This is a genomic window from Bradyrhizobium macuxiense, from assembly GCF_001542415.1.
GTDB lineage: Bacteria > Pseudomonadota > Alphaproteobacteria > Rhizobiales > Xanthobacteraceae > Bradyrhizobium > Bradyrhizobium macuxiense.
The window spans coordinates 37,107-90,635 of sequence record NZ_LNCU01000024.1 but is presented as its reverse complement, the minus strand read 5'-3'; the positions used below and the strand labels follow the sequence as shown (position 1 = coordinate 90,635).

Sequence of the window (53,529 nt, the reverse complement as noted above, 5' to 3'; positions counted from 1 at the left end):
AGAGTCTGACTCAAAAAGCGTGTTGGGGCCTGGCGAGGCGTCTGATCAGGAGCCTGAGATGGGCGACGAGAAGCCAAGCGACTTCGGTTGCCGCGGAGCCCTCGAAGTCCTTGGCGAGACGACGGCACCTGCCGAACCAGGCAAAGGTACGCTCGACGACCCAGCGTCGGGGTAAGAGCTGGAAGCCTTTGACGCCGGGTGGCCGCTGGACAATATCGATGGTCCATTGGCCGCAATGGGACAGTGCGTCGAGCAGCTGTTTGCCGCGATAGACTCGGTCAGCAAAGACATGCTGAAGCCTGGGGAAGTGTTCTCTCAGATGTTCCAGCAGAGGGACAGCACCGTGGACATCCTGAACGTTGGCGGGATGCACGTGGACTGCCAGCAGCAGACCATTGGTGTCAGTGACGATGTGCCGCTTACGTCCATGAAGGCGCTTGCCGGGGTCGAAGCCGCGTGGCCCGCCGGCCTGCGTCGTCGGAGCCGTCTGGCTATCGATGACGGCAGCCGTCGGTCCCGGCTTGCGCCCGAGTTTCCGCCGCGCTTGCCGGACCAAGGCTCCGACGATCCGGTGCCACCGGCCACTGTCGCGCCAGGCATAAAAATAGCCTTGGACCGTCGAGTATGGCGGGAACTCGCTCGGCAGGGCTCGCCATTGGCAGCCCGTCGACAAAATGTAGAAGATCGCCTGCACGACCTCGCGCAAATCGACTTCCCGCGGGCGTCCTCGTCGCTGTCGCGCCGGCATCTTCCGGGATATCAGCGCCCACTCCGCATCGGTCAGATCGCTTGTGTAGCGCAGCCCTTTGCGTTGATACTCGACACGAGTGATTTCGGTCCACGGCATCGTACCCTCCCTCGAATCTTCGCAAATCCGAAGGAATCACAGCCAACCGAAATCACTCACTCCTTTTTCAGTCAGGCTCTGAGGAGCGCGGAACGCGCGTCTCGAAGGACGTAGGCCACGGGCGGGGCCTCACGGTTCGAGATGCGCTTCGCGCTCCCATGAGGGTCTATGAATCACCGAATCACCCCCGCACGAGCAGCGTGTTGCTCCGTGTCCGGCCCTGCTCGACGTAACCGCGCGACTTCATGTCTGCAATGCAGTCGCCACTCCATTCATCCTTCGACAGATGCTCGATCACCATGGCGCGCGGCCACAGCGTCTCCGGCGCTTCACGGAAGAAACCGGTGAGCACGCGGTCCTCGAAACCCTCGACGTCGATCTTGAGCGCGTCGACCTTGCTTGCGCCGGCCTCATCGAGAATGCGTTGCAGCCGCAGCGATGGCACCTTGAACGCCTTGCCCGAAGGGGTGCCCGTGACGATGTGGCTCGCGCCGAGATTGTCGCCGTCGGTCTCGATCATCAACTCGCCGTCGGTCGGGCCTGCTGCGGCCGCGACCAGCTTCACTTGCGCGTAGCCGGAAGCCTCCGTGTTGAATCTCAGCCGCGCATGCGTCACCGGGTGCGGCTCGATCGCGATCACCTTGCCCTCAGGGCCGACGTCGCGCGCCAGCGCCAGCGCATAGGTGCCGACATTGGCGCCGAGATCGACGAAGGTGCCGCCCGCGCCGACATGCCGGCGCAGGAATTCGAGCTCTTCGAGATTGTAGTCGGGATTGAAGAGCGCGCCGCGCTCGGTCGCGCTAGCCTGGTGATAGAAGCGGAACGATGCGCCTTGATATGGCACGTCGAGCGGCCCTGAACCGAGCAAATCGACCAGCCGCGACAGCCACGGGCGGAACGCGCCGCGTTTCAGCCCGGTGCCGTGCGCCAGGCGGATGATCGCGGCCTGCGCCGCGTTCGGCGCAAAGGCGCCGAACGGCGCGGGCGAAGTGTCGTTGCTGGGGATCACGCGTTGCCCTCGTCAAAAGCGGCGCATGCATAGCCGGTTTTGCCCGCGACTCCAACGGCTGGTGCTACGGAAACAGCCAGTCCCGTAACCTCGTCGGCACGACGGAGGGTTGACTCACAGGCGGCGCAACAAATTCGGTGTCGTCCCGGCCTTGAGCCGGGACCCATATCCACCGATCTTCATTGCTGCGCGAAGCTGGGGCTACAGCCCACTCAACAACACAATCTCGTGGTTATGGGTCCCTGCGTTCGCATTGCTTTCGCAGGGACGACCGCAGAAAATGGGGCAGGACCTCAGCTTTAGCCTCGCAGGGACGACGTCGCGTTGTGCCTCGCAAGCGCAATCTCCTCACGACGACGCCGGCGCCTGATCGTGCCTGACCGTCAGCGATCGCCCGACCTTGTGCAGCATTTGTGCGAGTTGCTCGATCGAATAGGGCTTTTGCAGCAGCTCGAAGCCGGAGCTGCCTTGTTGCGACAGCACCTGGCTGTAACCGCTGGCGAGCACGATCGGCAGATTGAGTCCCTGCCGGCGGATTTCCTTCGCGAGTTCGATGCCGCTCATGCCGGGCATCACGACGTCGGTGAACACCATGTCGAAGCGGCGCGCGTCGGTGGCGAGCTCTTGCAGCGCGTGGGTGGCGTTGTCGACCAGCACGGCGTTGCAGCCGAGCTGGGTCAGCGCGTCGGCGGCAAACTTGCCGACCTCGGGGTTGTCCTCGACCACCAGCACCGACGCGCCGGTCTGGCCGACCGGCGGAGCATCGCTGCTGAGCAGCGATTGCGGCGGGCCGTCATTGGTCACACGCGGCAGATAGAGCGTGAACGTGGAGCCCTTGCCGACCTCGCTGACAACGTCCACCTCGCCGCCGGACTGCTTGGCGAAGCCGAACACCTGCGATAGGCCGAGACCGGTGCCTTGGCCGACCTCCTTGGTGGTGAAGAAGGGTTCGAAGATCCGCTCGAGCCGCTCCGGCGGAATGCCGACGCCGGTGTCGGCAACGGACACCGCGACATGGCCGTGCGAACTGGTCGTGCTCGTCGTGGCAGAGGGCAGCCTGTCCGCCCGGCTGACCGTGATCGTAAGCCTGCCGGCGCCGTTCATGGCGTCGCGCGCGTTCACGGCCATGTTGATGATCGCTGTCTCGAACTGGCCCGGGTCGGCGTTGACCAGACTTGGCTCGTCCGGCACCTGCGTGACGATCTCGATGCGCGCCCCGATCAGCGTCGCGACCATCTCGCTCAGCGTCCGGACGCTCTCACCGACGTCGAACACCTCGGGCTTGAGGGCTTGCCGGCGCGCAAAGGCGAGCAACTGGCTGGTCAGCCTGGCGGCCCGGTTCACGGTGTTGGAGATCGCCTCGATGTAGTGCAGCCGCCGCGACTCCGGCAGATCCGGCTTTCGCAACATGTCGACTGATCCACGAATGACGGTCAGCAGATTGTTGAAGTCGTGCGCCACGCCGCCGGTGAGCTGTCCCAGCGCCTCGAGCCGCTGGCCATGCCGCAGCGCCTCCTCGGCCTCGATCCGCCGGTTGGCCTCCTCGTGCAGGCGCCGCGTTCGCCTGAAGGCAAGGACGAGCAGCGCGAACAGCAGCGCGGTGGCCGGCACCCCGAAGATCAGATGCGGGGCCATGGTCGCGATCCAGCGCGCTTGGATCGCCGAGGTCGCCAGGCCGGCACTGACATAGATCGGGTATTCGGCGAGCCGCTGATAGCGGATACGCCGCTCGACGCCGTCGCCCGGCGAGTTGATCGTCATTGTGCCGGAAAGCGGGTGGGCGACGATGTGTTGCCCGAGCGGCCCGTTCGGCTCGAACCTGAACTCGTGGTGGATGATCGGATAGTGCGCCAGCACCGCGCCATCGGCCCGGATCAGCGCAAGGAAGCTGCCGGGCTCGCTGCCGATCCGCGCGTAGAAGTTCTCGAAATATTCGGGGAGGACCGAGGCTTGAATGACTCCCGCGAAGCTGCCGTCGGCGTTCATGCGGCCTCGGCTGACACCGAAGAACTGCGATCCCTGGTAGGGCGGCCGCGGCGTCAGCACCTCGCCGATGTAGGTGCCCGCGTCGCCGTCCGCATGCATCCGGAAATAATCCCGGTCCGAGAAGTCCATATCGGGGGGCGATATGACGAGGCTGTTGACCAGGGCATGGCCTCTGGAATCGAACACCCAGACCGATTTCACCTGGGGGAGCGTATCGGCGAGCTTGCCGAGCCGCTCGTGAAGCGCCTGCTCATGCGCGACGATATCGGCATCCGACATGCCGCGAATGATCTCGGCGGTCTCGGACAGGCTGCGGTCGATGGTCTCGAACACCTTGAGTGCGTGCTCATGGGCGACGTCAAGGGTGCGCTCGATGTCCCGGTCGGCGGCTTCGTTGGTCGAGACCCAGGAGATCGCGGAGGCAAAAACGAACAATGCCAGCGGGAGGGCCAGCGACGCGGCCATCATCCATTGCAACAATCTCAGCGAATTGCGTTGTGCGGTCTGCAAGGGCGCTCCGGCTCCGGGCGAAGCTTAACGCAAACCTCAGCGCGGGAGAACGCAAAACCCGACCTCCGGTTGCGGCCGGGGCCGGTCCATCGTGCCGTGACCGCGCGCGGGCGCCGGGCGCGGCGCCGGATCGACCAACCGGTCGCCAATTGCCGTTCGCGGAGGGCCGGTGCCGGCGGCATACCAGCCCCAGCCGTGCCTGCACGGAGGGGGCGGGTGCCCCCTCACGACCGCGTTAGCCGCGGTCGGCGGCCCGGCTGAAAAATCGCTTGAAAACGAAGCTCGTGGTCGCTGTTTTTAGCGGTTCTAAAACCTGTCGCGGGCAAATGCTTGACCCTGTAACTACCTGCTGAAAAACAGGCCACATGACACGCGACCCAAATAGCTCCCAGGACATCCGGCTCGGACACGCGGATCGCGGTTTTGTCGGCAAAATCCTCAGGCTCGATGCGCTGCAGACCGGCTCGTCGCTCTCGCCGCACGAGTTGGAGCAGCGCCTGGTCGAGATGGGATTTGTGGAAGGTGCGCGCGTGGAAATCCTGCACGAAGGCACGATCCGGCGTGATCCGATCGCCGTGCGGGTCGATACCATCACGATCGCGCTGCGCCGGAGCGAAGCCATGGCTGTGATCGTCGAATGACAACTGCATCCCTGCGCCTTGCGCTGGTCGGTGCCCCGAACACCGGCAAGACGTCGCTGTTCAATCGCCTGACCGGCAGCAGCCAGAAGGTCGCCAACTATCCGGGCGTCACGGTCGAGCGGAAGTCCGGCGGCTTCGTCACGCCGCAAGGCCGCAATGTGACCGTGCTCGATTTGCCCGGCACCTATTCGCTGCGCGGCCGCAGCCCGGACGAGGAGATCACCCGCGACATCGTGCTCGGGCGCTTCAAGGGCGAGGCGGTGCCGGATCTCGTGTTCTGCGTTGCGGATGCCACCAATCTGCGGCTGACACTGCGGCTGGTGCTCGAGCTCAAGCGCATCGGCCGGCCGATGATCCTCGTGCTCAACATGATCGACATTGCCAGGCGCCGTGGCGTGACGATCGACCTCGACCGCCTGTCGCAGGAGCTCGGCCTACCGATCGTGACCTCGGTCGCCGTCCGCAAGGGTGGCGTCGACGATCTGCTCAAGCGGACCGACGAGTTCCTGGCGCGATCGCGCGAGACGCCGGCGACCGGTCAATGGACGGCGCCCACGATCGCCGATCTCAAGGCGGCACAGCGCGAGGCGGACCGCATCATCGCCGCGAGCGTCACGCTGCCGGCCAAGCCCGATACGCTGACCAACCGCATCGATGCGGTCGTGCTGCATCCGGTGGCGGGCCTAGTGATCCTGGCGCTGATCCTGTTCGTGATGTTCCAGGCGGTGTTCACCTGGGCCCAGCCGGCGATGGAGCTGCTGTCGGACGGCTTCTCCGCGCTCGGGCAGGTGGTTCACGACGTGCTGCCCGAGGGCCTGCTGCAGAGCTTCCTGCAGAACGGCGTGATCTCCGGCGTCGGCAGCGTCATCGTGTTCCTGCCGCAGATCATCATCATCTTCCTGTTCATCCTGCTCCTGGAAGATTTCGGCTACATGGCGCGCGCCGCGTTCCTGATGGACCGCATCATGGGCGGCGCCGGGCTGCACGGCCGCGCTTTCATTCCGCTGCTGTCGAGCTTTGCCTGCGCCATTCCCGGCATCATGGCGACCCGGGTTATCGACAATCGCCGCGACCGGCTGACCACGATCCTGATCGCGCCGCTAATGACCTGCTCGGCGCGGATTCCGGTCTACACGCTGATCATCTCGGCCTTCGTGCCGGCGAAGATGCTGTGGGGCTGGGTCAATCTGCAGGGCCTCGTGATGTTCGGCCTCTATGCCGCGGGCATCACCAGCGCGCTGACGGTCTCGGCGGTCGCGAAGTTCTTCCTGTGGCGCGACCATGCGCCGGCGCCGTTCATGCTGGAGTTGCCCGACTACAAGATCCCGCGGCTACGCAGCATCGCGATCGGTGTGTTCACCCGCGCCAAGATGTTCCTCTATCGCGCCGGCACCACGATCTTGTCGATGATGGTGCTGATCTGGTTCCTGGCGTCGTTCCCGACCGCGCCGGCCGGCGCCGAGGGGCCCGCGATCAATTACAGTTTTGCGGCGATGATCGGCCATGCGCTCGAGCCGCTGCTGCGGCCGATCGGCTTCAACTGGCAGATCGCGGTGGCGTTGATCCCGGGCATGGCGGCGCGCGAGGTCGCGGTCGCGGCGCTCGGCACGGTCTATTCGATCGAGGGTGGCAAGGAAGCGGCGGAAGCGATCGGCCAGGTGCTGGCGCAGAAATGGACGCTGCCGACCGCGCTGTCGCTTTTGGTCTGGTACATCTTCGCGCCGCAATGCGCCTCGACGCTGGCGGTGATCCGCCGTGAGACCGGCAGTGCGAAGTGGATGGTGGTGACCTTCGTCTACATGCTCGCGCTGGCCTATGTCGCGAGCTTCCTGACCTTCAACCTGGCGCAGGCGCTGGGCCTGCATTAGGTGAACAGTCGAGTTCCGGTCGCCCCGGCCTGAGACCGTGATGGATGCAGGCTGCGAAGCGATCCGGTCTGGCGCGCATCAGGGCGGTGTGACGACAATCATCCGATAGGGGTGTGTTCGTCTTGAGCAACGCCAAGCCGGCTACGGAGCCTTCAACAGAACTGAAGAGCTTCGTCTGAGGGTCTCTTCGGGCGAGCCGGAGGCATCGATCCGGGGCCAGTGAAGCTGGCCGATGCTGTATTGTTCCTGCTGTGCAGCAACTTCGCGTGTCGCATCGGAAGCATCCCTGCCGCGTGACGCGACGCGATCCACACGGATCGACAAACTTGCGTGCAGGAAGATCGGTCGAAAGTCGGCTGTCATCCCTCGCGCGTCCTGTTCGAGCGTGGATCGCTCGCTCTCGCGCAGGAAGGCTGCGTCAAGGATCGCTGAGAAGCCCTGCGCCGTGATCTGCGCGGCACGTTCGAGCATCGCCTTGTAGACGCGATCACTCACTTCGGCGCTATACGCACTGTCCGGCAGCGCCGTGAGCGGATCAACGTCGAACAGCTGCTTACGGATCACGTCCGAACGCAGGATGACCGCGCCGGGTGGCGGTTGCAACAGGCAGGCGGCGTCGCGCGCCAGCAGGCTCTTGCCTGTTCCGGACATCCCTCCGATCGGAACCAATGAGGGTCTTGCCGAGGTGACCAGCCGTAACGCCAGTTCGAAATAGGAATTCGCCTCGGCCAACGCCGCATCGTCGCGTGATTGCTCGTATTTGGTGAAGAGCACCTGGCTGCGAATCGCCGCCCGCATGGAAAGAAACAGCGAAAGCAACCGCAGCGCGCCGCCGTTGTGGCGCCAGGTTGGTTCGAGATAACGATTGAGCAGCCGGTTTGCCGCGCGTAGCGAGCGAAAGTGGAGGAGATCCATCAGCGGGAAGGCAAGGTCGTAGAGAACGTCCGTGGTTGCCATTGCCGGGTCGAACTCGATGGCGTCGAACAACACCGGCTGCTGGTTGATGAGAACGACATTGCCGAGGTGAGCGTCGCCATGGCAGCGTCGGACGCATCCGGCTGAAGCCCGCCGTTGAAGCACCGGCTGACAGCTCGCCAGCCAGCCATGGCTCCGCTCATGCAACCGCTCGACGGCATTGCGCTCGATTGTGGGTTGGCCGCGGAAGTTCTCGGTATTGCGGTCGATGATCGTGGCGATGGAGGCAAGCCACGCGCGGCCATCGCAAATCTCGGCCCTTTCGTGCGATCGTTCGTGCGATCGCCGGATGGTATCGGCCAGCGCGTCACCGATCTCCGGCCTGATCTCGCCGGCAGCGGCCAGATGATCGAGCGTGCAGCGTTCGTCAAAGCGCGCCATCTCGACCGCCCACTCAAGGACTGGCCCGGCGCCGCCGATTTCCGGGCCGTTCATTCCCCTGGTGATCGGGATGACTTGCCGGTAGAGTTCGGGGGTGTAGCGCCTGTTGACGGCAAGCTCTGCCTCGCAGGCCTGCCTACGCTTCTCCAGCGTCGAAAAATCCAGGAATGGCAGGCGAACGGCTCGTTTGATCTTCAGAACGCGATCAGGCTCGAGGAACACCACGGAGATATGAGTATCGACCCGCCTCGCCACGCCGCTGTGGACGCGCTCGTCCATGAAGGCAAGCACCGCTTCCGGGTCGCCGTCACGGTCGCTTGTATGGGGTGGCGCCGTCATGGTCGCAGCACAGCCGCGCCCACCAGCCTGCCGTCGCGCAGCTGCGCCAGCGCTTCGTTGGCACGCTCGAGTGGAAATACAGTCGTGTGGGTCCGAATATCGGCACCGGCCCGGATGCCGAGGAAATCAATGCCGTCCTGTCGTGTCAGGTTGGCGACGGAGACAATCTGCCGCTCGCCCCAGAGAATGTCGTAGGGGAACGAGGGGATGTCGGACATGTGGATTCCGGCGCATACCACGCGCCCGCCCTTGCGCACTGCGCGCAGCGCGTGCGGCACCAATGATCCAACCGGCGCATAGATGATTGCAGCGTCAAGCTCGACCGGGGGCTTGTCCTCGGACGCCCCGGCCCAGTCCGCTCCCAAGGAGCGTGCAAGGGACTGGGCATCCCGGTCATCCTTGCGGGTGAACGCATAAACCGACCGGCCCTGCGACCGCGCGACCTGTGCAACGATATGTCCGGCCGCGCCGAAACCGTAGATGCCGATGTTCCGGCCCTCGCCGGCCATCACCAGCGATCGCCAACCGATCAATCCGGCGCAAAGCAGCGGGGCAAGTGCCACGTCATCGTCGCGCTCTCCGAGCGGGAAGCAATAGCGAGCGTCGGCAATGAGATGGGTGGCGAAGCCGCCGTCGCGGGTATAGCCAGTGAACTGCGGACGATCGCAGAGATTTTCCTGACCCGCACGGCAATAGGGACAGACGCCGCACGTGCGGCCAAGCCAGGGCACGCCGACGCGTATCCCGATCGGCAGCTCGGTGACACCATCTCCCAGCGCATCGATCCGGCCGACGACCTCGTGGCCGGGGATGATCGGATAGGACACGTCAGGCAATTCGCCATCAACGACGTGGAGATCGGTGCGACAAACGCCGCAGGCACTGACCCTGAGACGAACCTCGCCTGGGCCCGGAACCGGGTCGGGCCGCTCCTGAAGGACAAGAGGCGCATCGCGCGCCGCAAGCACCATCGCATACATGGCTACCCATCCGAAATCGTAGCGGACGCAGTGTGAGCAGGCGATCGTCGCGAGCCTTGATCTCGGTCAAGACAGAGGTTTGAGGCCACCTCTCAAGGACAGTGTCCGTGAGCTGGGTTCAGTCAGGAGAGAATAAATGAGCAAGGCTACGGTTCCCATTCACATCGGGAACGAGCGCAGCTTCGGCGGTGCCATTCCGGCAGTGCGACAAAGGTGATCCGGAAGAAGGCGCGGAGCGCTGGCCATTCACCGATCGGATCGATCGATGGCGGCCCAGGCTCCAGCGCCTGCGACGGGTCAGATCTGGCGTTCGACCAGCTTGAACTTGAGCTCGGCGATCGCTTCCGACGGGTTGAGGCCCTTCGGGCACGCCTTCGCGCAGTTCATGATGGTGTGGCAGCGATAGAGGCGGAACGGATCCTCGAGGTTGTCGAGGCGCTCACCGGTCGCTTCATCGCGCGAGTCGGTGACCCAGCGCGTCGCCTGCAAGAGCGCGGCGGGACCGAGGAAGCGTTCGCTGTTCCACCAGTAGCTCGGGCACGAGGTCGAGCAGCAGGCGCACAGGATGCATTCATAGAGGCCGTCGAGCTTCTCGCGGTCCTCGTGGCTCTGCCTCCACTCCTTCTGCGGCGTCGGCGTCGTGGTCTTCAGCCACGGCTCGATCGAGGCATACTGGGCGTAGAAATTCGTGAGGTCGGGGACGAGGTCCTTGACGACAGGCTGATGCGGCAGCGGGTTGACCTTCACCGCGCCGCCGGCGGCCACGTCGTGCATCGACTTGGTGCAGGCGAGCGTATTCTGCCCGTCGATGTTCATCGCGCAGGAGCCGCAGACGCCTTCGCGGCAGGAGCGGCGGAAGGTCAGCGTCGGATCGATGTGGTTCTTGATCCAGATCAGGCCGTCCAGCACCATCGGACCGCAATCGTTGACGTCGACATAGTAGGTGTCGACGCTCGGATTCTTGCCGTCGTCAGGATTCCAGCGATAGATATTGAATTCGCGCGTCTCGGTGGCGCCGGCCGGCTTGGGCCAGGTCTTGCCGCCGGAGATCTTCGAATTCTTCGGAAGTGCGAATTCAACCATGCTTGCTCGCCTTCGTTCTCAGTAGACCCGCGCCTTCGGCGGGATGTACTGCACGTCGTTGGTCATCGTGTAGCTGTGCACCGGGCGGTAATCGATCGCCGTCTTGCCGGCCGGATCGATCCAGGTCAGCGTGTGCTTCATCCAGTTCTTGTCGTCGCGGTCGGGGAAATCCTCGCGCGCATGCGCACCGCGGCTCTCGGTGCGGTTCGCAGCCGAGTCCATCGTCACGACCGCCTGCACGATCAGATTGTCGAATTCGAGCGTCTCGACCAGGTCGGAGTTCCAGACCAGCGAGCGGTCGGACACCGAGATGTCGCTGACGCCGCCATAGACCTTGTGGATCAGGTTCTGGCCTTCCTGCAGCACGTCGCCGGTGCGGAACACCGCGCAATTGTTCTGCATCACATGCTGCATGCTGTCGCGCAGCTTCGCGGTCGGCGTCGAGCCGGAGGCGTGGCGGAAATGGTCGAGCCGGCCGAGCGCGCGGTCGGCCGAATCCTTCGGCAGTTCCGCCTGCTTGGCGTTCGCGGTCAGCTTGTCGGCGAGGCGCAGCGCGGCTGCGCGGCCGAACACCACGAGGTCGATCAGCGAGTTGGAGCCGAGGCGGTTGGCGCCGTGCACCGACACGCAGGCCGCTTCGCCGATCGCCATCAGGCCGGGCACCACCGAATTGTCGTCGCCGTTGCGCTTGGTCAGGACTTCGGCGTGATAGTTCGTGGCGATGCCGCCCATGTTGTAATGCACGGTCGGCACGATCGGGATCGGCTCGCGGGTGACGTCGACATTGGCGAATATCTTGGCCGATTCGGAAATGCCGGGCAGCCGCTCGTGCAGCACCTTCGGATCGAGGTGATCGAGGTGCAGGAAGATGTGATCCTTCTTCTTGCCGACGCCGCGGCCTTCGCGGATCTCGATCGTCATCGCGCGCGAGACGACGTCGCGCGAGGCGAGGTCCTTGGCCGACGGCGCGTAGCGCTCCATGAAGCGCTCGCCCTCGGAGTTGACGAGATAGCCGCCTTCGCCGCGCGCGCCCTCGGTGACGAGGCAGCCCGAACCATAGATGCCGGTCGGGTGGAACTGGACGAACTCCATGTCCTGCAGCGGCAGGCCGGCGCGCAGCACCATGCCGCCGCCGTCGCCGGTGCAGGTGTGCGCCGAGGTGCAGGAGGCGTAGGCGCGGCCGTAACCGCCGGTGGCCAGAATCGTGGTCTGGGCACGGAAGCGATGCAGCGTGCCGTCCTCGAGCTTGAGCGCGATGACGCCGCGGCAGACGCCTTGGTCGTCCATGATCAGGTCGATGGCGAAGAATTCGATGAAGAACTCGGCCGCGTGGCGCAGCGACTGGCCATACATCGTGTGCAGCATGGCGTGGCCGGTGCGGTCCGCGGCAGCGCAAGTGCGCTGCGCCTGGCCTTTGCCGAAGTCCATAGTCATGCCGCCGAACGGGCGCTGATAGATTTTGCCGTCCTCGGTGCGCGAGAACGGAACGCCCCAATGCTCGAGCTCGTAGACCGCGTCGGGCGCATTGCGCACCATGTATTCGATTGCGTCCTGGTCGCCGAGCCAGTCCGACCCCTTCACGGTGTCGTACATGTGCCAGCGCCAGTCGTCCGGATGCATGTTCCCGAGCGAGGCGGAGATGCCGCCCTGCGCCGCAACCGTATGCGAGCGGGTCGGGAACACCTTGGTGATGCAGGCGGTGCGCAGGCCCGCTTCCGAGCAGCCGACCACGGCGCGCAGGCCCGCGCCGCCGGCGCCGACCACGACGACGTCGTAGGTGTGGTCCTGAATCGGGTAAGCCTTGCCGTTCGTAGCCGGGCCACTGCCGTTGGTGGCCTTGCCGTTTCCTTCACCGGCCATGGGTTATACTCCCGACGACAATTTGAGGATTGCGTAGATCGAGGCCAGAGCGACCACGAAGCAGAAGAAGTTGTTCGCCATGACGCTCGCGATCTTCAGCTTCTCGTTCTGCACGTAGTCTTCGATCACGACCTGCATGCCAATCTTCATGTGCCAGGTGCTGGCGATGATGAAGAGCAGCAGGATGACTGCGATCGGCAGCGAGCCGAGGATTTGCGCCGCGCCGGCCTGATTGCGGCCGAGCAGCATGATCACGACGACGATCACGGGGATGATGAGCAACGCCATTGCGACCGCAGTGACGCGCTGGCGCCAGAAGTCGCCCGTGCCGGTGTGCGAGGAACCGAGATTGCGGACGCGCGCCAGCGGCGTGCGCATCGAGGATGGGCCGCTCATCGTCCACCTCCGACAGCGTAGGCAATGATCCAGATCAGGATGGTCAGCGAGATGCCGCCGACCAGGGCGCCCCAGGTCAGCGCCTCGCGCTCATTGGCCTTGAAACCGTAGCCGAGGTCCCAGACGAAATGCCGGATGCCGCTTAGCAAATGATGCATCAGCGCCCATGTGTAGCCGAACACGATCAGCTTGCCGATGACGCTGCCGGTGAAGGCCTGGACATTGGCATAAGCGGTGGGGCCGGACGCCGCCGCAATCAGCCACCAGGCGAGCAGCAGCGTTCCGAAATAGAGCGCAATGCCTGTGGCGCGGTGGACGATGGACAGCGCCATCGTCAGGGTCCAGCGGTAGCTCTGGATATGAGGCGAAAGGGGTCGTTCGATCCTGGCGGTCATCGGCGGGCTTTATGTTGTGGTGGGACCGCGGCCGGCCCATCGGGGAACGCGGTAGATGAATTCTATTTACGGAGTCGGGCAGGCCCGCGCAACGCCCAAATAGCCTTCGGTCGAACCGAAGTTCATTGTTACCGCAGCCGAAATCTGATTGATCCGCAGTCTGGTATACCAGGCATCATGAAAAGTGAACCAACAAATGAATCTTGATGTCAAAGATGGAGCGGATGCATGGTATAGGGTTCCGAATGCGCCGATGCGCCGCGGCCGCGCGGCCAGATAATCGACGAATGCCGTGATCTTAGGCGATGTGCTCCGGGACGGCTGGAGGTCCGATGCAGCGATGCCGGCGCTGCTTGCGGCTCGCTCGGCGAGCGTTGCAACCGCCTCGCGGCGAGATCGGGCTCCATCCGGCACGACGGCACACGTACGACCTCTGCGCCATACCGCGCTGCACCAAGCAGCGCGTCGAGGCCATTCATCCAGAGCCGAACGGATATGCGGATTTTGCGACCCCCCATGCCGCCGCCGGATCGTCGCGGCAGGTTGCCGGAGGCGAGGGGAGAATTTGTGCGCGGTCTCACCGGCGGGCACCAGCGGCCGCGCTAGTCCTTCAACCGGACTTCGCTGTTGGCCCAGTATCCCAGATCGCCAACGCTTTCGATGCGATCCAAATCGGAGAGCACCTGCAATCGCGCGGCGGTCGCTTCATGGCTGATAACCCAGCCGAGTTCCTTGAAGCGCTTTTCTGCAGTGGTCACGAACATCGCAGTCTTCTGCCAGCGGGATTTCAAAAGCGACAGGATGATCTGGTCGAGCTGATCTTCAGTCGCGGATGACGGAAGCTTGACCTCGCTCCACGGCAGCTCACTGCAGAGCAAGGGCGGCCTGACCTCCTCCTCCGGCGGCAACAAGTCGGGATACTGCTCGCAAATCGGAAGGAGCAGCTTGTCTTCCAAATCCAGAACGACCTCCCCGAGGAGGTCGTCGAATCTGAGCCGTTCTTCCTTGGCGAGTCCTGCAATGGCCCTTTCCGCCTTTTCCATTGCTTTGAAGGCATCGCGTAGATGATCGATAATCTGGACGGCCTGCTCGCGCTTCATTGCCCCTCGGTTCCTCAAGCCTTCGTGTAAATATCCTTGTACCTATCGCGCAGAATGTTCTTCTGCACCTTGCCCATCGCGTTGCGTGGCAATTCGTCCACGACGAAGACCCGCTTGGGCATCTTGAACTTCGCGAGCCGGCCGTCGAGCGCCTGCAGCACCGACGACTCGCTGACGTCTGCGCCCTTGTTGCAGACCAGGACGGCGGTGACGCCTTCGCCGAAATCCGCATGCGGCACGCCGATCACGGCGGATTCGATCACGCCGGGCATGGCGTCGATCTCGCTCTCGATCTCCTTCGGATAGACATTGAAGCCGCCTGAGATCACCAGGTCCTTGCCGCGGCCGAGGATGTGGACATAGCCCTTGTCGTCGATTTTTCCGAGGTCGCCGGTGATGAAGAAGCCGTCGTCGCGGAACTCGGACTTGGTCTTCTCCGGCATCCGCCAGTAGCCCTTGAAGACATTCGGGCCCTTCACCTCGATCATGCCGATCGTCTCAGGCGGCAGCACCTTGCCGGTGTCGGGTTCGGTGACCCGCACGGAGACGCTGGGCAGCGGGTGGCCGACCGCGCCGGGCACGCGGTCGCCGTCATACGGATTGGAGGTGTTCATGTTGGTCTCGGTCATGCCATAGCGCTCGAGCACGGCGTGCCCGGTGCGGGCGGACCATTCGCGGTGGGTGTCGGCGAGCAGCGGCGCAGAGCCCGAGATGAACAGCCGCATGTGGCTGGTCGCTTCCTTGTTCAGGCCGGGGTTCTGCAGCAGGCGGGTGTAGAAGGTCGGCACGCCCATCAGCACGGTGGCGCGCGGCATCAGCTTGAGGATCAGATCGGGATCGAACTTCGGCAGGAAGATCATCGAGGCACGCGCGAACAGCGTCACGTTGCTCGCCACGAACAGGCCGTGGGTGTGATAGATCGGCAGTGCGTGGATCAGCACGTCCTTGTCGGTAAACCGCCAATAGTCCACCAGCGAGTACGAGTTCGATGCCAGGTTGTCGTGCGAGAGCATCGCGCCCTTCGAGCGGCCCGTGGTGCCCGACGTATAGAGGATCGCGGCAAGGTCATCGTTGCCGCGCGCAACCGTCGCAAAATCCTTGTTCGCCTTGTCGGCGGCCTCGGTCAACGAGCCCTTGCCGCTGGAATCGAGTGTCTCGACCTTGGCGCCAACCTTGGCGGCGATTGTCTTGATCCCCTCGAGCTTGGAGGGGTCGCAAACCACAACCGTCGGCTCGGCGTCGGTGATGAAGTATTCGAGCTCGTTCAGCGTATAGGCGGTATTGAGCGGCAGATAGACGCCGCCGGCGCGTACGGTGGCCAGATAGAGCACCAGGCCCGAAACCGATTTCTCGGTCTGCGCCGCGACGCGGTCGCCCGGCTTGACGCCCCGGCTGACCAGCACATTCGCCATCTGTCCGGCGCGGGCGATCAGGTCGCCATAGGTGATGCGGCTACCGTTGAGCTGCTCGATCACGAGCCGGTTGGGGTCGTCGAGGCCGTCGAACAGGCGGGAAAACAGGTTGGCGTTGGCGGTCGTGTTCATGCAACATCCCCGAGGGGCGAAAGAGCCGGAAAGGTCTGGTTGGATTAGCAAAAACGCCCTTCGGAAAGCAACGGAGACAGTTTGCATGACAAACAATGGGAAACGCGTGGCCTGGGTCACCGGCGGCGGTACCGGAATCGGTGAATCCGGGGCTGAATTCCTGGCTGCGGACGGCTGGACGGTGGTGGTCTCCGGCCGCCGCAAGGAAGAGCTGGATCGCGTGGTGGCCAATATCGCGAAAAAGGGTGGCATGGCGGAGGCCATGGCGCTCGACGTCAGCAAGAAGGCCGATGTCAACAAGGTGGCCGACGAGATCGTCGCCAAACACGGCCGCATCGACCTCCTGGTCAACAGCGCCGGCATCAACGTGCCGAAGCGAAGCTGGGCGGATATGGAGCTGGAAGGCTGGGACAAGCTGGTCGAGATCAATCTCAACGGCGTGCTCTATTGCACGCGCGCGGTGCTGCCGACGATGCGCAAGCAGAAGGATGGCTGCATCATCAATGTCGCCTCCTGGGCCGGCCGCCACGTCTCCAAGATGCCGGGCCCGGCCTACACCACGACCAAGCACGCGGTGCTGGCGCTGACCCACTCCTTCAACATGGACGAATGCGTCAACGGCCTGCGCGCCTGCTGCCTGTCGCCGGGCGAGGTGGCAACGCCGATCCTGAAGCAGCGGCCGGTGGTGCCGAGCGAGACCGAGCAGGCCAAGATGCTGCAGCCCGAGGATCTCGGCCGCACCATCGCCTTCGTCGCCGGCATGCCGGCGCGTGTCTGCATGAACGAGATCCTGATCAGCCCGACGCACAACCGCGGCTTCATCCAGACGCCGGCGAACAGGGATTAGGGCGAGCTCCCTCAACGGGTCGTCCCTGCGAAAGCAGGGACCCATAACCACCGATATTCATTGTTGCGTGCGCTGGAGCCACAGCCTTCGCAAAATGACCATTCGTGGTTATGGGTCCCGGCTCGCGCGGAGCCTGTCATCGGGCGCGCGTTCGCGCGACCCGTTGGCTTGGCCGGGACGACAGCATGCACGGTCGTCCCGGCGGAGATCTACGTCACTCGATGATCTCGTTCAGCTCCTTGCCGGAGTGCTCTGGCACGAACAGGAACACGCCGATCGCCATCGCGATCATCAGCACGGGGATGCAGAGGAACGCGAGCGCGAACGAGCCGGTGTGCTGCTGGAGCGCGATGGTGACGAAGGGGAACAGCACGAAACCGACCAGATAGGCGATCGCCCACACCACGCCGTTGGCTGCGCCGCGGATTCTTGTCGGGAAGATTTCCGCCGTCAGCGTCGTAGCCGGGCCCCAGAAACCGAGGAAGCCGAGACACCAGGCGAGCCCGAACGCCCAGAGCATCACGTGGCTCTCGGAATAGACCCAGAGCGTCATGAAGATCGCGCCCTCGATCAGTGCCACGATGAAGGTGCGTCGGCGGCCGATCCTGTCGATCAGCCAGCCGACCACGCACAGGCCAACGAAGCCGCAAAGGCCGTAGAACACGTAGAACAGGCTGTATTCCGCCGTCGACCAATGCTTCTCGGTCGCGAGATATAGCGGCATCCAGGCGCCGACTGTCCCGTAAATGCAGGTGCTGGCGCAGGCCACGGACAGTGCGACCAACGTTGCGGGCAGCACGTCGGGCATGAACACCTGCCGGATGCCGACCGATTTGGCCTTGCCGAACCAGACGCGGTCATCGTCGCTGACCGTGCCGCCGCGCGCCAATGTCTCCGAGATACGGCGCTTGCGGTCCTGCGCGCGCACCCAATAAGGCGATTCCGGACAGCTGGAGCGGACATAGATCGCGAGCAGTGCGATCACGCCCGGCACCAGCACGGCAATACGCCAGCCGAAATTGGCGGCGACCAAGCCGGTGATGGCGCCGGCCAGCGAGGCGCCCAGGCACCATGCCGATCGCGTGATGCTGATCACCCGTCCGCGCAGTCGCGCCGGCCAGGTTTCGGCCACCAGCATCGAGCCGAGCGACCATTCGCCATTGAGCGCGAAGAACAGCACCGAGCGCGCGATCACGAAGATCGTGAATGTCGGCGACATCGCCGCGACCGGCATCAGCAGCGAGAACAGCGCGATGTTGACGGCAAGCAGCGTGCGCCGGCCGAACCGGTCTGCCAGCCAAGGCCAGAAATAGAGGCCGGCGATGCCGACGAACAGGGCGATCTGCATGCCCGAGCGATATTCCGGCAGGCTGAGCGAAAATTCCTTGATCACCATCGGCGTGATCAGCGCGAAGATCACGCCGTCCATGCCGTCAAAGCCCCAGCCGAGCGCGTTGGCTGTCGCGATGTGCCAATGCGTTCGCGTGACCTCCGTGCCGCCGGCGACGGCGCGGTAATTGGCATGTTGGAGATGTTGTTGTTCGAGCGGGCCGATGTCGCTGTCTGCGGGGACTGCTGTAGGCGCGGAGAGATCGTCCGCCGTGATGCTGCTCATGACCCATCCTCCCCGTCGCTGCCGTTTGTCGCGCTTGGGACGGAGGCTGGACCAACGAGAGATTGTCGGCAAGCAAATTGCTCGCGGCAGCGCAGCGTGTTTCCCGCTGAGTGGAATTGCCGTCGAATGCTTAGGGCACCGAGCTACGCAATGCTTCGCAGCCGGTTTCAGGAATCACAAAGAATTATTTTCGGAAACCGCCGCCGAAACCCTCCCGTAGTTCGGGCAACGACGGCGCCGAGCTCCACGAACAAAGGCGCGGTTGTTGCCCCCTTCATCCTGGCGGATGTCCGCCAGTCACATCAATATCGGAGATTTCCATGTCCAAGCGTATTGCACTCTTCTCGGCCGTCGCCTTCGGCGCACTCGCGCTCACCGCTTCCATCGTCGCGCCGGTCTGCGCCGCGGAGAAGACCGTGATGGTCGGCGGCGCTGCGATGTTCCCGTCCAAGAACATCATCCAGAATGCAGTGAATTCGAAGGACCACACCACCCTCGTCGCCGCGGTGAAGGCGGCGGGCCTGGTCGACACGCTGGAAGGCAAGGGCCCATTCACGGTGTTCGCACCGACCAACGCCGCGTTCAGCAAGCTGCCGGCCGGAACCGTCGACCACCTCGTGAAGCCCGAGAACAAGGCGACGCTGACCAGGATCCTCACCTATCACGTGGTCCCAGGCAGGCTCGAGGCGTCCGACCTCGCCGACGGCAAGATGCTGAAGACGGTCGGGGGCGATGAGCTCACCGTGAAGAAGCAGGACGGCAAGGTCTGGATCGTCGACGCCAAGGGCGGTTCGGCCATGGTGACGATCCCGAACGTCAACCAGTCGAACGGCGTCATCCACGTGATCGATACCGTGCTGATGCCGGCGTCGTAACACCCGACAACCCCCGTTTAGTCCCGACGGGACGCGCGGAACGGCGAGCCGGGACCCCATCCCGGCTCGCATTTTTGTGACCGCGAGAGGTGCGGTCCATCAAACTGATGATGCGCGTTCCTGTAACGGAGCCGCAGTTCCCGGCGTATAAGCCGATAACGACCCTGAGCAGAGAAACCTAATGTCGAGCCTTGCCGTCAGCGACGACCACGCAGACACCGCCACGCCAGCGAAGGTGATCCAGCCGGGATGGGTGCGTGTGCTGCACTGGATCAATGCGGTCGCCATGGTGATGATGATCATGTCGGGCTGGCAGATCTACAACGCCTCGCCGCTGTTCAATTTCACCTTCTCCTCGAGCATCACGCTCGGCGGCTGGCTGGCCGGCGGGTTGCTATGGCATTTCGCGGCAATGTGGCTGTTGATGGTCAACGGCCTGATCTATCTGATCCTTGGTTTCGTCACCGGCCGCTTCCGCCGCAAGCTGTTGCCGATCACGCCGAGCGGCGTGATTTCTGACGCCAAGGCGGCGCTGACCTTCAAGCTGTCGCATGACGACCTCAGCATATACAATTCCGTGCAGAGGCTGCTCTATGCCGGCATCATCATCGTCGGCGTGGTCATCGTGCTGTCCGGCCTGTCGATGTGGAAGCCGGTGCAATTGTACTGGCTGTCTGCGCTGTTCGGCGGCTACGACGTCGCGCGCTACGTTCACTTCACCTGCATGGCGCTGATCGTCGCCTTCCTCGTGATTCATGTCGCGCTCGCGGTGCTGGTGCCGAAGAGCCTGCGCGCCATGATCATCGGTCGCTAATTCAGGACAACAGCCATGAGACGTCTTCGCAAGCTCCTTATCCCCGGTGTCGACAAGAAGCTGCTTGTCCGCGACGCCGTGAAGGTCATGCCCGACCTGACGCGCCGGCGCTTCATCACGGCCGGCGCGAGCATCGGCGCGCTGACGCTGTTGACCGGCTGCGACGTGGTCGATTCTTCTTCAGCCGAGGAGTTGTTGAAGAAGGTTTCGAAGTTCAACGACGCCGTGCAGGCCTGGATGTTCAACCCGGATGCGCTGGCGCCGACCTTCCCGGAGAGCGCGATCACCAAGCCGTTTCCGTTCAACGCCTATTACGATCTCGACGATGCGCCTGACATCGACGGCAAGGACTGGAAGCTGGAGGTGCGCGGGCTGGTCGAGAACAAGAAGTCGTGGACGCTGGACGAGCTCTACAAGCTGCCGCAGGTCAAGCAGGTCACAAGGCACATCTGCGTCGAGGGCTGGAGTGCGATCGGCAGCTGGACCGGCACGCCGATGCGCGATTTCCTCAAGCGGATCGGCGCCGACACAAGCGCGAAATATGTCTGGTTCCAGTGCGCCGACAAGGACGGTTACAACTCGCCGCTGGACATGCGCACCGCGCTGCATCCGCAGACGCAGATGACGTTCAAATTCGCCGACGAGATCCTGCCGCGCGCCTACGGCTACCCGATGAAGATCCGGGTGCCGACCAAGCTCGGCTTCAAGAACCCGAAATACGTGATCTCGATGGAAGTCACCAACGACTACAAGGGTGGCTACTGGGAAGACCAGGGGTACAATTCGTTCAGCGGAAACTAACCGTCGTCCCGGCGAAAGCCGGGACGACGGAGGGTTACGGCCCCACCTTCCTCTGAAACGCCGATAAGACCGCGCCGAGTACCAGCATCGCGGCCGAGACGTTTAGTGCGACCGACAGATTACCGATCGCATCGGTGATCGCGCCGACCACGATCGGGCCCAGCGTCTGGCCGATGCCGAACGCGATGGTCATCGCGGCGATGGCCGTCGGCCAGGCTTCCGGCGGGTAGTTGAGGCGGACGAAGGCCGTGGTCGAGCCGACCACCGCGAAGAAGGCAACGCCGAACACCAACGCCGAGATGGCAAGCAGCAGCGGCGAATGCCCGAAGATCGGGAGCGCCGCGCCGAGCGCATTGACGCCGAGGATGATCGTGGTCGCGAGCCCGCCGCGGTCCAGCGCCAGCACGCGGCGCCAGACCCATGGCGTCACGAAAGCGCTGACGCCGATCAGGCTCCAGAACGCGCTCTGCGCCGCGGCGCCTCCGCCGCCGTCGCGGACATAGGCGATCATAAAGGTCATGTAGGCGATGTACCCGGCGCCGAACAGGAAGTAGCTGGTGAGATAGATCAGGACCGGCGTGACTGCGAACTTCGTCCGCACGATGCCGCCGGCGACCGCGTCGGCATGGAACGGCGCAAGCAGCAACGGCACGGTCATGACGACCGAGAGCAGCGTCATCGCCCACCATACGATCCACCATGAGCCCGCACCGAAGCCCTGCAGCACGAACGGCGCGATCAGGCCGGATGCGAGGATGCCGACCCCCGGGCCGGCATAGAACAGGCTGAGCAGGAAGTTTGCGCGATCCGGCCGCGACTGCGCGATGGACGCTGCGAGCGCGCCGCCGCCGACGAACCCGATGGCCGCGGCGAGGCCGATCAACAGGCGCGCGAAGCTCAGCATGACGAAATTGCCCGAGATGGCCGAGAGCGCCAGCGACAGCACGCACACCAGCGTCGACCAGCGCACCGACGTCGCGAGCCCGAACCGCTGGATCAGGCGGGAGGCGAACAGCGCGCCGACCAGATAGCCGGCGGCATTGATCGTGTTCATGAAGCCGGCGGCCGAATAGGACCAGGCCAGCGAGTCGCGCATGTCGGGCAACACCAGCGAATAGGCAAAACGGCCGATGCCGAGGCCTACGGTCGGTGCCAGCGACAGAATAAGGATCAGCCGCGCGGGATGCGCGTAGGATGGGGTGGGGGCTCTCACAAATCACTCCGGCAATGCCGGCATTGTGGCAGGCCGCGGCGGTCCTGCCCAGCGCCCACGGCCGCAACAGTGTCTTGCACGATCGGCAATCACAGCATGATCCCGAAAAGTGGGCACCGGTTTTCCCTCGCGACAAACGCGGAATGCGTTTGCGCGGAGATCATGCTTAATCACAAAGGTCCGATCAGCACCAGTGCCACGCCGATCACGGTCAGCACGGTTCCGGCAACGATCCGCATCGTGATCTCGACATGCTTGAGCATCATCGCGCTCAGCGCCACGGTGACCAGCGGATAGATCGCGGCGAGCGGCGCCACCAGCGTGATCGGGCCGTTGCGAACCGCCGCGAACAGGCTGAGCGCACTGAGCCCGTTGCTGATCCCGGTCAATGCGAACCAGAATTTGCCCACGCGCGGGGCCTGCACCATGAAGCTACCCTTTCGGATCCGCTGCACAATCAGCACCACCAGCGAGGACATGATGTAGCCGACCAGGCAGGCCCAGAGCGGGCTCGGCCAGATCGCGAGCCCAAGCTTGGCGATCGGCGGCACGATCCCGCGCACCAGCGCGCTGGTGAGCGGCAGCAGCAGCGCCCAGCTTCGCCAGTGGCCGAGGTCGCGCGGCCGGGTCACCGTGATGATCGCCGCACCTGCGACCGCGACGACGAGGCCGATCAGCTGCTGCGGTTCCAGCGGCTCGTGCAGCAGGACCACGGCGGCCGTGACCGCGAACAGCGGTGCCAGGTTGCCCAGCGTCGAGGTGATGACGGGCCCGAGCGCCCGGTTCGACGCGAAGGTCAGCAGCGTCAGCGACGCCGGGAAGAACAGGCCGATCGCCATGAAGATCGGCAAGCCCCGCCAGACCATCGGCTCGCCGTGCAGGATCAGCGGCGACAGCAGCACGAACAGCAAGGTGAAGGAGGGCACGCTGATCGCGGCGCCCGACAGCGGCTCGACGGTGCGAAGCCCGAGTTGCGCCAGCACGACCCCGGCACCGAGGAAGATGGCCGAGGCGAAGGCGTAGAGGACAGCGGCAGTCATGAAATCCGTCTTGTTGGCTTCTTGGCGGGGCGCGGGTTGCTCTTTCGGGGCCATTTTGGCCCCGTGCGGGGCGCCTTGCCAATCCGCGCGGGGCGTTTTAGCACTCGCGCCGGATTTTCTTTTCGCTCGTCATGCCCGGGCTTGACCCGGGCATCCATCTTCAAGGCTTCACCGAAGCGAGATGGATTGCCGGGTCAAGCCCGGCAATGACAACAACCAGTTAGCTCGAGGTAACGACGATGGCGACCCATAAACTGCTGCTTCTCCCCGGCGACGGCATCGGCCCCGAAGTGATGGCCGAGGTGCAGCGCCTGATCGACTGGCTGAACGCGCAGGGAATCGCGTCATTCGAGACCGAGCAGGGCCTGGTCGGCGGCTCGGCCTATGACGCCCACAAGGTGTCGATCTCGGAAGGCGACATGGCCAAGGCGCTGGCGGCCGATGCGGTGATCTTCGGCGCGGTCGGCGGTCCCAAGTGGGACAGCGTTCCCTATGAGGTACGCCCGGAGGCCGGCCTGCTGCGGCTGCGCAAGGACCTCGAGCTGTTCGCCAACCTGCGGCCTGCGGTTTGCTACCCGGCACTGGCAGAGGCCTCGAGCCTGAAGCGCGAGGTCGTCGAGGGCCTCGACATCATGATCGTGCGTGAGCTCACCGGTGGCGTCTATTTCGGCGAGCCCAAGACCATCACCGATATCGGCAACGGCCAGAAGCGCGCGATCGACACCCAGGTCTACGACACCTACGAGATCGAGCGCATCGGCCGCGTCGCCTTCGAGCTAGCGCGCAAGCGCCGCAACAAGGTGACGTCGATGGAAAAGCGCAACGTCATGAAGTCGGGCGTGCTCTGGAACGAGGTCATGACCCAGGTGCATGCACGCGAATATGCGGACGTTACGCTGGAGCATCAGCTCGCCGATTCCGGCGGCATGAATCTCGTCAAGACGCCGAAGCAGTTCGACGTCATCGTCACGGACAATCTGTTCGGCGACATGCTGTCTGATATCGCGGCGATGCTGACCGGCTCGCTCGGCATGCTGCCCTCGGCCTCGCTCGGCAAGGTTGACGCCAAGACCAAGAAGCGTCGCTCGCTGTTCGAGCCGGTGCACGGCTCGGCGCCCGACATTGCCGGCAAGGGCCTCGCCAATCCGATCGCGATGATCTCCTCGTTCGGCATGGCGCTGCGTTATTCCTTCGACATGGGCGATCTCGCCGACAAGGTCGACGCCGCAATTGCTGCCGTGCTCGCCAGCGGATTGCGCACCGCCGACATCAAGTCGGAAGGCACCACGGCTGCCAGCACGACGCAGATGGGCGAAGCGATTCTGAAGGAATTGCAGAAGCTGCACGCGTGACGGCGCGAGAGTGTACGCAAAGCGAAAGCGTGCCCACCACTCTCGCTTACGCTCCTGCTAGTGGGCACGGCGCAAGCGCGCCTTTGCCCGCCTTACGATCTCAAAACAAAAATGGCCGGGGCGAGCCCGGCCATTTTCGTATCGGCTGATTGCTGGACCGCTCAGTACAGTGGGAAATTCCGCGGATAGCCGCCGAGATCGGCCGGCGGGCTGAGCGGCTGGCGATCGATCGGGCGGTTGTTGTTCTCGCGCGCGAACGACGGATAGCCGAGGTCCGGCGGATAGGCGTAGTCGGTGAACTTGCGGTCGCCCGGCAGCACTTCGGTGCCGGCATCGAGCCACGAGCGCGTGGTCACGTAAACGCGGGTGCGGGGACCCTGCTGGTAGACGCGGTTCGGGCCCTGCGCGCCGTAGTAGCGGCGGCCGTCGCGATCATATTGCTCCTGCTGGTGCTTGCGCTTGGTCGGGGTCTGCGCGCTCGCCGAGGTTGCGCCGAATGCCGTTGCGGTGACGGCAGCCGCAGCAAGCAACACCACGAGCTTGTTCGCGGCAGGAAATTTCAAGGTCATCGCATCCTCGTCATTGCGGCCCCATTCGGGGCTGGCGCGTCCGCCAAAATCAGTCGGAACCCATTCTAGCCGCGGTGGGCGGGCCGTCACTAGGTCAATTGCGCCACACCGGCGGACATAATGCGGCGGGAGGCGCAAAAGTTTCATGAAAACCAGTGTCTTGCCACCGTGCCGCCATCAAAGGGGGCCGCGCAGACGCGGGTTCTCGCTGCCCATCACCCAGTCGGACGACAGGGCCTGCTGCTCGGAGGTAACGTAGTCGGTGCGCTTCAGCTCGGCATGCGCGAACAGCTCGGCGAGCTTCGGATCGTTGCCGGCGGTCAGCAGGGTCAGCCGGTCCAGCATGCAACTGACTGCGGCGCGCTGGGCGGGCAGGTTCGCCCCCTGGCAGGTCCAACCGGAGATCCGGACGCTGGGCGTGCCGATCCGCTTGAGGAAGCCGAGGCAAGCGGGGGTGCCGTCCAGCGGACGGGACCGCAGCAGCGTCACGCCACCGAACTTGCTGTCGACGACGCCGGCGACCTTAAGGTCGCGGTCGGCCGGTTCCACGGCCTCGCCGCCCGGGCGGTAGATCTCCAGTTCGGCGATCGGTTCTTGCGCAGCGTCGGTCCAGCGGAAGACGTCCTTGCGGCCGCCTTCGGGATGCCGAAATACATCGTAAGTCTCTGTTTTGTCGAGCGGATCGAGCCGGCTCGTGGCAAAGGCGGGGGCCGAGCGGCTGACCTGGGTCCAGCCCGCGGCCACCGGCACCATCGCCGTTGCGTCGGGCAGTTGCTTCCATAGATAGACGCCGACACCACCGAGCAGGGCGAGCACAGCGACATAGGCGAGCAGCCGGGACAGCGTGGCGTAGACTTCGTCGACGAAGCTCGTCAGCGCTGACGGATTTCTCGTATGATGGAAGGCGGCCGGATCGGCCCGAAACAAACGCATCGAAATGCTCAAACGCTACGCAAACGTTGTCTTGAGGGGGTTTCTCGCATAGAAGCGCTGCCTCTTCCCCTTCCGCTGATCGCGTGGGAACGGGCATTTTTCGTCGGAGAGTGAACGATGGGTTACAAAGTCGCAGTGGTCGGAGCGACCGGCAATGTCGGGCGCGAAATGCTCAACATTCTCGACGAACGTAAATTCCCCGCCGACGAGGTCGTCGTGCTGGCGTCGCGTCGCAGCGTCGGCGTCGAGGTCTCCTATGGCGATCGCACCCTGAAGGTCAAAGCGCTCGAGCACTACGATTTCTCCGACATCGACATCTGCCTGATGTCGGCCGGCGGTTCGGTCTCCAAGGAATGGTCGCCGAAGATCGGCGCCGCCGGCGCGGTCGTGATCGACAATTCGTCGGCCTGGCGCATGGACCCGGACGTGCCGCTGATCGTGCCCGAGGTGAACGCGGATGCCGCCGCCGGCTTCACCAAGAAGAACATCATCGCCAATCCGAACTGCTCGACCGCGCAGCTCGTCGTCGCGCTGAAGCCGCTGCACGACAAGGCCACCATCACCCGCGTCGTGGTCGCGACCTATCAATCGGTGTCGGGCGCCGGCAAGGATGCGATGGACGAACTGTTCTCACAGACCAAGGCCGTCTACACCAATGACGAGCTGATCAATAACAAGTTCCCGAAGCGCATCGCCTTCAACGTCATCCCCCACATCGACGTCTTCATGGAAGACGGCTACACCAAGGAAGAGTGGAAGATGATGGCGGAGACCAAGAAGATCCTTGATCCCAAGATCAAGCTGACCGCGACCTGCGTGCGCGTGCCGGTGTTCGTCAGCCACTGCGAAGCCGTCAATGTCGAGTTCGCCAATCCGATCACGGCGGACGAGGCGCGCAACATCCTGCGCAATGCGCCGGGATGCTTGGTGATCGACAAGCAGGAGCCGGGCGGCTACGTCACGCCCTACGAGGCGGCCGGCGAGGACGCGACCTATATCAGCCGCATCCGCGAGGACGCCACGGTCGAGAACGGCCTGTCGTTCTGGTGCGTGTCCGACAATCTGCGCAAGGGCGCGGCGCTCAACGCCGTGCAGATCGCGGAAGTCCTGATCAACCGCAAGCTGATCACCGCGAAGAAGAAGGCGGCGTAATTGGCGAATGGGGAGTAGCGAATGGCGAATGGGGAAAGCCCTATTCGCTACTCGCCATTCGCTATTCGCCCTTTTGAAGCGCGTCGCTGACGCCGATGAATTCCTTCGCGACCCGGTCGAGCACGAACAGCGAGCCCTTGGCGACGCCGAAATAGGCGCCGTGCAATTGCGTCTCGCCGCTCTCGACCCGCTCGCGCACGAACGGGAAGGTCATCAGGTTCTCCAGCGAGCGGAACACCGCGGCCTTCTCGATGCGGACGACGAAGTCCTGCATGCTCTCATGCTCGCGCTGTTCGACCACCTCGCCCGGCTTGATGAACATCTGCATCCATTTGCCGATGAAGTCGCCGGGCGTCAGCGGCTTGATCTTGTCGACGAAGGCGCGGATGCCGCCGCACTGCGCATGGCCCAGCACCACGATGTGCTTCACCTTCAGCACCGTCACGGCGTATTCCAGCGCGGCCGACACGCCGTGGGCGTTGGCGTCGGGCTGATAGACCGGAACCAGGTTGGCGATGTTGCGGACCACGAACAACTCGCCCGGACCCGCGTCGAAAATCGCTTCAGGGGAGACGCGGGAATCGCAGCAGCCAATCACCATGACTTCAGGAGATTGGCCGCGTTCCGAAAGCTCACGGTAGCGCGACTGTTCAGTCGGCAACCGCTGGGTCGCGAAGGTCCGGTAGCCGTCGATCAACTGCTGCGGAAAGAATTTCATGTCCTCTGGCTAACCACATGCGGATGACCGGAACAAGACTTTCGGCGGGGGGCCTGAAATGATACGGCAGGAGTTCACATTACGACGCCCGAGCAATGCCTGAACAATGGACCGTTGCCGAGCTCAAGCCGCCAGGAGATGCCGATGACCCGTCCGCGCCGCAGCCTGTTGTTCATGCCCGGGTCGAATGCGCGGGCGCTGGAAAAGGCCCGCGTGCTGCCGGCTGATGGCATTATCCTCGATCTCGAGGATTCCGTGGCGCCCGACGCCAAGGCCGTGGCCCGTGAGCAGATCGCCAAGGCTGTTACCGCCAAGGGGTTCGGCAAGCGCGAGGTGCTGATCCGCATCAACGCGCTCGATACGCCCTGGTGGGTCGACGATATCGGCATGGCCGGCAAGGCGCAGCCGGACGGCATCCTGGTTCCCAAGATCTCTACTGTCGATGATCTCAACGCCGTCGCCGATCGCCTGAGCGACATCAACGCGCCTGCCTCTATCCAGGTCTGGGCCATGATCGAGACCGCGCGTGCGGTGCTCGACGCCGACAAGCTCGCCGCAGCATCGAAGGATTCCGAGATCAGGCTCGCAGGCTTCGTGTTTGGTCCGAACGACATCGCGCGCGAAACGCGGATCCGGATGAAGCCGGGCCGCGCCGCGATGATCCCGATGATCACGCACTGCATCCTCGCGACCCGCGCGCATGGTCTCGAGATCCTCGACGGGCCTTACAGCGACATCGGCAACATTGATGGCTTCGCCGAGGAATGCGCGCAGGGCCGCGATCTCGGCTTCGACGGCAAGACGCTGATCCATCCGAGCCACATCGATGCCTGCAACGCCATCTTCACGCCGCCCGAGGCCGAGGTCGCCGAAGCGCGCAAGATCATCGCCGCGTTCGAGAAGCCGGAGAACGCCTCGCGCGGGGCGATCCAGCTCGACGGCCGCATGGTGGAGCGCCTGCACGCCGAGATGGCCAAACGCACGATCGCGATCGCGGACGCGATCGCCGCGATGGGGCATTGATCCAGCCGCGTTCCCGGCTTCCCTTCTCCCCTTGTGGGAGAAGGTGGCGCGAACGCAGTTCGCGACGGATGAGGGTCTCTCTCCGCTCGCGAGATCGCTCCGTGCGGAGAGAACCCCTCACCCGGCTTCGCTTTGCGAAGCCACCCTCTCCCACAAGGGGAGAGGGTGCGTCCTGCATTACGCCTTGAACCTCTCCGTTGCCCACGCGTACAGGCTGCCCGGGCGCGGCGCCTGCTTGGCGCGGCCCTTGCCGGAGATGTGCAGGCCGATGATCGCAGGGTCGTTCAGGTACTTCGAGAAATCCGACGGATCGAAGAACAGTTTCGGCTCGGCGTGCACGGCGTAGAACGATCGCTTCGGTAGCGCATGCTGCAATTCGTTCTCGCGGCGCACCAGCGCGGTGAGTGCTGCCGGGCCGTAGATCGCAATCCTGATATCGGACACGCGCTTCGATTTGCCGACCAGCCGGTGCATCGCAAACGTCACGCGATGGCGCAAGGCGAGCCAGTCCGGCGTCAGCTCGTCCTGTTTCATCAGCGCCTCGAAGGCGCGCACGATCGGATCGTCAGGTGGAAAGTACAGCACCGAGTTGCCGATCAGCCGCGGGCGCTCCCAGGCGAAATAGGGTTTTGCGGGATCGATCTCGACCGGCTTCAGCAGCAGCACGTCGGCATCGAGCCAGATGCCGGCGCGCAGCGTCATCAGCCGCATCCGGAAGAAATCGCTGAACTGCAGGACGGTCCAGTCGCGCCATGAGCCGTCGGGCTGCGGCGGGCGCAGCTTCTCCGAGAACGCATGCGGCAGCACGGCCTCGGCGTCGGAATTGCCGACGCCGTCGGGCAGGCCGGGAATCGGATCGAAGCTGTAGACCGTGACCTTGTGGCCGGCCGCCAGCTGGGAGCGCAGGCAGGTCTGGCGCAAGGCGTCCATCGGACCGTGCCAGAAGGTGACGATGTCGGGCAACATGCGCGGCAGCTATAAGCAGTTTCGTGGTGAAGACAAACCGGCAAACAAAAACCCCGGCGCCAGAAGGCACCGGGGCATGATGAAAAGGCTCATTCTCAGGCCCAGGCGCGCTCCTTGAGCTTGGCCTCGTAGGCGTCGATCGAGTTCTTCTTTTCCATGGTCAGCCCGATGTCATCGAGGCCGTTCATCAGGCAGTGCTTGCGGAACGGATCGATCTCGAACTTCACCTTGCCGCCGTCCGGACCGCGGATCTCCTGGTTGGGGAGATCGATGGTCAGCGTCGCGTTGGCGCCGCGCTCGGCGTCGTCGAACAGCTTGTCGAGGTCTTCCTGCGACACGCGGATCGGCAGGATGCCGTTCTTGAAGCAGTTGTTGTAGAAGATGTCGCCGAACGAGGTCGAGATCACGCAGCGGATGCCAAAATCGAGCAGCGCCCAGGGCGCGTGCTCGCGGCTCGAGCCGCAGCCGAAATTGTCGCCGGCGACCAGCACCTTCGCGGTGCGATAGGCAGGCTGGTTGAGGACGAAGTCAGGGTTCTCGCTGCCGTCATCCTTGTAGCGCTGCTCGGAGAAGAGACCCTTGCCAAGGCCGGTGCGCTTGATGGTCTTGAGGTACTGCTTCGGAATGATCATGTCGGTGTCGACATTGATGATCTTCAGCGGCGCCGCGACGCCTTCCAGCGTGGTGAACTTGTCCATCGATGCACTTCCCGGTCAAAAATGAGGGATACAAGCGGGATGTGTATCGCGAATGTGACAGCGGTAAAAGGGCGATTTCTGCAGGGCTGGAAAACGCTCTAGTTGCCCGCATCGGCCTCGATCGCCTCCATATCGGCGTCCGACAGGCCGAAATGGTGGCCGATTTCATGGATCAGCACGTGGCGGACGATCTGGCCGAGGGTCTCGTCGTGCTCGGCCCAGTAGTCCAGGATCGGCCGCCGGTAGAGCCAGATCAGGTTGGGCAGCCTGGCCACGTCGCCATGGCTCTGCTGCGGCAGGCCGACGCCGTGGAACAGGCCGAGCAGGTCGAATTCGCTCTCGGCCTGCATGTCGTCGAGCACCTCGTCGGTCGGGAAATCGTCGACGCGGATGATCAGGCCCTCGCACAGGGCCCGGAACGTTGTCGGCAGGCGCTCGAAGATCTCGTGCGCCATGACCTCCATCTCGGCGAGCGAGGGGGCTTTGGCTGTGGTCCACATGACACTCCTTTAGCGCGAGTGTGGTCAGCCGCGCCAGCGCGGTTGACCTTGGCGGCGCAATGGGAGACCGTGCGGCGCGATAAGGGGGCTTGGGTGGCGTGATGAAACAGATCGTGGCGACAGCGCTGTTGGCGGCATCAATCGGGTTTCTGCTTCCCGATGTGGAAGCGCATGCGCAGTCCGCGAAAGCTGAAGCGCGCCTGGACCAGGCGACGGCGCCGGCCGCAGAGCGGCGCAGGGTCGTCGTCGAGCGTCGCCGGTTGCGGCGCGTACCGATCTACCGGCAAGGCCATTGGGAACCGGATGTCATTCCGCGCTACAATCCAGGTCCCAACGCCGTGCGCGAATGCACCGCGCACTATGTGCAGGAATATCGGCCGAGCGGCACCGTGATCACGCCGCGCATGAACTGCTTCTGGCGACCCGGCTAGAGCCGTTGCCGAGCGAGGTGATGTCCGCTTCGCTCGCAGAACGCGCGTCGAAACAAGATCGTACAGCAAGAATTTCGACGCAGTCGGAGCCCGATGTGTTCGCATGCGATTTCGCGTTGCGCCGATCAGTCCGGCTGCAACGATGATTCCTGACGCTCCATAAACAGCGATCGCCATCGTCGTCTGCGTGAGATGGCTTGCCGTTCCCATGCCACCGCCTGCCCCTTGCGAAGCATGCGCAGTATTCGCAAGCATCATGGAACCACTCGCCATCGCCGCAAGCGCAAACGCGCAGCGACTCGCTGGTGTCTGATTGTGTCGTGACGATCTCGCGCGACACAAGACACGCTGCATGATTTACGACGCATCGTCTCTGCGGGCTTCGCGCATCGACATGAAATCTTCATGCGATAAATCTTCACGCGATGCGGGAACTTGATCGCTCGCGCGGAATTCATCAACGTGACGCGATCATTCATCCTGCATTCACGTCTTCCGCACTCTGCTAGCGATCTGCGTCGCGGCAACGGGGATCGATTCAAAACGAGTCGTCGTTGCAGGACGTGACATCCATGGATCGAGGAGACGATAGATGAAGGTGATGAAGGTTCTCGGGCTTGCGACGGTTGGGGCGATGCTCGTGCTGGCTGCGCCGGCCGAGCGGGCGCAGGCTGTCACGCTCACTACTCCGGGTGCGGCCGCAACGGTTCAGGACGGTTCGAACCAGACGACCACGCAAGTGGGGTGGCATGGGCGCGGCTGGCACCGTGGCTGGCATCGCGGACCGCATCGTGGTTGGCATCGTCGTCACTGGCGCCGCTGACCAACGCGACGTTTCAGCGCAGATGAGACACAGGCCCGTGAGCAGCGGGCCTGTTGTCGTTTTCAGCCATGAAACTGGCAGATTCAAACGTGCGATATGATCGTCGTCGAAATCTGCAGGAGTTGATCATGATGAGATGGATCGGTGTTGCCGCTGTCGCCGGAGCGTTCGCATTGACGGCGCCGGCATCGGCAAGCGCCGCGGCATCAGCCAAGCCGCAGGCCGCCGCGCCGCAGCGGCACACAGGCAAGGCGACGGATATCAGCGCGCAGCGCCATTATCACCACTACCACCGTCACCACTATCACTACGGCTACCGGCCGTACTATCGGCCCTATGGTTCGTATTACCGGCCGTATGGCTCTTATTATTACGGGAGACCCACCTACTACCGGCCCTATCCGTATGTTGCGCCGGCGCCCTTCGTCTTCGGCTTCGGGTTTGGCCCGTTCTGGTGATGCAGGCCGCGCTGTTGCGCGCGTAGCTGAAGATATGAAGCGAGAGTAGTTCCGCGCGATCGGAGTTGCTCTTGTCAGCTATGAAATGACAGCGGGCGCCGAATGGCGCGCGATTCATTGAGTCATGCGATCTGGACTCAGTCCCAGTCCTTGGTCTTCCAGGACTTCAGCTTCCACGGCGTCAGGTTTTCCATCCGCCACTGCGTCCAGCGCTCCGGAGGCCAGTGGCTCAGCCGCGAGGTTTCCTTCACCTCGGGAAGCGGATCGATGATGCGGGGTCCGGTACGACGACGCTTCTGCCGCGTCGCCTCGCTGATCATATCGACGAATTCGGGTTTGTCGGCCACGTCCGGCTCCTCGCGAAACAGGTTTTCGCAAGGAGCCAGTGTGCGTGCGGGTCGTTAACGGGCCGTTTCCGCAACGGCTCGAGCTTGAAGCGAACCATAGCGTTTTCGAGCGAAGTGGTTTCCGGTTCGCGTGAAGGAAACGCGTCAAAAGAGAATCGGGGGCTTCGGTTCTGATCTGGTCAGAACCGAAGCTCCAGCGCTTACCGCCAATCGCGGACGTCGACGAAGTGTCCGGCGATCGCGGCCGCCGCGGCCATCGCGGGCGACACCAGATGAGTGCGGCCCTTGAAGCCCTGGCGGCCCTCGAAGTTGCGGTTCGAGGTCGAGGCGCAGCGCTCTTCCGGCTTCAGCTTGTCCGGGTTCATCGCAAGGCACATCGAGCAGCCCGGCTCGCGCCAGTCGAAGCCGGCCTTGATGAAGATCTTGTCGAGGCCTTCGGCTTCCGCCTGCTCCTTCACGATGCCCGAGCCCGGCACGATCATCGCGTTGACATGCGCACTGACGGTCTTGCCCTCGGCGATCTTGGCCGCTGCGCGCAAATCTTCGATGCGGCCGTTGGTGCAGGAGCCGATGAAGACGCGGTCGAGCTTGATGTCGGTGATCTTCGTACCGGCGGTCAGGCCCATATATTTCAGCGCGCGATGCTTGGAGAGACGCTTGGCCTCGTCCTCGATCTTGTCCGGGTCGGGCACGAAGCCGGTCACCGAGATGACGTCCTCAGGGCTTGTGCCCCAGGTCACGATCGGCGGCAGCTTGGCAGCGTCGAGCCGGATCTCGTGGTCGAAATGCGCGCCCTCGTCGGAGCGCAGCGTCTCCCAATAGCGCATCGCGGCGTCCCAGGCGGCGCCCTTCGGCGACTTCGGACGATCGCGCAGGAAGTCGAACGCCTTCTGGTCGGGCGCAACCAGGCCGGCACGCGCGCCGCCCTCGATCGACATGTTGCAGACGGTCATGCGGCCTTCCATCGAGAGCGCGCGGATCGCGTCGCCGGCATATTCCAGCACATAGCCGGTGCCGCCGGCGGTGCCGATCTCGCCGATGATCGCCAGGATGATGTCCTTGCCCGTGACGCCGTCCGGCAACTTGCCGTCGACGACCGCGCGCATGTTCTTGGCTTTCTTCTGGATCAGCGTCTGCGTTGCCAGCACATGCTCGACCTCGGAGGTGCCGATGCCGTGCGCAAGCGCGCCGAATGCGCCATGCGTCGAGGTGTGGCTGTCGCCGCAGACGATCGTGGTGCCGGGCAGAGTGAAGCCCTGCTCCGGGCCGATTACGTGGACGATGCCCTGACGCTTGTCGAACTCGTTGTAATACTCGATGCCGAATTCCTTGGCGTTCTCCGCCATCACCCGCATCTGCTCGATGCTCTCAGGATCGGGATTGGGCTTCGAACGGTCGGTCGTCGGAATGTTGTGGTCGACCACGGCGAGTGTCTTTTCCGGCGCGTGCACCTTGCGGCCGGTGGCGCGCAGGCCTTCGAACGCCTGCGGCGAGGTCACCTCGTGCACCAGATGGCGGTCGATATAGAGCAGGCAGGTGCCGTCCTCGGCTTCGTGCACCAGGTGGTCGTTCCAGATCTTGTCGTACAGCGTGGTCGGTTTGGACATGAGCGTCAGCTCCAGAAGAAATTCAGTGGTGAGAGGCTTAAGCGCGGGTAGACGCGCGAGCAGGCGAATGCGTCCGGGCAGCGTTACGCTGCGCGGGTAAGCTCCGATGTCGCCGAGGTCGCAAAGCGTCCGAAGAACCGGCCAGGCAGCCGCGAGCGATCGTCGATCACGACGCGCTGGCAGGGCTGGCTTGCTTGATCCGGAACCATTCTAAATTTCTAACACAGGGCTCGTATCCGCGACAATCGATCGATGCGCGGGGGCCTCTGTCGTCATTGCCGGGCTTGACCCGGCAATCCATCGCACTTGAACAAAAGCGCTCTCATTTCGATGGATGCGCGGGTCAGGCCCGCGCATGACGAGTCGGGGCAAGTGGATAGATAGGTATGCCGCAACAAAAAAGCGCGGGGCCAGCCCCGCGCTTTCCGTCGCATCTTTGATGCAAAGGAATTACTCGCCGACGGCGGCCTGGCGGTCCTGCTTCTCGACGATGCGGGCCGACTTGCCGCGCAGGCTGCGCAGGTAATAGAGCTTCGCGCGACGCACCTTGCCGCGACGCACCACCTTGATCGAGTCGATCATCGGCGACATCACCGGGAAGACGCGCTCGACGCCTTCACCGTAGGAGATCTTGCGCACGGTGAAGCTCTCGTTGAGGCCCTGGCCGGAGCGGCCGATGCACACGCCCTCATAGGCCTGCACGCGGGTACGCTCGCCTTCGACCACCTTCACGTTGACGATCACGGTGTCGCCGGGCCCGAATTCCGGGATTTCCTTGGTGGCGGCGAGCTTGTCGAACTGCTCTTTTTCGAGCTGCTGAATAAGGTTCATTGAAATCTCCATCGGCGGCGCGCCCAGCCTTTGGCGGGCTGCGCAAACGTCCATCTATCCTGCGCGGGTGCGGATTTGGGCGCTCCTATAAGGCAAAGCGCGAGGTTTGTCACCCGTCTGTCGTGTTTTTTGTCCGCCTCGGCGCGGCTTTTTGGCCGCCCCGCCGGGCCCAGAGATCGGGCCGCCGGGCCTGGGTCAGGGTCTCTGATTGGGCCAGCCGCCAGGCCGCAACCTTGGCGTGATCGCCGGAAATGAGGATTTCGGGGATCTGGCGGCCCTCGAACTCCTGCGGGCGAGTATATTGGGGGTATTCGAGTAGTCCCTCGGAGAAACTTTCCTCGGTTCCCGATGCCTGCTTGCCCATCACCCCCGGCAATAGCCGGACACAGGCGTCGATCAGCGCCATCGCGGCGATTTCGCCGCCCGACAGCACATAATCGCCGATCGACACCTCCTCCAGCCCTCTGGCCTCGATCACGCGCTGGTCGATGCCCTCGAACCGGCCGCAGACGATCAGAGGGCCCGGCCCTGCCGCAAGCTCCACGACCTGGGCCTGGGTCAACGGCCGACCGCGGGGGCTCATCAGCAGCCGCGGCCGGTCAGGTGCGGCGTCCGCAGCATCGATCGCGGCGGCCAGCACGTCGGCCCGCAGCACCATGCCCGGGCCGCCGCCGGCCGGGGTGTCGTCGACACTGCGATGCTTGTCGGTTGCGGACGTGCGGATGTCACGCGCCTCCAGCGCCCAGAGGCCGCCAGCCAGCGCCCGCCCGGCCAGGCTCACGCCGAGCGGTCCCGGAAACATGTCCGGGAACAGGGTCAGCACGGTCGCGCACCACGGTGTCGGCTCGGATGTCATGGCCTCTCGTTACGGCACCACGGCCGTGAGGTCGAGGCTCTGCATCATCGCGGCGGCGTCGACCGCGCGGCGGAAGTCGGCAAGCTTGAAGGTCGCGACGTTGATCTTGCGCAGATCCAGCAGGCCCTCGGCGGCCAGCGCCGCAAGCTGCCCCGGCGCCGTGCGGTCGTACATGAATTGCCCGACCACCTCCCAGTCGTTGGCGAGCATCTCGCGGAAGGAGAGCTCGAGCGGCACCTCGGCGCTGCCCATCACCACCATCCGGCCGCCGCGCCGCAGCGCGCGCAGGCTCGACAATGTGGTCGACGTGCTCTTGGCGGCGCCGAGCAGATCGAGCGCGACATCGGCGGTGCCGCCGGCGGCGCGCTTGATGACCGGAAGGTCGGCCGCCGCGTCCCCGGTGACCACGGCCGGAATGACGCGCGGCCCGAAAGCGTCGCGCAACTGCTCGAGCGCGGCCTCCTTGCGTCCGACCGCAACGACGCGGCCGGCGCCCATCGCGACCGCGAGCATCACCGCGCCCGAGCCGAAATAACCGGTCGCGCCGTTGACGACGATGGTCTGGCCGCCGCGCAGGCCGGAACGCTGCAATCCGCCGAACGGCACGATCAGCTTGGCGAGCCCGATCAGCTCGGTCGCCGGCTTGTCGTCGAGATTGGCGAGCGGCGTGACGCAGGCGGCCGGCCAATGCGCCGTTTCCGCGAACACTCCGTCGCGCCAGCGCGTCTGTAGCGCCAGCGCCTCCGGCGTCGTCACCGTCGCGGTGAGGCCGATCAGGATCTGCGGCGGATCGCGGTCCGGTACGTCACCGCGCAGATGCGGGCTCAGGAACACGCGGTCGCCGCTCTGCACATGCGTTACGCTCTCGCCGGTTGCAATCACGCGCGCGATCGCATTGGTGCCCGGCACGAACGGCATCGGCGGCAGGCTGTAGGGCAAGGCACCCGACAGCAGTCTGTTGGTGTAGGACAGCACCATGCCCGCCTCGATGCTGACCACAACGCCGTCGGGCGCGGGCTTCGGTGTCGGGATATCCTCGAAGCGGAGATCGTTGTGGGCGTGCAGCCGCCAGGCCTTGTGGGTGCTTGTCATTGTCTTGCTCCGTGGGCGCTCTCGCATAAGTAGCCCGGATGGAGCGAAGCGCAATCCAACCTCCCCTTGAAAAGGGGAGGTCGCTTTGCTCGTTAGAGCAAAGCGGGTGGGGATCTGCCGTCTCCACTTGCAGCGGAGCCTGCGGCTGACCCCCATCCCGACCTTCCCCGTTTTAGGGCGAGAAGACAGCAGTCCGGGCTCAGGCTCGTTATGCGTCACAGCGCTGGATCGTCGGTGAGATGTCGCGCGAGCACCACGGCAAGCGGACAGATCAGGAGCGCCGTGATTGCGGTTGCTATGGTGGCGAGCGACGGGCCGAGCGCGTCGCCGAGCACGCCGTAGAGCACTGGCGCGGTCGCGCCCGATCCGATCGTGCCGGTATAGAACAGCGCAAAGGCGCGCTCGGTCTGGTGCGGCGGCGTGAGCTCGGGCACCGTGCCGTAGAGCACGGAGGACGTTCCGTTCAGCATCACGCCGAGCAGCGGTAGCAGCACGATCGCCGGCGCCAGCGGCAGCACCAGCACGGCAAGGATCAGTGCCGCTGTGCCGCCTTCGGTGATGAGCACCGTGCGTAGCGTGCCCACCCGTTCGCCGAGCCAGCCGCATGTGAATTTCCCGGCCGCGCCGCCAATGAAGACCAGCGCTAGCGCGAAGCCGTTGGTCGGCAGCGATGCGCCCTTGTCGCGCAACAGGAACGGCAGGAAGGTGAGGAAGCCCATGCGGACGGCGGTGTCGAGAATTCCGATCGCTAGCAGCCACGGAAAGCCACCGCCCCCGGCAGTCGCGTGACTTGCTGATGCCTTCGACTTGCGCGCAGGCCCCTTGCCGACCGCCGGCATCCACAGCGCAATGCAGATCGCGACGAGCAGGCCGGCCAACGCCAGCAACAGCAGCGTGTGCCGCCACGTCATGATCACCAACAGAATCGAGGTCGTTGCCGGGATCGCGGCCTTGCCGAGATCGCCGGTGAAATTGTAGATGCCGAGCGGCGCTCGCGCCGCCTTGCCATAGGCGCGCGACACCGCAGCCGATGCGATCGGATGTTGCGTGCTCGAGCCCGCGCCTGACAGTGCGAGCGCGAGGCCGAGGCCGATGATGCCGCCGGACCATCCCGCAAACACATAGCCGAGCGCGGAGAGCGTCGTGCCCACGATCAGGATGATCTTGCCGTCGATCCGCTCGGCGACGCGCCCGACCGGAATCTGCAGGCCCGCCATCGCGCCGGCATAGAGCCCGCGCAGCAATGCGAGCAGCCCGTAGCTCAGCGCGAACTCGGTCTGCCAGACCGGCAGCAGCACGTAGATCACGTCGGTGTAGCCGTCGTGCAGGGCGTGGTTGAGGCCCGTCACCGTCAACGTCGTCCGGGCGCGGTCGGATCGGGGGGCGCCGGTCGCTGTTGCAAAGCCGCTCATGATCGGGGTCTTCCTTCCGGCGGGCAGAAGGAAGAAAATCTAACGGTGAGACTGTCGCTCATTGGACCTGCGATCTGAAAAATCAAGGCAGTTAAGTGCCTTGATGCTACTATGCGCCTTGATGGCCGTTGTCACAAATAAGTAATAATATGGTCATGCGTTAGAAAATCTGGAGCTTGTGATCATGTTCGTCCCACGCCGCAGCCTGCCGCCGCTCAACGCTGTTCGTGCCTTCGAGGCCGTCGCGCGTCTCGGCAGCATCAAGGAAGCGGCCGTCGAACTCAGCGTCACCCATGGTGCGGTGAGCCAGCAGATCCGCCTGCTCGAGGAATGGCTGGGTGCGCCATCGCTGTTTCGGCGATCGGTCCGCCGCGTGGTGCTGACGCCTGCCGGCGCGGCGTTGCTGGCCGAATTCGGTCCCGCGCTCGACCGGATCTCGGCCGCCGTACAGCAGCATCGCGAGCGGCGCGGCGATGCGCCGGTCGCCGTGCTCCGCGTCAACGCGCTCGCGACCTTCAGCTTGCGCTGGCTGTTGCCGCGCATGAGCCGGTTTCGCACCGAGCATCCGGACATCGAGGTGCGGCTTGCGACATCGAACGATCCGGTCGATGCGTTGCCCGACACGTTCGACGTGGTGATCCGCGGCGGCCCCGACACCTTCCACGGCTTCTCATCGCGCTTCCTGGTCTCGGAGCGAAGGCTGCCGGTGTGCAGCCCGTCGTTGATCGCGCAATTGCCGCTGACCGAGGTCGCGGACCTGTCGCGGCATACGCTGCTGCACGTCACGTCGATGCCGCGGCTATGGCGCGACTGGCTCACTGAAGCCCGGCAATCCGCGCTGGAGCCCGCGGCGTCGCTGACATTCGATCATTTCTATCTGACGATCCAGGCCGCGCTCGATGGTCTCGGCGTCGCGATGGGGCCGACGGCGCTGATCGCGGACGATCTCGCGGCCGGGCGCCTGGTGACGCCGTTTCCGGCCATCAGCCTGCCGGCCAGAAGCTACTTCGCTTATTTTCCGGCAGGTCACGGCAACGATCCGCATAGCGCGGTGTTCTGCGACTGGCTCGAACAGCAGGGCCGGATGACGACCTGAAAAATGATTCCTTGATCACGCCGCCGACGGATCGTCGCCGTCGATTTCCTGCGGCAGGTCGATCACCACGCGGCCGCCGGCGAGGTCGACTGTCGGCACCACGGCATTGGTGAACGGCAGCAGCATCGTTGCGCCCTGCGGCGGGGCGATCTCGATGATGTCGCCGGCACCGAAATTGTGGATCGCGATCACCTTGCCGAGCGGCTGCTCTGCCGTCGTCACCGCGGCGAGGCCGATCAAATCGGTGTGGTAATATTCGCCGTCGTCGGTTTCGGGCAGGCGGTCGCGCGGAATGTAGAGCTCGACGCCGTTGAGCCGTTCGGCCTCATCGCGTGTGGCGACGCCCTTCAGCGTCACCACCAGATGGTCCTTGGCTTCACGCAGATGCGTGACCTCGAACTGGCGCGTGCCGTCCCTGGTCGTCAGCGGACCGTAATCCTTCACGGCCAGCGGGTCTTCGGTGAAAGTCCATAGCCTCACGGCGCCGCGCACACCATGCGCAGCGCCGATGCGGGCGACACAAACCGGTGCAGCCACCGTGGTCGCCGTTCAGCCTTAAGCCTTGGCGGCGGCTTCGGCCTGCGCCTTGCGCTCCTTGCGCGGCACGGCCTTCTCGGGATTGTTGCGTGCGGTGCGCTTCACGACGCCGGCGGCATCGAGGAAGCGGGTCACGCGATCCGACGGCTGCGCGCCCTTGGCGAGCCAGGCCTTCACCTTGTCCATGTCGAGCTTCAGACGCGCCTCGCTGTCCTTCGGCAGCAGCGGGTTGAAGTGGCCGAGACGCTCGATGAAGCGGCCATCGCGGGGGAAGCGCGAATCGGCGACGACGACGTGATAGACCGGACGCTTCTTGGTGCCTGCGCGAGCGAGGCGGATAACAACGGACATTTCATTCTCCTTAAAAGTACGATGTGTTCGGTTTGATTTGGTATTCCGCGCCGCGCAGGTTGCTTGCGAACCCTCGCGACGGATTCCTCATTTCTTCTTGCCCGGGAAGCCGCCGAGGCCCGGCAGCGTCGGCTTGCCGCTGAGACCGGTCAGTCCCGGCACGTTCGGCAGGCCGCCGCGTAGACCGAGCGGCATGTCCTTCGGCAGGTTCGGCAGGCCACCGGCGCCGCCCTGCATCTTTTCGGCGAGTGCCTTCATCTCTTCGGGCGAAGGCGGCTTCATGCCGCCGCCGAAGCCCATCGCCTGCGCAATGCCGGCGAGCGGGCCGCGCTTGCCGCTTCCCATGGCCTTCATCATGTCGGCCATGTTCCGGTGCATCTTCAGGAGCTTGTTGATCTGCTCGACGTTCTGGCCGGCGCCCGCCGCGATCCGCTTCTTGCGGCTCGCTTTCAGGATGTCCGGGTTCTTGCGCTCCTGCCGCGTCATCGAATCGATGATCGCAACCTGGCGCTTGAGAATCTTGTCGTCGATGCCGGCGGCGGCGATCTGGTTCTTCATCTTGGAGATTCCGGGCATCATGCCCATGAGGCCGCCGATGCCGCCCATATTCGCCATCTGCTGCAGCTGTTCGCGCATGTCGTTGAGGTCGAACTGACCCTTGCGCATGCGCTCGGCGGTGCGCGCGGCCTTCTCGGCATCGATGTTGGCGGCGGCCTTCTCGACCAGCGAGACGACGTCGCCCATGCCGAGGATGCGGCCGGCGATACGGCTCGGGTGGAAATCCTCGAGCGCATCGGTCTTTTCGCCGGTGCCGATCAGCTTGATCGGCTTGCCGGTGACCGCGCGCATCGACAGCGCGGCGCCGCCGCGGCCATCGCCGTCCACGCGTGTCAGCACGATGCCCGTCAGGCCGACGCGCTCGTCGAACGCGCGCGCGAGGTTGACCGCGTCCTGACCGGTGAGGCTATCCGCGACCAGCAGCACTTCATGCGGGTTGGCAGCGGCTTTGATCTCGGCCGCCTCTTTCATCATCTCTTCGTCGAGCGTGGTGCGGCCGGCGGTGTCGAGCAGCACGACGTCGTAGCCGCCGAGCTTGCCGGCTTCGAGCGCACGCTTGGTGATCTGCGGCGGCATCTGGCCGGCCACGATCGGCAGTGTCGGGATGTCGAGATCGCGGCCAAGCACCGCGAGCTGCTCCATCGCCGCCGGACGATAGACGTCGAGCGAAGCCATCAGCACCTTGCGCTTGTCGCGCTGGACCATGCGCCGGGCAAGCTTCGCGGTGGTGGTGGTTTTACCGGAGCCCTGCAGACCGACCATCATGATCGGAACGGGGGGCACGGTGTTGATGTCGATGGTCTGGCCATCGGAGCCGAGCGTGGCGACCAACTCGTCATGGACGATCTTCACCACCATCTGGCCCGGCGTCACCGACTTGACGACGGTGGCGCCGATCGCCTGCTCGCGGACCCTTTCGGTGAAACTGCGGACCACCTCGAGCGCGACGTCGGCCTCGAGCAGCGCGCGGCGCACCTCGCGCATCGCGGCATCGACGTCCTTTTCGGTCAGCGCACCGCGCCCCGTCAGACGATCGAGAATGCCGCCAAGCCTTTCCGACAGATTGTCGAACAATGCCGTTGTCCTCTTTTCACCTCTCCCCGCTTGCGGGGAGAGGTCGGATCGCCTCGGCGATCCGGGTGAGGGGGTACAGGACTATCTAGGCGCATCGCGCGCGGAGACAGCCCCTCACCCCGACCCTCTCCCCGCAAAAGCGGGGTGAGGGAGAAGGAAATCCAAACACTTTCGCGCCCGAGGGCGCATCGCGCTGTCGGGCGTTGGCCTCCGGCCTCGAGGGACCGGTCGGCGGGTCGAAAAGACGGATCTTTCCGAGAAAGTCGCGGCGTTAAACGCTGCCGGGGCCGGAAAGTCAAGGAAAGTTTGCATGCCCTCGACTCGGTGCAAACACTAAGGCACTGAAAACAGGTCGTTTTTCCGGCGTCAGTTCCGAATTCGCTGCCGCCACCCATATAGACGAAGCTGTCCGCCCCGCCATTTCGGAACCCCGCTTGCGCATCACCCGTCGCCGCCTTCTCGCTACCCTCATCGGGGCCGCCGCGGCGATCGGCGTTCCGTCGATCTGGATGTCATCAATGAAAACCTATGACGGCCCCGTCTCGGATCACTTCGACGGCTTGCACTTCTTCGATCCGGACGGCGCGCCGCCAAAATCGCTCGCCGAGGTGCTGCGCTGGCAATTCGGCGGCGGCCGGCAGCGCTTCACCTGGCCGGATTGGGTGCCGAGCCCCTACGCCGACACGCCGCCGCCGCAGGTCGACGGCGCCAAGGTGCGGTTCTCCTTTGTCGGCCACGCAAGCTGGCTGATCCAGACCGCAGGCCTCAACATCCTCATCGATCCCGTGTGGTCGATGCGCGCCTCGCCGTTCAGCTTCGCCGGGCCGAAGCGGCACAATGATCCCGGCATCGCCTTCGAGAAGCTGCCCAGGATCGACATCGTGCTGGTCTCGCACGGCCATTACGATCATCTCGACGTCGCGACGCTGTCGAAACTCACTGCTGCGTTCGGTCCCCGCATCGTGACGCCGCTCGGCAACGACGTCACGATGCACGAGGCCGACGCCGCGATCAAAGCCGAAGCGTTCGACTGGCACCAGCGCGTCGAGCTCGGCAACGATCTTGCGGTGACCTTGGTGCCGACGCGGCACTGGTCGGCGCGCGGCCTGTTCGATCGCAACAAGGCGCTATGGGCAAGCTTCGTGCTGGAGACGCCGGCCGGCAAACTCTACATCGTCTGCGATTCCGGATATGGCGACGGCCGGCATTTCCGCCGCGTCGCCGAAGCGCACGGCCCGTTGCGGCTCGCGATCCTGCCGATCGGCGCCTATGAGCCGCGCTGGTTCATGCGCGACCAGCACATGAATCCGGAAGACGCCGTCAAGGCGCTCGCCGATTGCGGCGCTGAACAGGCGCTGGCGCATCATCACGGCACGTTCCAGTTGACCGACGAGGCGATCGACGCCCCGGCGATCGCGCTGGGCGAGGCGCTCGACGCAGCCAAGGTGCCGCGCGAAAAATTCGCGACGCTGAAGCCGGGGCAAGTGTTCGAGATCTAGCCGCCATTGCGAGGAGCGAAGCGACGAAGCAATCCATCGCTCCGCGCATGCGGACAGATGGATTGCTTCGCTCCGCTCGCAATGACGGATAGACTTACTTCTCCTTGATCGACCAGGACACGGTCACATTGACCGAGAGCGTCTCTTCGCCCTGCGCGACCGGCGTCGGTGCCGCGAAGCCGGCGGTGGCCATCTTGGCGCGGTACATCGGTGCGGGGGCCGCGCCAAATTCCGAGATGCTCAGGGGTGCGCCGAGCGTGACGCCGGCGGCCTTGGCGTAGATCTCCGCCTTGCGGCGCGCATCGGCGATGGCCTTCTCGCGCGCGTCGTCGAGCAGCTTCGAAGACTCTGCGATCGAGAAATTCAGCCCGCCAATATCATTGGCGCCGGCGCCGACCAGCACGTCGATGGTCGACGCGACCTTGCTCACATCGTGCAGCTTGATCGTGACGCGGTTGCTCGCGTGGTAGCCGACGATGCTGGGCGGTGTGTTCGGGGACGACGGGGTGCGGTTGGCGAATTGCGGCTGCAGCGACAGCCGCGACGTCTGAGCGTCCTTCTCGGCGATACCAGCGGCCTTCAGCGCGGCCAGCACCTTGCCCATCGTGACATTGTTGGCCTCGGCGGCCTCGCGCGCGGTCTTGGCGTCGGTGGTGACGCCGGCGTCGATCTGCGCCTGGTCCGGCGGCGCCGAGACGGTGGCTTCACCGGTCACCGTGATCGCCGGCGGGAAGTCGGTATCGGCCAGCGCGGGCGCGGCCAGCAGGGTGGTTGCGAGGAGGGCGGCAGCGAAGGGGAGGCCGAGGGGAAGGCGATGGGTCATCTGGCTCACTTCAGGGGTACGTAGACGTTGATCACAAGCTTGTCTTCGGCGGTCTTCAGGGGGTCCGTCATGTATTCTTCGATGAAGGTATCCTTGGCCTCCAGCTTCTTGTCGTCGAGGTGATTGGTGATCGCCTCATAGGTGTTGTCCATGTTGTCGTAGGAACCGCGATGGACGAACTTCAGCGACTTGCCCTCGGGCGAATTGCCCATGCTCATGCTCTTGCCCAGGTTCTTCACGTCCTGGTCAACCGGCATCTCGGCGATGAAGGTGAAACCGGTGTCGTCGGTCGAGGTGTAGACGATCATCGGATTGCCCGACGCCTTGATGCCCTGCTTGTCGAGCGCCGCGTTGAGCTGCTTGAAGGCCTCGATCAGGGCGTCGAAGGCCGAATCCCAATTGGCCGAGCCTTTCAGCATGAGGACCTTCTTCGGCTCCAGCGTGATCGGCTCGCCGAAGGGGTCGGCGGTCTGCACCGGCGCGGCCGGCGGCAGCGTCGGGGTTTGGGAGGCGGCAGGGCTGTCGGCGGGTGATTTGGTCTCGGCCGGCGGCGGGACCGGGGTTGCCGACGGCGTGGGAGCCGGTGTCGGGCTTGCCGCCGGTGCGGGCGTCGCAGCGGGGGCGGGCGTGGCCGCCGGTGCCTGCGCGAGGGCCGGGCCGGCCAGAGCGATCGCGGCCAAAGGCAGCGCGACCAGGGCCGCGCGTAACGTGCTGATACAGTTCATTCGGTATTCTCCATCCCAGCCCCAGACGGCCGCTCGATCTGTCCCGGCGCACGGTCCGCGAGGTGCGATATTCCTAACACGCAAGTTCCGCTTTCGTCCCATGACAGATGTGTCATAGGACCATCCCTGCTGGCCAATGGGCCATCACTCGCCATATAAGCGGGCAGAATTTGGGAAAATCGATGAGCGCGCTCGCCAATCACGCATTCGCCAAGATGAACGGCATCGGCAACGAGATCGTCGTCGTCGACCTGCGCGATTCCAAATCACAAGGTCGGGCACAGGTGTCGGCGGAGGACGCGCGCGCGGTGGCGTCGCCCTCGGGTGGCGTGCCGTATGACCAGCTGATGGTGCTGCAGCCGCCGCGGCTTCAGGGCACCGAGGCGTTCATCAAGATCTACAACAATGACGGCTCGGAGGCCGGCGCCTGCGGCAACGGCATGCGCTGCGTGGTACGACGCGTGTTCGAGAAGACCGGCCAGACCGCGGCGACCTTCGAGACCCGCGCCGGCCTGCTCAATTGCTGGCAGGGCCCGGCGCCCGATCTCTACACCGTCGACATGGGCGCGCCGAAGTTCGGCTGGCAGGACATTCCGCTGGCCGAGGAATTCCGCGACACCCGCTACATCGAGCTGCAGGTCGGGCCGATCGACAAGCCGGTGCTGCACTCGCCGTCGGTGGTCAGCATGGGCAACCCGCATGCCATCTTCTGGGTCGAGGACGTCAACGCCTATGACCTCGAGCGGTTCGGGCCGCTCCTGGAAAATCATCCGATCTTCCCGGAGCGCGCCAATATCACGCTGGCCCATGTCGTCGATCGCGACCACATCACGATCCGCACCTGGGAGCGCGGCGCCGGCCTGACCAAGGCGTGCGGCTCAGCAGCCTGCGCTACAGCGGTCGCGGCGGCGCGGCTGAAGCGCGCCAACCGCATCGTCGAGGTCACGCTGCCCGGCGGCAAGCTCGGCATCGAGTGGCGCGAGCGCGACGATCATGTGCTGATGACCGGCACCGCCGACTTCGAATATGAGGGCCGCTTCGATCCGGCGCTGTTCGCCGGCGTCGCCTGACCATTATGGGTGTTGATGTCGTCACCTTCGGCTGCCGCCTCAACGCGTTCGAATCCGAGGTGATTCGCCGCGAGGCGGAGCAGGCCGGTCTGACCGATGCCATCGTGATCAATAGCTGCGCCGTCACCAACGAGGCGGTGGCGCAGGCCCGGCAGTCGATCCGCAAGCTGAAGCGCGAGCGCCCGGCGGCACGCATCGTCGTCACCGGCTGTGCGGCGCAGACGCAAGCCCGGATGTTCGCCGACATGGCCGAGGTCGATCGCGTCGTCGGCAATGACGAGAAGATGCGCAGGCGGACCTGGCGCGCCGCGCGCGCGGCGTTCGAAGCGCCGTTCGGCATCGACGCCAGCGAGAAGGTCGCGGTCGCCGACATCATGGCGGTGACGGAGATGGCGCCGCATCTGCTCGACGGGTTCGAGCGCGGCCTGCCGCGGGTGTTCGTGCAGGTGCAGAACGGCTGCGACCATCGCTGCACCTTCTGCATCATCCCCTATGGCCGCGGCAATTCGCGCTCGGTGCCGATGGGAGCTGTGGTCGATCAGGTCCGCGCGCTGGTCGAGCGCGGCCATGGCGAGATCGTGCTGACCGGCGTCGACCTCACGAGCTACGGCGCCGATTTGCCCGGCATGCCGAAGCTCGGCCAGTTGGTCAGGCAGATCCTGCGCCATGTGCCGGAGCTGAAGCGGCTGCGCATTTCCTCGATCGACTCGATCGAGGCCGACCGTGACCTGCTCGATGTCATTGCCGACGATGCGCGGCTGATGCCGCATCTGCATTTGTCGCTGCAATCCGGCGACGACATGATCCTGAAGCGGATGAAGCGCCGGCATTCGCGAAAGGATGCGATCGATTTCTGCGCGCAGGTGCGCCGGCTGCGGCCGGACATCGCCCTCGGCGCCGACATCATCGCGGGCTTCCCGACCGAGACCGAGGAGATGTTCGCGCGCTCGCTCGACCTGGTCGAGGAATGCGACCTCACCTTCCTGCACGTGTTCCCCTATTCGCCGCGCCCGGGAACGCCGGCCGCGCGGATGCCGCAGGTCGACGGCGGCGCGATCAAGGACCGCGCGAAGCGCCTGCGCGCTGCGGGCGAGATAGCGCTACAGCGGCGGCTGGCGGCAGAGATCGGTGCCACGCGCGAGGTGCTGATCGAAAGCAGCAAACAGGGCCGCACCGAGCACTTCCTGCCGGTCGCGATCGACGGTGATGTGCCGGGCGCCGTGCGCGCGATGACTATCAGCGGCCATGACGGCGCGCGTCTCGCCGTCTCGGGCTTGCGTGCGGACAGGCTAGCGCCCGCCGGGCTTCGGAGGCTGTGACGAGCGGACCTGCCAGAACCGCAGCAGGCGATCGGCATTGCCGCGCGTCATTTTGGTGAACTGGCTTCGCGCTTTGGCGAGTTCGACTGGCCCCATGGATCCGGTCGAATAGCGGCATTCCATCACCGCGGCGGTGGTCTCCCAGCTCAACCCTGCGGCACAGCAGGGCACCAGCAGGCCTTCGCCACGCAGGCTTTGCATCAGGGGACGGATCACCTCGATGCTTGACTGCGCGAGATCCGCCAGCGCGACGATGGTCTCTTCATATTTGCGCTGCCTGGCGAAGCCGAGCAGGGCGGCCTCGTTGAGATCGCCGCTGTCCTTGAGCTTTGCGACGTGACGTCTGGCAGTGGTGAAGTCGCGGACCCGCGACATGTTGCGCTCGACGCCGGCGGCGACCGCAGCGATGGCGTGGCGGATTTCCTCGAACAGATGCGGCGGCGCGCGCTCGAGCAACCGACCGCGAACTTCTTCCGTGGCATCGTGCAGCAGCTCAAGGCGGAGCTCCGATGGCAGGTCGGCGCGGATGCCGGTCTCGACCGCAAGCACCGGGTCGTGCTCGGCCTGCGCGAGGATGACGGCAAAGCCGCGCGCCGACACCTTGGCGCCGGGATTGCTGACGAGGCGGCGGCTCACGCTGGCAAAGCGGCGGGCCAGCAGCGCGTCGGTGACGACTTCCTTCAGCCACCAGCGGCCGGACACGGCGAGCAGATGCTGCTCGCTCTTGGTCTGCGCGATCTCGACCAGATCCTCCGCGCTGAGCCGCGACGATTCCTGCAGGATCGGCCGCGCGATCCTGATCTCGTCATTCCTTGCGAGGCGCCGAATAATCGCAGGCGGTGCCTGGGCGACCGGCGCGAGCTGTTCGCTGATGTCGGTGAGCGCCATCCGGGCGCTGATATCGGCGAGTGCCCGCAGCTCGATGGTCTTGACCAGCCGCTCGAGCACATTGTCGAACAGCTCGACCTGCTCGCTGTTGAAGCTGCCGGCCGATGCGAGGAAGAGGTCGGTGACGCGCCTCGCCGTGGCGATGCATTTTTCGGCGGAGCCGGCCTGGATCGCTGCCTCGACCTCGTCGACAATCGCCTGGCCGCCATTCAGCATTGCTCGTCCTGAGCCCGTCGTGATGCGCTTTTCTAAGCCGGCTTGAGGATTAGCGGACACGCCTGAATGTTCCGTAAGGATAACGGTCCGTAAAAACCCGGAGATTACTGGCCGTTCCAGCCGCAGGCCTTGAGCCGCTCGTGCATGTGCACTGGCGCCGGCGCGACCACGTGCACCGGCTCCTTGTTCCTGGAGATCGGGATGCCGATCTCGCGGGAATGCAGGTGCAGGATCGGCTCGCCGAAACGCGGGCCGTTGCCGTAGATATTGTCGCCGACGATCGGCCAGCCGGTCGCGGCGGAATGCACCCGGAGCTGATGGGTGCGGCCGGTGACCGGCTCCATCGCCAGCCAGGTGAGGCCCGCGCCGCGCCCCAGCACCTTCCAGTTGGTGACGGCCTTCTGTCCCTCAGGGTCAGGCTTCTGCCACCAGCCGCGCTCCGCGTTGAGCCGGCCGAGTGACAGGTCGATGGTGCCTTCGTCGTCGATTGGGCCGCCCTCGACCACGGTCCAGTACGTCTTCGCGATCTTGCCGTGCTTGAACAACAGGCCGAGCGAGGCGGTCGCCTTGCGGTGACGTCCCAGCACCAGGCAACCGGAGGTGTCCTTGTCGAGCCGATGTGCCAGCACCGGCGGCCGCGGCAGCCCGAACCGCAGCGCGTCGAACGACGCCTCCAGGTTGGCGCCGCCCTTGGGGCCGCGATGCACCGGCAATCCGGCCGGCTTGTCGATCACCAGCATCAATCCGTCGCGGTGGAGCACCCGCGCCTGGATTTCTTCTGCGGTCAAAGGGGGAACATCGATCAATTCGTCGAGACTTTCGTTTGCGAGGCGAAACGGCTAACACGTCAGCGCCATGAACGATACTCCGGGAACAAAACTGAGCTGGTGGCAGCGGCTGAAAGGCGGCCTGAAGCGGACCTCCGGGGCGCTCGGGACTGCCGTCGCCGATCTCGTCATCAGACGCAAGCTCGATCGCGCCATGCTCGATGATATCGAGGATGTGCTGCTGCGTGCCGATCTCGGCACCGAGGTCGCGGTCCGCATTGCCGATGCGGTCGGCAAGGGCCGCTACGACAAGGCGATCTCCGCCGACGAGGTCAAGGCGGTGGTCGCGACCGAGGTCGAGAAGGTGCTGTCGCCGGTGGCGAAGCCGCTCGAGATCGATACGGCGAAGAAGCCGTTCGTCGTCCTCGTCGTCGGCGTCAACGGCTCCGGCAAGACCACGACGATCGGCAAGCTCGCCGCGAAATTCTCCGCCGAGGGCCGCAAGGTGATGCTGGCCGCCGGCGACACCTTCCGTGCCGCCGCGATCGAGCAGCTGAAAGTGTGGGGCGAGCGCACCAAGTCGCCGGTCATATCAGGCGCACAGGGCTCGGATTCGGCGAGCCTCGCCTTCAGCGCGTTGACCGCGGCGAAGGAGCAGCAGCGCGACGTGCTGCTGATCGATACCGCGGGCCGGCTGCAGAACAAGTCCGAATTGATGAACGAGCTCGAGAAGGTCGTGCGCGTCATCAAGAAGGTCGATGCGTCGGCGCCGCACGCGGTGCTGCTGGTGCTCGATGCCACGGTGGGACAAAACGCGCTGTCGCAGGTCGAGGCATTTCATCGTACGGCAGGCGTCACCGGCCTCGTGATGACCAAGCTCGACGGCACCGCGCGCGGCGGCATCCTGGTCGCGCTGTCGGAGAAGCACAAGCTGCCGGTGCATTTCATCGGCGTCGGCGAAGGCGTCGAGGACCTCGCGGCCTTCACGGCAAAGGATTTTGCCCAGGCGATAGCCGGAATCGAGTCTTAAGGTTACGTGATGGACAAGACCCAGCCGCATCCGCTGTTCAAACTCGCGACCGAGCTCGGGCCGCTGCTCGTGTTCTTCATCGCCAATGCGAAATACCATCTGTTCGTCGCCACCGGCGCGTTCATGGTGGCGATCGTCGCGGCGATGATCGCGTCCTACGTGGTGACCAAACACGTGCCCATCATGGCGCTGGTGACCGGCGCGATCGTGCTGGTGTTCGGCACGCTGACGCTGGTGCTGCATGACGAGACCTTCATCAAGGTCAAGCCGACCATCATCTACGGCCTGTTCGCGGCCGTGCTCGGCGGCGGGTTGCTGTTCGGCCGCTCCTTCATCGCCGTGATGTTCGACCAGATGTTCAACCTGACGCCGAAGGGCTGGCGCATCCTGACGCTGCGCTGGGCGCTGTTCTTCGCCGGCATGGCGATCCTGAACGAAATCGTCTGGCGCACGCAGACCACGGATTTCTGGGTGAACTTCAAGGTGTTCGGCGTGACGCCGCTGACCATGATCTTCGCCATCGCCCAGATGCCGCTGACCAAGCGCTATCACCTCGAGCCGGTTTCGCTGGAGGCCAGCGAAGCCGAGGCGGGCGACGTGCGGCAGGGGTGAGCGCCGCTCTGCTCCCTCTCCCCGCTCTTGCGGGGAGAGGGTTGGGGTGAGGGGGTGTCTCGACGGATAAGATCGGAATTGTAAAGGCTCCTCGCAAAGCCCCTCACCCGAAATTCCCGCTTCGCGCGAATTTCGACCTCTCCCCGTAAAGAATGGGGAGAGGTGAAAGCAGTGGCCGATCACGTCCCGGCCGCAGCGAGCGCTTTCTCGATCTCGGCCTTGAGCACGGTGTTGACGTTATCAGGGGTCACCGGGCCGACCATCTTGTAGACGATCTTGCCCTCGCGCCCGACCACGAAGGTCTCGGGCACCCCGTAGACGCCCCATTCGATCGAGGCGCGGCCGTTGCCGTCGACGCCGACGATGCCGAACGGATTGCCGTAACGGCCGAGGAAGCGCCGCGCATTGTCGGGCGCGTCCTTGTAGTTGATGCCGATGATCTGGAAGCGCTTGTCCTTGCCGAGGTCGGTCAGCAGTGGCGCTTCATCATGGCAGGGCACGCACCAGGACGCCCAGACATTGACCACGCTGACCTTGCCCTTGAACACGGCGGGATCGAGACCCGGAACAGGCGTGCCGTCCCTCACCAGTCCGTTGAGCGCGGGCAGCGGCGTCTGCGGCGCCGGGTGGCCGATCAGCGCCGACGGGATTCGCGAGGGATCGCCGCCATAGAGTCGCAGCAGGAACAGGGCGGCAAGCCCGAGGAAGATGACCAGCGGCAGCGCCACCAGCCAGCGTCGGCCTTGCGGCGCGGGATTCGTGGCCTGCTCGCTCATCGGACGTCTCCAGCGCTGCGGCCGGAGCGCCGCGTCACGCCGCTGGCCTCCAGCTCGCGCAGGCGCGCCTGCTGCCGGCGATAGTCGGCGACGATCCAGACGATCAACAGCAGCACCACCGCCGCAACCAGCGCATAGGATGTCACGATGAAGGGGGCGTAGGGGCCGAGCGACATGGGTCAGGCCGCCCCGATTTCGTTTGGCGCAGTTGGTTCACGCGAACCGGTGCCCACGTCATTCGTAAACGCGATGCGGCTTGCTTGCATCATCTGCAGGCTGCGCACGCGTCGGCGCAGGATCTCGTTGCGCATCGCCGCCAGGTGCAGCGTGACGAACAGCAGCGAGAACGCGAGCGCCATTACAAGCAGCGGCCACAGGAACGCCTTGTCGAGCGTCGAGCCGCCCATCCGGAACACGGAGGCCGGCTGATGCAGCGTGTTCCACCAGTCGACCGAGAACTTAATGATCGGGATATTGATCGCGCCGACCAGGGTGAGGACCGCCGCCGCCCGTGCCGCGCGCGAAGGGTCCTCCACCGCGCGCCACAGCGCCATCAGCCCGAGATACATCAGGAACAGGATCAGCACCGAGGTCAGCCGCGCGTCCCACTCCCAGTAGGTGCCCCACATCGGCCGGCCCCACAGCGAGCCGGTGACCAGCGCGAGGAAGGTGAAGGCGGCGCCGATCGGCGCGGCGGTCTTGGCGGCGACGTCGGCCAGCGGATGCCGCCACACCAGGGTGCCGAGCGCGGCCACGCTCATGACGCTCCATACGAACATCGACAGCCACGCGTTCGGCACGTGGATGAACATGATCTTCACCGTGGCGCCCTGCTGGTAGTCGTCGGGCGCCATCGCAGATTGATAGAGGCCGATCGCGAGCAGGATCGCGGTCGCGCCGACCAGCCACGGCAGGATGCGTGCGGTCAGCGTCAGAAACCTGGTCGGGTTGGCAAGGTCGATCAGCGTCATGGCACCCCTGATAATCGTCCGATGGGTCGCAGGCAATTGGCCGAATTGCTCTCGTCAAGAATTGATCGGATGCAACCTCAATCGAGCCCGTGCCGCAGGCTGGCGGCCGCGGCGAATGGCCCGATCACGAAGCTGACAAGCGACAGCGCGCACAGGATCGAGAACGGTGTTCCGAACGACAACGGGCCCGATATCGCTGCCTGCGATGCCGCAACGCCGAAGATCAGCACGGGAATCGACAGCGGCAGCACCAGCACCGCCAGCAGCAGCCCGCCGCGATGCAGCGTTACGGCCAAGGCCGCGCCGATCATGCCGGTGAAGGTCAGCGCC

General features: G+C 64.7%; 55 protein-coding genes. 18 read left to right on the top strand and 37 right to left on the bottom strand.

Annotated features, from left to right (window positions below; all coding sequences use genetic code 11):
* Window positions 1–10 precede the first annotated feature (10 nt).
* The 3 genes from AS156_RS05830 to AS156_RS05820 all read right to left on the bottom strand — a co-directional run bounded on the left by AS156_RS05830 (window position 11) and on the right by AS156_RS05820 (window position 4,352).
* Entirely contained in the window at window positions 11–847 is an 837-nt protein-coding gene (locus AS156_RS05830; RefSeq protein WP_066499812.1) for an IS5 family transposase, read from the bottom strand.
* A gap of 181 nt (window positions 848–1,028) precedes the next feature.
* Window positions 1,029–1,856, bottom strand: a complete 828-nt coding sequence (locus tag AS156_RS05825; protein WP_066501208.1) for an FkbM family methyltransferase — start codon at window positions 1,854–1,856, stop codon at window positions 1,029–1,031.
* Window positions 1,857–2,204: 348 nt separating this feature from the next.
* Complete coding sequence (locus AS156_RS05820; protein WP_066501205.1) at window positions 2,205–4,352, bottom strand: hybrid sensor histidine kinase/response regulator; 2,148 nt, start codon at window positions 4,350–4,352, stop codon at window positions 2,205–2,207.
* Between the two features lie 365 nt (window positions 4,353–4,717).
* Between AS156_RS05820 and AS156_RS05815 the strand changes: the two genes are divergently transcribed.
* Both AS156_RS05815 and feoB read left to right on the top strand, forming a co-directional pair.
* Window positions 4,718–4,993, top strand: a complete 276-nt coding sequence (locus AS156_RS05815; protein WP_066501203.1) for a FeoA family protein — start codon at window positions 4,718–4,720, stop codon at window positions 4,991–4,993.
* Entirely contained in the window at window positions 4,990–6,861 is a 1,872-nt protein-coding gene (gene feoB / locus AS156_RS05810) for a ferrous iron transporter B (protein WP_066501201.1), read from the top strand. The genes AS156_RS05815 and feoB overlap by 4 nt, the downstream gene beginning before the upstream one ends.
* A 141-nt stretch (window positions 6,862–7,002) precedes the next feature.
* Here feoB and AS156_RS05805 read toward each other — a convergent pair whose 3' ends face one another.
* From AS156_RS05805 to AS156_RS05770, 8 genes are all read right to left on the bottom strand, one after another.
* Window positions 7,003–8,556, bottom strand: a complete 1,554-nt coding sequence (locus tag AS156_RS05805) for a bifunctional aminoglycoside phosphotransferase/ATP-binding protein (RefSeq protein WP_082747351.1) — start codon at window positions 8,554–8,556, stop codon at window positions 7,003–7,005.
* Window positions 8,553–9,536, bottom strand: coding sequence for a zinc-dependent alcohol dehydrogenase family protein (locus AS156_RS05800; RefSeq protein ID WP_066501196.1), 984 nt, complete (start codon window positions 9,534–9,536; stop codon window positions 8,553–8,555). Before AS156_RS05800 ends, AS156_RS05805 begins: the two co-directional genes overlap by 4 nt.
* A 297-nt stretch (window positions 9,537–9,833) precedes the next feature.
* On the bottom strand, window positions 9,834–10,619 hold the full coding sequence (locus tag AS156_RS05795) for a succinate dehydrogenase iron-sulfur subunit (RefSeq protein ID WP_066501195.1): 786 nt from the start codon (window positions 10,617–10,619) through the stop codon (window positions 9,834–9,836).
* Window positions 10,620–10,637: 18 nt separating this feature from the next.
* Window positions 10,638–12,479, bottom strand: a complete 1,842-nt coding sequence (gene sdhA / locus AS156_RS05790; RefSeq protein WP_066501194.1) for a succinate dehydrogenase flavoprotein subunit — start codon at window positions 12,477–12,479, stop codon at window positions 10,638–10,640.
* A 3-nt stretch (window positions 12,480–12,482) separates the two neighbouring features.
* Window positions 12,483–12,857 (bottom strand): succinate dehydrogenase, hydrophobic membrane anchor protein, encoded by a 375-nt coding sequence (gene sdhD / locus AS156_RS05785; RefSeq protein ID WP_082747353.1) that lies wholly within the window; start codon window positions 12,855–12,857, stop codon window positions 12,483–12,485.
* Window positions 12,858–12,871: 14 nt separating this feature from the next.
* Window positions 12,872–13,270 carry a succinate dehydrogenase, cytochrome b556 subunit gene (gene sdhC, locus AS156_RS05780; RefSeq protein WP_066501191.1) on the bottom strand — a complete coding sequence of 133 codons (399 nt, stop codon included), beginning with the start codon at window positions 13,268–13,270 and terminating at the stop codon, window positions 12,872–12,874.
* A gap of 602 nt (window positions 13,271–13,872) precedes the next feature.
* Window positions 13,873–14,370 carry a hypothetical protein gene (locus tag AS156_RS05775; RefSeq protein ID WP_066501187.1) on the bottom strand — a complete coding sequence of 166 codons (498 nt, stop codon included), beginning with the start codon at window positions 14,368–14,370 and terminating at the stop codon, window positions 13,873–13,875.
* Between the two features lie 14 nt (window positions 14,371–14,384).
* Complete coding sequence (locus tag AS156_RS05770) at window positions 14,385–15,914, bottom strand: malonate--CoA ligase (protein WP_066501184.1); 1,530 nt, start codon at window positions 15,912–15,914, stop codon at window positions 14,385–14,387.
* 85 nt (window positions 15,915–15,999) lie between these two features.
* Between AS156_RS05770 and AS156_RS05765 the strand changes: the two genes are divergently transcribed.
* A complete protein-coding gene (locus AS156_RS05765) occupies window positions 16,000–16,761 on the top strand; it encodes an SDR family oxidoreductase (protein WP_066501182.1) in 762 nt (253 codons plus the stop codon).
* A gap of 214 nt (window positions 16,762–16,975) precedes the next feature.
* Here the strand turns inward: AS156_RS05765 and AS156_RS05760 are convergent, their stop codons facing one another.
* A complete protein-coding gene (locus AS156_RS05760; protein WP_066501181.1) occupies window positions 16,976–18,376 on the bottom strand; it encodes an MFS transporter in 1,401 nt (466 codons plus the stop codon).
* A 320-nt stretch (window positions 18,377–18,696) separates the two neighbouring features.
* On the opposite strand from AS156_RS05760, the gene AS156_RS05755 reads away from it, so the two are divergent.
* From AS156_RS05755 to AS156_RS05745, 3 genes are all read left to right on the top strand, one after another.
* On the top strand, window positions 18,697–19,251 hold the full coding sequence (locus AS156_RS05755) for a fasciclin domain-containing protein (RefSeq protein ID WP_066501174.1): 555 nt from the start codon (window positions 18,697–18,699) through the stop codon (window positions 19,249–19,251).
* A 181-nt stretch (window positions 19,252–19,432) separates the two neighbouring features.
* Window positions 19,433–20,065 (top strand): cytochrome b/b6 domain-containing protein, encoded by a 633-nt coding sequence (locus AS156_RS05750; protein ID WP_066501172.1) that lies wholly within the window; start codon window positions 19,433–19,435, stop codon window positions 20,063–20,065.
* Between the two features lie 15 nt (window positions 20,066–20,080).
* Window positions 20,081–20,866, top strand: coding sequence for a molybdopterin-binding protein (locus AS156_RS05745; protein ID WP_066501168.1), 786 nt, complete (start codon window positions 20,081–20,083; stop codon window positions 20,864–20,866).
* 34 nt (window positions 20,867–20,900) lie between these two features.
* Here the strand turns inward: AS156_RS05745 and AS156_RS05740 are convergent, their stop codons facing one another.
* A complete protein-coding gene (locus AS156_RS05740) occupies window positions 20,901–22,079 on the bottom strand; it encodes a YbfB/YjiJ family MFS transporter (RefSeq protein ID WP_066501165.1) in 1,179 nt (392 codons plus the stop codon).
* 170 nt (window positions 22,080–22,249) lie between these two features.
* On the bottom strand, window positions 22,250–23,119 hold the full coding sequence (locus AS156_RS05735) for an EamA family transporter (RefSeq protein WP_160331060.1): 870 nt from the start codon (window positions 23,117–23,119) through the stop codon (window positions 22,250–22,252).
* A gap of 239 nt (window positions 23,120–23,358) precedes the next feature.
* Between AS156_RS05735 and leuB the strand changes: the two genes are divergently transcribed.
* Complete coding sequence (gene leuB / locus AS156_RS05730; RefSeq protein ID WP_066501161.1) at window positions 23,359–24,471, top strand: 3-isopropylmalate dehydrogenase; 1,113 nt, start codon at window positions 23,359–23,361, stop codon at window positions 24,469–24,471.
* Window positions 24,472–24,632: 161 nt separating this feature from the next.
* Here leuB and AS156_RS05725 read toward each other — a convergent pair whose 3' ends face one another.
* Both AS156_RS05725 and AS156_RS05720 read right to left on the bottom strand, forming a co-directional pair.
* The gene (locus AS156_RS05725; protein WP_066501157.1) at window positions 24,633–25,040 is read right to left on the bottom strand and encodes a hypothetical protein; all 408 of its coding nucleotides are present in this window, start codon (window positions 25,038–25,040) and stop codon (window positions 24,633–24,635) included.
* Window positions 25,041–25,217: 177 nt separating this feature from the next.
* Window positions 25,218–25,973 (bottom strand): hypothetical protein, encoded by a 756-nt coding sequence (locus AS156_RS05720; protein WP_066501152.1) that lies wholly within the window; start codon window positions 25,971–25,973, stop codon window positions 25,218–25,220.
* A 117-nt stretch (window positions 25,974–26,090) separates the two neighbouring features.
* Between AS156_RS05720 and AS156_RS05715 the strand changes: the two genes are divergently transcribed.
* Entirely contained in the window at window positions 26,091–27,125 is a 1,035-nt protein-coding gene (locus AS156_RS05715) for an aspartate-semialdehyde dehydrogenase (RefSeq protein WP_066501150.1), read from the top strand.
* A gap of 61 nt (window positions 27,126–27,186) precedes the next feature.
* Here AS156_RS05715 and AS156_RS05710 read toward each other — a convergent pair whose 3' ends face one another.
* Entirely contained in the window at window positions 27,187–27,843 is a 657-nt protein-coding gene (locus AS156_RS05710) for a carbonic anhydrase (protein WP_066501148.1), read from the bottom strand.
* A gap of 144 nt (window positions 27,844–27,987) precedes the next feature.
* Here AS156_RS05710 and AS156_RS05705 point away from each other — a divergent pair, with 144 nt between their 5' ends.
* Window positions 27,988–28,866: an HpcH/HpaI aldolase/citrate lyase family protein gene (locus AS156_RS05705; RefSeq protein WP_136626030.1), complete on the top strand. Its 879-nt coding sequence runs from the start codon at window positions 27,988–27,990 to the stop codon at window positions 28,864–28,866.
* A 177-nt stretch (window positions 28,867–29,043) separates the two neighbouring features.
* Here AS156_RS05705 and AS156_RS05700 read toward each other — a convergent pair whose 3' ends face one another.
* The 3 genes from AS156_RS05700 to AS156_RS05690 all read right to left on the bottom strand — a co-directional run bounded on the left by AS156_RS05700 (window position 29,044) and on the right by AS156_RS05690 (window position 31,030).
* Entirely contained in the window at window positions 29,044–29,832 is a 789-nt protein-coding gene (locus AS156_RS05700; RefSeq protein ID WP_066501146.1) for a glycosyltransferase family 32 protein, read from the bottom strand.
* Between the two features lie 95 nt (window positions 29,833–29,927).
* The gene (leuD, locus tag AS156_RS05695) at window positions 29,928–30,530 is read right to left on the bottom strand and encodes a 3-isopropylmalate dehydratase small subunit (protein ID WP_066501145.1); all 603 of its coding nucleotides are present in this window, start codon (window positions 30,528–30,530) and stop codon (window positions 29,928–29,930) included.
* A 98-nt stretch (window positions 30,531–30,628) separates the two neighbouring features.
* The gene (locus tag AS156_RS05690) at window positions 30,629–31,030 is read right to left on the bottom strand and encodes a metallopeptidase family protein (RefSeq protein ID WP_066501142.1); all 402 of its coding nucleotides are present in this window, start codon (window positions 31,028–31,030) and stop codon (window positions 30,629–30,631) included.
* A gap of 101 nt (window positions 31,031–31,131) precedes the next feature.
* Between AS156_RS05690 and AS156_RS05685 the strand changes: the two genes are divergently transcribed.
* The 3 genes from AS156_RS05685 (at window position 31,132) to AS156_RS05680 (ending at window position 32,742) form a co-directional block, all read left to right on the top strand.
* Window positions 31,132–31,461: a hypothetical protein gene (locus tag AS156_RS05685; protein ID WP_066501229.1), complete on the top strand. Its 330-nt coding sequence runs from the start codon at window positions 31,132–31,134 to the stop codon at window positions 31,459–31,461.
* A gap of 592 nt (window positions 31,462–32,053) precedes the next feature.
* On the top strand, window positions 32,054–32,284 hold the full coding sequence (locus AS156_RS40355; RefSeq protein WP_082747350.1) for a hypothetical protein: 231 nt from the start codon (window positions 32,054–32,056) through the stop codon (window positions 32,282–32,284).
* 128 nt (window positions 32,285–32,412) lie between these two features.
* Window positions 32,413–32,742 (top strand): hypothetical protein, encoded by a 330-nt coding sequence (locus AS156_RS05680; RefSeq protein ID WP_082747352.1) that lies wholly within the window; start codon window positions 32,413–32,415, stop codon window positions 32,740–32,742.
* 137 nt (window positions 32,743–32,879) lie between these two features.
* On the opposite strand, the gene AS156_RS05675 is transcribed toward AS156_RS05680, so the two are convergent.
* From AS156_RS05675 to AS156_RS05650, 6 genes are all read right to left on the bottom strand, one after another.
* Window positions 32,880–33,089, bottom strand: a complete 210-nt coding sequence (locus AS156_RS05675) for a hypothetical protein (RefSeq protein ID WP_066501140.1) — start codon at window positions 33,087–33,089, stop codon at window positions 32,880–32,882.
* 200 nt (window positions 33,090–33,289) lie between these two features.
* Window positions 33,290–34,696 (bottom strand): 3-isopropylmalate dehydratase large subunit, encoded by a 1,407-nt coding sequence (gene leuC / locus AS156_RS05670; RefSeq protein WP_066501139.1) that lies wholly within the window; start codon window positions 34,694–34,696, stop codon window positions 33,290–33,292.
* A gap of 450 nt (window positions 34,697–35,146) precedes the next feature.
* Window positions 35,147–35,527, bottom strand: coding sequence for a 50S ribosomal protein L19 (gene rplS / locus AS156_RS05665; RefSeq protein WP_066501138.1), 381 nt, complete (start codon window positions 35,525–35,527; stop codon window positions 35,147–35,149).
* A gap of 109 nt (window positions 35,528–35,636) precedes the next feature.
* Entirely contained in the window at window positions 35,637–36,383 is a 747-nt protein-coding gene (gene trmD, locus AS156_RS05660) for a tRNA (guanosine(37)-N1)-methyltransferase TrmD (protein ID WP_066501136.1), read from the bottom strand.
* Between the two features lie 9 nt (window positions 36,384–36,392).
* The gene (locus tag AS156_RS05655; RefSeq protein WP_066501224.1) at window positions 36,393–37,475 is read right to left on the bottom strand and encodes a zinc-binding dehydrogenase; all 1,083 of its coding nucleotides are present in this window, start codon (window positions 37,473–37,475) and stop codon (window positions 36,393–36,395) included.
* A gap of 215 nt (window positions 37,476–37,690) precedes the next feature.
* Window positions 37,691–38,887, bottom strand: a complete 1,197-nt coding sequence (locus tag AS156_RS05650; protein WP_066501134.1) for an MFS transporter — start codon at window positions 38,885–38,887, stop codon at window positions 37,691–37,693.
* Window positions 38,888–39,071: 184 nt separating this feature from the next.
* Here AS156_RS05650 and AS156_RS05645 point away from each other — a divergent pair, with 184 nt between their 5' ends.
* Complete coding sequence (locus AS156_RS05645; RefSeq protein WP_066501132.1) at window positions 39,072–39,983, top strand: LysR substrate-binding domain-containing protein; 912 nt, start codon at window positions 39,072–39,074, stop codon at window positions 39,981–39,983.
* Between the two features lie 15 nt (window positions 39,984–39,998).
* Here the strand turns inward: AS156_RS05645 and rimM are convergent, their stop codons facing one another.
* The 3 genes from rimM to ffh form a co-directional block, all read right to left on the bottom strand.
* Window positions 39,999–40,520: a ribosome maturation factor RimM gene (gene rimM / locus AS156_RS05640; protein ID WP_066501130.1), complete on the bottom strand. Its 522-nt coding sequence runs from the start codon at window positions 40,518–40,520 to the stop codon at window positions 39,999–40,001.
* Between the two features lie 18 nt (window positions 40,521–40,538).
* Complete coding sequence (rpsP, locus tag AS156_RS05635) at window positions 40,539–40,871, bottom strand: 30S ribosomal protein S16 (RefSeq protein ID WP_066501128.1); 333 nt, start codon at window positions 40,869–40,871, stop codon at window positions 40,539–40,541.
* 87 nt (window positions 40,872–40,958) lie between these two features.
* Window positions 40,959–42,503 carry a signal recognition particle protein gene (gene ffh / locus AS156_RS05630; RefSeq protein WP_066501126.1) on the bottom strand — a complete coding sequence of 515 codons (1,545 nt, stop codon included), beginning with the start codon at window positions 42,501–42,503 and terminating at the stop codon, window positions 40,959–40,961.
* 434 nt (window positions 42,504–42,937) lie between these two features.
* On the opposite strand from ffh, the gene AS156_RS05625 reads away from it, so the two are divergent.
* The gene (locus tag AS156_RS05625) at window positions 42,938–44,002 is read left to right on the top strand and encodes an MBL fold metallo-hydrolase (protein ID WP_066501124.1); all 1,065 of its coding nucleotides are present in this window, start codon (window positions 42,938–42,940) and stop codon (window positions 44,000–44,002) included.
* A gap of 94 nt (window positions 44,003–44,096) precedes the next feature.
* On the opposite strand, the gene AS156_RS05620 is transcribed toward AS156_RS05625, so the two are convergent.
* Both AS156_RS05620 and AS156_RS05615 read right to left on the bottom strand, forming a co-directional pair.
* Window positions 44,097–44,825: an SIMPL domain-containing protein gene (locus AS156_RS05620; protein ID WP_066501123.1), complete on the bottom strand. Its 729-nt coding sequence runs from the start codon at window positions 44,823–44,825 to the stop codon at window positions 44,097–44,099.
* Window positions 44,826–44,830: 5 nt separating this feature from the next.
* On the bottom strand, window positions 44,831–45,550 hold the full coding sequence (locus AS156_RS05615) for a GyrI-like domain-containing protein (RefSeq protein ID WP_066501118.1): 720 nt from the start codon (window positions 45,548–45,550) through the stop codon (window positions 44,831–44,833).
* A gap of 182 nt (window positions 45,551–45,732) precedes the next feature.
* Here AS156_RS05615 and dapF point away from each other — a divergent pair, with 182 nt between their 5' ends.
* Both dapF and mtaB read left to right on the top strand, forming a co-directional pair.
* Complete coding sequence (gene dapF / locus AS156_RS05610) at window positions 45,733–46,620, top strand: diaminopimelate epimerase (protein WP_066501116.1); 888 nt, start codon at window positions 45,733–45,735, stop codon at window positions 46,618–46,620.
* Window positions 46,621–46,625: 5 nt separating this feature from the next.
* Window positions 46,626–47,939, top strand: a complete 1,314-nt coding sequence (gene mtaB / locus AS156_RS05605; RefSeq protein WP_066501115.1) for a tRNA (N(6)-L-threonylcarbamoyladenosine(37)-C(2))-methylthiotransferase MtaB — start codon at window positions 46,626–46,628, stop codon at window positions 47,937–47,939.
* On the opposite strand, the gene AS156_RS05600 is transcribed toward mtaB, so the two are convergent.
* Window positions 47,910–49,043: a DUF2336 domain-containing protein gene (locus tag AS156_RS05600; protein WP_066501114.1), complete on the bottom strand. Its 1,134-nt coding sequence runs from the start codon at window positions 49,041–49,043 to the stop codon at window positions 47,910–47,912. The two genes, mtaB and AS156_RS05600, sit on opposite strands and share 30 nt — an antisense overlap.
* A 104-nt stretch (window positions 49,044–49,147) precedes the next feature.
* On the bottom strand, window positions 49,148–49,849 hold the full coding sequence (locus AS156_RS05595; RefSeq protein WP_066501113.1) for an RluA family pseudouridine synthase: 702 nt from the start codon (window positions 49,847–49,849) through the stop codon (window positions 49,148–49,150).
* Between the two features lie 49 nt (window positions 49,850–49,898).
* Here AS156_RS05595 and ftsY point away from each other — a divergent pair, with 49 nt between their 5' ends.
* Window positions 49,899–50,840 (top strand): signal recognition particle-docking protein FtsY, encoded by a 942-nt coding sequence (ftsY, locus tag AS156_RS05590; RefSeq protein WP_066501104.1) that lies wholly within the window; start codon window positions 49,899–49,901, stop codon window positions 50,838–50,840.
* A gap of 9 nt (window positions 50,841–50,849) precedes the next feature.
* Complete coding sequence (locus tag AS156_RS05585) at window positions 50,850–51,452, top strand: septation protein A (RefSeq protein ID WP_066501102.1); 603 nt, start codon at window positions 50,850–50,852, stop codon at window positions 51,450–51,452.
* Between the two features lie 179 nt (window positions 51,453–51,631).
* On the opposite strand, the gene AS156_RS05580 is transcribed toward AS156_RS05585, so the two are convergent.
* The 4 genes from AS156_RS05580 to AS156_RS05565 form a co-directional block, all read right to left on the bottom strand.
* Window positions 51,632–52,228, bottom strand: a complete 597-nt coding sequence (locus tag AS156_RS05580; RefSeq protein WP_066501101.1) for a DsbE family thiol:disulfide interchange protein — start codon at window positions 52,226–52,228, stop codon at window positions 51,632–51,634.
* On the bottom strand, window positions 52,225–52,404 hold the full coding sequence (ccmD, locus tag AS156_RS05575; protein WP_066501099.1) for a heme exporter protein CcmD: 180 nt from the start codon (window positions 52,402–52,404) through the stop codon (window positions 52,225–52,227). Before ccmD ends, AS156_RS05580 begins: the two co-directional genes overlap by 4 nt.
* 3 nt (window positions 52,405–52,407) lie before the next feature.
* Window positions 52,408–53,199, bottom strand: coding sequence for a heme ABC transporter permease (locus AS156_RS05570; RefSeq protein ID WP_066501097.1), 792 nt, complete (start codon window positions 53,197–53,199; stop codon window positions 52,408–52,410).
* Window positions 53,200–53,276: 77 nt separating this feature from the next.
* Window positions 53,277–53,529, bottom strand: a 253-nt coding sequence (locus tag AS156_RS05565; protein ID WP_201455993.1) for a heme exporter protein CcmB, incomplete at its 5' end; no start/stop codon positions are given.

Excerpts from the sequence above, each read along its gene's own strand:
- AS156_RS05830 (WP_066499812.1), bottom strand. The coding sequence starts at position 847 with ATGCCGTGGACCGAAATCACTCGTGTCGAGTATCAACGCAAAGGGCTG.
- AS156_RS05815 (WP_066501203.1), top strand. The coding sequence starts at position 4,718 with ATGACACGCGACCCAAATAGCTCCCAGGACATCCGGCTCGGACACGCG.
- feoB (WP_066501201.1), top strand. The coding sequence starts at position 4,990 with ATGACAACTGCATCCCTGCGCCTTGCGCTGGTCGGTGCCCCGAACACC.
- AS156_RS05805 (WP_082747351.1), bottom strand. The coding sequence starts at position 8,556 with ATGACGGCGCCACCCCATACAAGCGACCGTGACGGCGACCCGGAAGCG.
- AS156_RS05800 (WP_066501196.1), bottom strand. The coding sequence starts at position 9,536 with ATGTATGCGATGGTGCTTGCGGCGCGCGATGCGCCTCTTGTCCTTCAG.
- AS156_RS05795 (WP_066501195.1), bottom strand. The coding sequence starts at position 10,619 with ATGGTTGAATTCGCACTTCCGAAGAATTCGAAGATCTCCGGCGGCAAG.
- sdhA (WP_066501194.1), bottom strand. The coding sequence starts at position 12,479 with ATGGCCGGTGAAGGAAACGGCAAGGCCACCAACGGCAGTGGCCCGGCT.
- sdhD (WP_082747353.1), bottom strand. The coding sequence starts at position 12,857 with ATGCGCACGCCGCTGGCGCGCGTCCGCAATCTCGGTTCCTCGCACACC.
- sdhC (WP_066501191.1), bottom strand. The coding sequence starts at position 13,270 with ATGACCGCCAGGATCGAACGACCCCTTTCGCCTCATATCCAGAGCTAC.
- AS156_RS05775 (WP_066501187.1), bottom strand. The coding sequence starts at position 14,370 with ATGAAGCGCGAGCAGGCCGTCCAGATTATCGATCATCTACGCGATGCC.
- AS156_RS05770 (WP_066501184.1), bottom strand. The coding sequence starts at position 15,914 with ATGAACACGACCGCCAACGCCAACCTGTTTTCCCGCCTGTTCGACGGC.
- AS156_RS05765 (WP_066501182.1), top strand. The coding sequence starts at position 16,000 with ATGACAAACAATGGGAAACGCGTGGCCTGGGTCACCGGCGGCGGTACC.
- AS156_RS05760 (WP_066501181.1), bottom strand. The coding sequence starts at position 18,376 with ATGAGCAGCATCACGGCGGACGATCTCTCCGCGCCTACAGCAGTCCCC.
- AS156_RS05755 (WP_066501174.1), top strand. The coding sequence starts at position 18,697 with ATGTCCAAGCGTATTGCACTCTTCTCGGCCGTCGCCTTCGGCGCACTC.
- AS156_RS05750 (WP_066501172.1), top strand. The coding sequence starts at position 19,433 with ATGTCGAGCCTTGCCGTCAGCGACGACCACGCAGACACCGCCACGCCA.
- AS156_RS05745 (WP_066501168.1), top strand. The coding sequence starts at position 20,081 with ATGAGACGTCTTCGCAAGCTCCTTATCCCCGGTGTCGACAAGAAGCTG.
- AS156_RS05735 (WP_160331060.1), bottom strand. The coding sequence starts at position 23,119 with ATGACTGCCGCTGTCCTCTACGCCTTCGCCTCGGCCATCTTCCTCGGT.
- leuB (WP_066501161.1), top strand. The coding sequence starts at position 23,359 with ATGGCGACCCATAAACTGCTGCTTCTCCCCGGCGACGGCATCGGCCCC.
- AS156_RS05725 (WP_066501157.1), bottom strand. The coding sequence starts at position 25,040 with ATGACCTTGAAATTTCCTGCCGCGAACAAGCTCGTGGTGTTGCTTGCT.
- AS156_RS05720 (WP_066501152.1), bottom strand. The coding sequence starts at position 25,973 with ATGCGTTTGTTTCGGGCCGATCCGGCCGCCTTCCATCATACGAGAAAT.
- AS156_RS05715 (WP_066501150.1), top strand. The coding sequence starts at position 26,091 with ATGGGTTACAAAGTCGCAGTGGTCGGAGCGACCGGCAATGTCGGGCGC.
- AS156_RS05710 (WP_066501148.1), bottom strand. The coding sequence starts at position 27,843 with ATGAAATTCTTTCCGCAGCAGTTGATCGACGGCTACCGGACCTTCGCG.
- AS156_RS05705 (WP_136626030.1), top strand. The coding sequence starts at position 27,988 with ATGACCCGTCCGCGCCGCAGCCTGTTGTTCATGCCCGGGTCGAATGCG.
- AS156_RS05700 (WP_066501146.1), bottom strand. The coding sequence starts at position 29,832 with ATGTTGCCCGACATCGTCACCTTCTGGCACGGTCCGATGGACGCCTTG.
- leuD (WP_066501145.1), bottom strand. The coding sequence starts at position 30,530 with ATGGACAAGTTCACCACGCTGGAAGGCGTCGCGGCGCCGCTGAAGATC.
- AS156_RS05690 (WP_066501142.1), bottom strand. The coding sequence starts at position 31,030 with ATGTGGACCACAGCCAAAGCCCCCTCGCTCGCCGAGATGGAGGTCATG.
- AS156_RS05685 (WP_066501229.1), top strand. The coding sequence starts at position 31,132 with ATGAAACAGATCGTGGCGACAGCGCTGTTGGCGGCATCAATCGGGTTT.
- AS156_RS40355 (WP_082747350.1), top strand. The coding sequence starts at position 32,054 with ATGAAGGTGATGAAGGTTCTCGGGCTTGCGACGGTTGGGGCGATGCTC.
- AS156_RS05680 (WP_082747352.1), top strand. The coding sequence starts at position 32,413 with ATGATGAGATGGATCGGTGTTGCCGCTGTCGCCGGAGCGTTCGCATTG.
- leuC (WP_066501139.1), bottom strand. The coding sequence starts at position 34,696 with ATGTCCAAACCGACCACGCTGTACGACAAGATCTGGAACGACCACCTG.
- rplS (WP_066501138.1), bottom strand. The coding sequence starts at position 35,527 with ATGAACCTTATTCAGCAGCTCGAAAAAGAGCAGTTCGACAAGCTCGCC.
- trmD (WP_066501136.1), bottom strand. The coding sequence starts at position 36,383 with ATGACATCCGAGCCGACACCGTGGTGCGCGACCGTGCTGACCCTGTTC.
- AS156_RS05655 (WP_066501224.1), bottom strand. The coding sequence starts at position 37,475 with ATGACAAGCACCCACAAGGCCTGGCGGCTGCACGCCCACAACGATCTC.
- AS156_RS05650 (WP_066501134.1), bottom strand. The coding sequence starts at position 38,887 with ATGAGCGGCTTTGCAACAGCGACCGGCGCCCCCCGATCCGACCGCGCC.
- AS156_RS05645 (WP_066501132.1), top strand. The coding sequence starts at position 39,072 with ATGTTCGTCCCACGCCGCAGCCTGCCGCCGCTCAACGCTGTTCGTGCC.
- rpsP (WP_066501128.1), bottom strand. The coding sequence starts at position 40,871 with ATGTCCGTTGTTATCCGCCTCGCTCGCGCAGGCACCAAGAAGCGTCCG.
- AS156_RS05620 (WP_066501123.1), bottom strand. The coding sequence starts at position 44,825 with ATGACCCATCGCCTTCCCCTCGGCCTCCCCTTCGCTGCCGCCCTCCTC.
- AS156_RS05615 (WP_066501118.1), bottom strand. The coding sequence starts at position 45,550 with ATGAACTGTATCAGCACGTTACGCGCGGCCCTGGTCGCGCTGCCTTTG.
- dapF (WP_066501116.1), top strand. The coding sequence starts at position 45,733 with ATGAGCGCGCTCGCCAATCACGCATTCGCCAAGATGAACGGCATCGGC.
- mtaB (WP_066501115.1), top strand. The coding sequence starts at position 46,626 with ATGGGTGTTGATGTCGTCACCTTCGGCTGCCGCCTCAACGCGTTCGAA.
- AS156_RS05600 (WP_066501114.1), bottom strand. The coding sequence starts at position 49,043 with ATGCTGAATGGCGGCCAGGCGATTGTCGACGAGGTCGAGGCAGCGATC.
- ftsY (WP_066501104.1), top strand. The coding sequence starts at position 49,899 with ATGAACGATACTCCGGGAACAAAACTGAGCTGGTGGCAGCGGCTGAAA.
- AS156_RS05585 (WP_066501102.1), top strand. The coding sequence starts at position 50,850 with ATGGACAAGACCCAGCCGCATCCGCTGTTCAAACTCGCGACCGAGCTC.
- AS156_RS05580 (WP_066501101.1), bottom strand. The coding sequence starts at position 52,228 with ATGAGCGAGCAGGCCACGAATCCCGCGCCGCAAGGCCGACGCTGGCTG.
- ccmD (WP_066501099.1), bottom strand. The coding sequence starts at position 52,404 with ATGTCGCTCGGCCCCTACGCCCCCTTCATCGTGACATCCTATGCGCTG.
- AS156_RS05570 (WP_066501097.1), bottom strand. The coding sequence starts at position 53,199 with ATGACGCTGATCGACCTTGCCAACCCGACCAGGTTTCTGACGCTGACC.